Below are 57,671 nucleotides of genomic sequence, written 5' to 3' on the forward strand. Positions count from 1 at the left end.
GTCAAGGCCCGATACTGTCATTTTGCTCGAGCACAGCAGCGTATATACAGCGGGCAAAAGAACTGAAGACTCCGAACGACCAGATGATGGCACCGAGGTCATCGAGGTTGACCGTGGAGGAAAGCTCACCTGGCATGGCCCTGGTCAGTTGGTTGGCTACCCGATTATGAGACTCCCAGAGCCTTTTGATGTGGTGGGTTACGTGCGCTTTCTCGAGCAAGTGCTAATTGATGTCTGTAGCGATTTTGGATTAGCCACTGAGCGGGTGGCAGGCCGCTCGGGAGTTTGGGCTCCAACCGGTGACACCCATTTGAAAGTCGCTGCTATTGGCATCAGAGTCTCCGAGCGGGTAGCCATGCACGGCTTTGCCTTGAACTGCTCCAACTCAATGGAGGCCTACGATCACATCGTGGCCTGTGGAATTGATGACGCTGGGACCAGCTCGATTACCGAACTAACTGGCACTTTGGTCACCCCGGCTATGGCCGCTGAGCGAGTAAGAATCAGGCTTACCGACATTGCTAAAGTTGTCCTATGAGCCAGATAGAACAAGGCGAAAAGCCTGCCAAGAAGATGCTTCGCATCGAGGCTCGCAACTCGGCTATCCCGATCGAACGTAAGCCCGAATGGATTAGAACAGTTGCAAAAATGGGTCCTGAGTATCAGGCCATGCAAAAACTTGTCAAGTCCGAGAATCTAAACACCGTTTGCCAAGAAGCGGGCTGCCCAAACATCTACGAGTGCTGGGAAGATCGCGAAGCGACTTTCTTGATTGGTGGCTCGCAGTGCACCAGGCGTTGCGATTTTTGTCAGATCGACACTGGAAAGCCAGTGGCATTCGATCCTGATGAGCCACGACGTGTGGCAGTTTCGGTAAAGCAAATGCAGCTTCGCTATGCGACCGTTACCGGAGTTGCAAGAGATGATCTTCCAGATGAGGGTGCTTGGCTCTACGCCGAGACCATCAAGCAAATACACAAAAAATCTCCGGGCACCGGCGTTGAGATTTTGGTTCCTGACTTCTCAGGTAACCCGCTTTTACTAAAGAAAGTTTTTGACGCCAAGCCTGAGGTCTTCGCTCATAACGTAGAAACAGTTCCGCGCATTTTCAAAGAGATTCGCCCGGCTTTCAGCTACGAGAGGTCGCTAGATGTAATCACTCAGGCAAGAGAATATGGCCTCGTAACAAAGTCAAACTTGATCCTTGGAATGGGTGAAACCATTGAAGAGATCTCCCAAGCCATGAAAGATTTGCATGATGCAGGAACTGACATCTTGACTATTACCCAGTATTTGCGACCAACTCCAAAGCACCACCCAGTTTCGCGCTGGGTAAAGCCGCAGGAGTTTGTTGAGCTGAAAAATGAAGCGGAGAAGCTTGGTTACTTAGGTGTACTCAGCGGTCCACTAGTTAGATCTTCCTACCGTGCGGGCAGACTATGGGCTCAATCGATGAATAAAAAAGGTCTTCCAGTTCCAGAGAATCTCCAACACCTAGCAGAAGCTGCAGCAAGAGATGGCTTCTCGCAGGCTGTTGCATAACAAGAAGGAAATAATGGCAGAGAAAAAGCCGAAGGTTAAAAAAGAGCCAGGCAGAATCAGACAATTGTGGCAGGTCTATAAGTTAACTGCCAAGGCTGATAAGAACTTTGTTCCACTTGGAATTCTTTCCTTTGTTGGTCCCATGGCAGCTGGAATCGTAATTATCTTGCTGTTCTTTATGGACTCACCGCTGTCGATATTCCTCTGGTCGGTATCGACCGTGCTTTTCTCCATGCTTTTGGCGCTGGGTGTGCTCTCCAGAAGAGCAGAACGCGCTGCGTTCATGAGAATTTCTGGTCAGCCGGGGGCGGTGGCGGCAGTACTTAGTGCGACTCTAAAGCGCGGCTACTCGACAAGTGATATGCCAGTAGCGGTGGACCCTAAATCCCGAGACGCTGTCTATCGAGCTGTAGGACGAGCTGGAGTTGTTCTAATCGGCGAAGGAAGCTCAGCGCGCCTAAGGCAGATAGTCGAGGACGAGAAGCGCAAGGTCTCAAGGGCTATTCCTGGTGTAACCGTGTCCGTGCTTTCGGTAAATGACCAACCAGGTTCAGTGCCGCTGTATGCCTTGACCAAGGCCATTTACAAGCTCGAAAAGACCCTTAGCCGAGCAGAAATATCCGTGGTCAACAAGCGGCTTGCCGGCCTAGGCCTGAACATACCGATCCCGAAGGGCATAGACCCTAACCGGATGCGTGCCGGCCGGAGAATGTAGATTTTACATTCCCGAAACATTCCAAAAACTGCTTGAAACATCTAGCTAGCTAAGATTTGTCTATAACCAGTTGATTTGAAGGGATCTCTAATGTTCAAAACCGCAGCAGAAGTAGTCAAGTACATCAAAGACAACGACGTAAAGTTTCTAGACGTTCGATTTACAGATCTGCCTGGTGTGCAACAGCACTTCAACCTTCCAGCTGCCATGATCGACCAACAGTTCTTTGTTGACGGTCAACTCTTTGATGGCTCTTCAATTAGGGGCTTTGCTTCCATCCATGAATCAGACATGCAGCTAATACCTGATGTAACAACCGCCTATTTGGATGCCTTCCGAGTTGAGAAGACACTGAATATGATCTTTGATATTTACAACCCGAGAACTGGTGAGATCTACAGCCGTGATCCTCGTCAGGTTGCCAAGAAAGCGCAGGCTTACCTTTCTACTACCGGTATTGCAGACACTGCGTTCTTTGCTCCAGAAGCAGAATTTTTCATCTTCGACGATGTTCGTTACGAAGTTAAGGCGAACACCGCCTACCACTTCATCGATAGCTCCGAGGCTGCTTGGAACTCAGGCCGCGAAGAGTCCGGCGGAAACTTGGCTAACAAGACTCCTTACAAGGGCGGCTACTTCCCAGTTTCTCCAGTAGATCAGCACGCAGACATTCGTGACCAGATCGTGCTCGAACTAGAAGCTGCCGGATTGTCTGTTGAGCGAAGCCACCATGAAGTTGGCACCGCAGGTCAGGGTGAAATCAACTACCGCTTTGACACCCTTCTTCACGCAGGCGATGACATCTTGAAGTTCAAGTACATTGTGAAAAACGTTGCTCACTCATTTGGCAAGACCGCAACGTTTATGCCAAAGCCACTGTTTGGCGACAACGGTTCAGGTATGCACGTTCATCAGTCACTTTGGAAAGACGGCAAGCCATTGTTCTACGACGAGAGTGGCTACGGTGGACTAAGCGACATGGCTCGCTGGTACATCGGTGGAATCCTAAAGCACGCACCAAGCTTGCTTGCATTCACCAACCCGAGCGTTAACTCTTACCACCGCCTAGTGCCTGGTTTCGAAGCTCCGGTGAACCTTGTTTACTCCGCTGGAAACAGATCAGCTGCAATTCGTATTCCAATGACTGGAACCAACCCGAAAGCTAAGCGCATTGAGTTCCGCGCGCCAGACGCTTCCTCAAACCCGTACCTGGCCTTCGCAGCGATGCTAATGGCCGGCCTTGATGGCATCAAGAGCCGCATTGAGCCACACGAGCCAGTGGACAAGGACCTATACGAATTGCCGCCAGAGGAAGCAAAGCTGATCCCACAGGTTCCAGGAACCCTAGAAGAGGTTCTGCAGGCGCTAGAGGCAGATCATGACTACTTGCTTGCAGGTGATGTATTTACCAAGGATCTAATCGAAACTTGGATTTCTTACAAGAGAGAAAAAGAAATCGCGCCTTTGGCGCTTCGCCCGCACCCTTACGAGTTTGAGCTTTACTACGGCGTTTAGTCGTAGAACAGTTTCTCAAACACCGCTCTAGCTCGTCGAGTAGTGGCTAAGTAATTTTGCTCCAGTGCCGTCGCTCCGCCACGAGGATACTCAAGCAACCTGGCAATAGATTCCAATTGCTGACGGTCGGTTGGTAAAACATCTGTTCGCTTGTTCTGCGCCAGCATAACTGCAGAGCGAATGGCAGAAGATAGCTGCCAAGCCTGCTTGAGCACAATTGCATCCGATGCTTGAACGATTTCGGCTAGCTCTAGCTGATCAAGCGCTTGCAAAGTATGGGGTGTCTGCAGACTCGGATTAGCAAAGCCATTTTTTAGTTGAAGTAGCTGCACTAACCACTCAACATCGCTAATGGAACCTCTTCCAAGCTTTAGATGCCTCATTGGGTCAGCGCCTAGTGGAAGCCTTTCTACTTCGACTCTGGCCTTGATTCTTCTTATTTCAATAACCGCAGCTTCTTCCATTTGTTCTGGATAGCGATAGCGATCAATCAGCGAAACAAACTCCGCCTTTACTGATTCCTCTCCTGAAATTATTCGTGCTCGAAGAAGAGCCTGAGACTCCCAGGTACCCGCCCAACGCTGATAGTAACTGGCATAGGAATCAATCGATCTAACAATGGGTCCGTTTTTACCTTCTGGCCGAAGATCCAGATCAAGCTCAAACTCAAGAATCTGATCAGAGCAAAGTCTTCGAATCTCAGAAACTAGCTCTTGAGCCTCTGATTGGGCTAAGTTGACATCGGCGACTGTGGGTTTGTAGACGAACATCACATCGGCGTCGGAGCCAAACCCAAGCTCTGCTCCCCCAAATCGGCCCATGGCAACTATTGCAAGCTCCTGGCTAAGGTTCCCAAGTTTTGCACGCATCGAGCCGGCAGCAAGTTCTTGCATGCTCAATAGATACGCCTCAGTTATGTCAGATAGGCCCTTCGAAGACGCATCAAGATCGAGTGCACCGATAACGAATCCGATTGCGACCCGTAGGGTTTCTTTTCGACGAATAGCCTTGATGCTGGCTGCGGCCAAATCAGGGTCTTCATGACGGGATATGATTGCTTGGCATTGGCCGAGTAATTGATCCAACTTTTGAGGCAAAAGCTCTTCTTCGCGTTCAAACCAGGCTGCAGCTTCTGGCATTCGTTCAAACAAAGCTGTTGCCAACCTGCTTGTTGAAAACACTTGCGTCATTCGCTTAGCTGCCCCTGATGAGTCACGAAGCATCCGAAGGTACCAGTGAGAGTCCCCTAGGTCCTCACTCAATCTTCTAAAGGCCAAAAGTGCGGCATCTGGGTCAGTGCCGTCGGCAAACCACTGCAGCAACACTGGAAGAAGTTGTCTTTGAATCGCTGCTCGCCTAGACAAACCAGAAGTTAAAGCGGTGATGTGCGCTAGAGCATTGCGAGAATCTTGAAAACCAATTGCGCCAAGTCGATCTTGTGCCTGAGCGCTGGTTAGCTCAAGATCTTCTTGGCTCAGCCCTGAAACCGCGCTCAGCAGCGGTCTATAAAAAAGTTGCTGGTGCAAATCACGAACTTCGAGCTTTACCGCTTCCCACCTCTCGATTAGATTCTTGGCGCTTAGCTCCAACGACAGCGATCTGGCAATTGCTCTTCTGGCATGCTCATCAGCTGGCATCAGATGGGTGCGTCTTAGCTGACTTAGCTGGATCCGGTGCTCAAGGAGTCTAAGAAAGCGATAGTGATCACTAAAGCGCTTGCCGTCTTCTCTGGCGATGTAGCCGCCAGTTGCTAAGGCGTCTATCGCTCCAAGGGTGTCTCTTGCTCGAAGTGAGCTATCGGTTCTTCCATGAACTAACTGCAGCAGTTGAACCGTAAACTCAATATCCCTTAGGCCTCCGGGGCCGAGCTTGATCTGAGCATCCACTTCGCTGATTGGAATATTGTCAGTTACAAGCTGTCTCATACGCTGAACTGATTCAACAAAGTTATCGCGCGCGGTAGATTCCCAAACCATTGGCTGGGTCACCGCCAAGTATTCATCACCCAGCTCAGTATCACCAGCAATTGGCCTTGCCTTCAAGAGAGCTTGAAACTCCCAGCTCTCAGCCCATCTCTCGTAGTAGGTTTTGTGTGAATCAAGAGATCTAACTAAAGCGCCAGCTTTACCCTCAGGCCGCAAGTTGGCATCGACTTGCCAAAGCGCTGGTTCCGAGTCTGCCTCATCCATTATTCGCATCATCCGAGAGCAAACCTTGGTCGCAATCTCAAGCGCCCTATCAGTTTCGATAGCACTAGAGGCTGGCTCAGCCACGTAGATGACATCAACGTCCGATATGTAGTTCAATTCCCGCGCACCACATTTACCCATGCCAATAACCGCAATGCGGGTGTTGGCAATATCCTGCTTTGGAAAATGAACTTGGTTTAACTCATTTGAGAGTTCTGTCTTAGCAAGAATGAGTCCTGCTTCAATTGCTGCTGCTGCCAAATCCGCCAGTGCTTCGGAAACGGCGCCGATTTGGCCTGCTGGATCTTGCGAGCTGACGTCAAAGATTGCAATTTTTAGAAGCTGTTGCCGATAGGCAATCCTTATAGGTGAAACACCTATGGCAGCTTTGGTAAGTGCAACAAGAGATGAATGTGCGGTCGGTAATGCTGGCTCTTGCATAAACAAGTCAAGCGAGGCTGGCTCTCGAGCTAGGAATTCAAATAGCCCAACTGAAGCTCCAAGGACTTTGCATAGCCGCCCAAAAGCTGCCTGATTCGCTGAGATAGATTTTATTTTTGGGCTGTTGTCCCGGGTTAGACGAACAAGTAGCTCGAGGCACTGGTCGGGATCTTGGGTGCTACCGATTGGTTCAAGAAGCTTTGATTCGCTTAAACCTAGTTGCTCTGAAACCGAGGCAAGTTTCTGCTGAGCTTGGTCTAGTTCGATAAAGCCAGAGCCAGCAAGCTCAGATAATCCGGTGCTGCGCTCTCGGGCCATTAGCTACTAAAGAGTTTCTAGATTCCGCTTTAGTTCAAATGGGGTGACCTGAGTTCTATATGCAGCCCACTCCGCTCTCTTGTTGGCGAGCATGTGGCTAAATACTTGCTCGCCGAGAGTTTCTGCAGCTAGTTCCGACTCTTCAAACTTTCGAATTGCATGATCCAGAGACTGTGGCAGGGGTTCGATTCCCATAGCTCGACGCTCCGAGTCGGTTAGGTTCCAAACGTTGTCTTCGGTCTCCGCCGGTAATTCATACTCATTTTCGATGCCCTTGAGTCCTGCCGCAAGTAGAAGTGCGTAGGCAAGGTATGGGTTTGCTGCCGAGTCAATGGCTCGATACTCAATTCGAGAAGACTGGCCCTTGTCTGGCTTGTATAGCGGAACGCGAATCAAAGCTGATCTGTTGTTATGGCCCCAGCAAACAAAGCTAGGGGCTTCGCCTCCTCCCCAAAGGCGCTTATAGGAGTTCACATACTGGTTAGTAACCGCGGTGATCTCAGGAGCGTGGCGCAATAATCCAGCCATGAACTGACGACCGACTTTAGATAACCGATACTGCCCACTGGCGTCGAAGAATGCGTTGGTGTCACCTTCGAATAGGGACATGTGGGTGTGCATTCCAGATCCTGGATGCTCGGTGAAAGGCTTAGGCATGAAGGTGGCATAAACGCCCTGCTCGATGGCAACCTCTTTGATAACAGTTCTAAATGTCATGATGTTATCTGCCATGGTTAGCGCATCGGCGTAACGAAGATCGATTTCATTTTGACCAGGACCACCCTCGTGGTGGCTGAACTCAACGGAGATACCCAGCTGCTCGAGCATGGTTACAGCTCTTCTTCGGAAGTTATGCGCTGTGCCGCCTGGAACGTTGTCGAAGTAACCGGCGTTATCGACCGGAATTGGGCCTTCTGGACCAATCTGAGATGACTTCAGAAGATAGAACTCAATCTCAGGGTGAATGTAAAAAGAGAAGCCTAGGTCGCTGGCTTTAGCCAGTGCCCTGCGCAAAACGTTTCTTGGGTCGGCTGCGGCCGGTTGACCATCTGGAGTCATAATGTCGCAGAACATTCTTGCGGTCGGGTCTACGTCTCCTCGCCAAGGAAGAATCTGGAAAGTTGATGGATCTGGAGCCGCCAACATATCGGCTTCATATGCTCTTGAGAGTCCCTCGATTGCAGAGCCATCAAAACCCAAGCCTTCGGCGAACGCTCCTTCAACTTCGGCAGGAGCAACGGCGACCATTTTGAGAGTTCCAGCAACATCGGTGAACCAAAGGCGAACGAACTTAACGCCTCGCTCTTCGATTGTCCGGAGCACAAAATCGCGCTGCTTATCCATGAAAAACCTCTTCCTTGCCTGCTACTAGGCTAATACTTATGCCCGCTCTTCGCCTAGCTATGGCCCAGATAAACCCGACTGTGGGTGACCTTGCGGGAAATAGTGCGCAGATTCTAGAAAAAGTTCAGCAGGCCCAAGACTTAGGTGCGCACTTGGTGCTGTTTCCAGAGCTCGCGCTAACTGGCTACCCGATTGAGGATCTCGCCCTCAGCAAAGACTTCCTTAATGACTCCGGTAAGGCCCTGGAAAACCTCGCGAAGGAACTTGCCAAGCGCGGCCAAGGGCACATTCGCGTGGTCGTTGGCCATCCCGCGCTAGCCAAAAACCCTACCTCTTGGGCTATCGGACAAAACTGTGCAAGCTTGATTTTTGATGGCACTGTGCAAGCAAGCTACGCCAAGCATCACCTTCCGAACTACTCGGTATTTGACGAGTATCGAGTCTTTGTTCCAGGCGATCAACTACTCACCTTTGAAATTGATGGCCTTCGTTTTGCAACGGTGATATGCGAAGACATTTGGCAAACTGGCGGACCGGTTTCCCAAATAGCCGGCCACAATGTCGATCTAACTCTGGTGCTTAATGGCTCCCCTTTTGAACGCTCCAAGACAGATACCAGGTTTGAGTTGGTTTCGCAGCTAGCCTCCAAGCAATCCACTGCTGTTGCCTACGTGAACCTGGTTGGTGGTCAGGACGATCTGGTCTTTGATGGCAATAGCTTCCTAATTGATGCTGCCGGCAAAGAAATTACTCGTGCTAAGCAATTTGATACCGATCTATTGGTTGTCGAAATTGAAACCAAGAACTCAATCAAGCCAGTTACTGAATCCACCAAAGCCCAAACCGATTTGGCGCAGGTCTGGAATGCTTTGGTTCTAGGAGTGCGCGATTATGTTCAAAAGAACGGCTTCAAATCAGTTGTGCTGGGTCTTTCGGGTGGAATTGACTCAGCAGTTTGTGCAGCGATCGCAGTTGATGCGATTGGTTCCAAAAATGTATTAGGGGTATCGCTACCGAGCAAATACTCATCAGATCATTCGCTATCTGACGCGGCGTTGCTTGCAAAAAACACCGGCCTTGTTTATTCAACTGAGCCAATTGAGCCCTACGTTCAACAGTTTGTGGAGAAACTAAAGCTTCAAGGCCTTGCTGCTGAAAATCTGCAGGCAAGAATTCGAGCGGTAGTTCTCATGGCCAAATCAAATACCTATGGGCACTTGCTGCTCTCAACTGGCAACAAGACAGAACTCGCGGTTGGTTATTCCACTATCTATGGTGATGCCGCTGGTGGCTACGCGCCGATAAAGGACGTTGAAAAGACACTCGTTTGGGACCTTGCTAGATACCGCAACGAATTAGCAACCAAACAAGGCAATACTCCCCCGATCCCTGAAGCGTCAATTAGTAAGCCGCCATCGGCTGAACTTCGTCCAGATCAGCTAGATCAAGACTCGCTGCCTGATTATGCGGTGCTAGATCGAATCCTTGAACTACACATCGAACAGAGAATGTCTGAATCAGAGATTATTGCTCAAGGTTTAGATGCCACTACCGTTGAGTCGGTTATTCGTTTAGTCAGTGCCTCTGAATGGAAGAGAAGACAGAGTGCGATAGGTCCAAGAATTACTAAACTTGCCTTTGGGCGAGAACGAAGGCTTCCAATCACCCGTTGGTCTAAGTAGGAGTTGTCTTGGCAGGCGAAATCAAGAAAGTGCGAACTAGTTCGCTAGCCGAACTAAAGGCGTCCGGAACAAAGTTTTCTTGCCTAACCAGCTACGACGCCACCACTGCTGAAATCTTTGATCAAGCTGGAATTGAACTCATCCTGGTCGGTGACTCCGCCGGCAACACAGTTTTGGGTCACGACAGCACTCTCGAGGTAACTGTTGAAGAGATGATCAGCTTTGGAAAAGGCGTGAGTTCTGCGACTAAGCGAGCCCTTGTGGTAATCGACATGCCCTTTGGCTCTTACGAAGTATCTGCCTCTCAGGCGTTAGAAAACGCTATCTCAATGATGAAACGCTCTGGCGCGGAAGCAGTCAAGCTCGAGGGTGGATCTGACCGTGCCCCGCAGGTAAAAGCAATTGTTGCGGCAGGCATTCCAGTGATGGGACATCTTGGTTTCACACCGCAATCGGTTCACGCTCTTGGAGGTTTCAAAGTTCAAGGCAGAGGCGATGATGCAGCAAACCTAGAAAAAGATGCGCTGGCTTTACAGGAAGCTGGTGTATTCGCGATAGTTCTAGAAATGGTGCCAGCTGATTTGGCTAAAGAGCTAACACAGAAGTTATCAGTTCCAACCATTGGTATCGGAGCCGGTAACGGAACAGATGGCCAGATACTGGTGTGGCAGGATTTTGCTGGGCTTTCTAGCGGAACAAGAAAATTCGTAAAGCAGTACACAGACCTAAGAAGTGATCTTGCCAAAGCGGCAAGTAACTATCGGGCTGAGGTTATCTCTGGTGAGTTTCCTGGCAAGGAACACTCGTTCGATAACTAGTCGTCGAGCTTTTCTTCCTCGAGCCATTGCTTAGCCCGCGATCTCACAATCTCTTCGGCGTTTGCTGCTTCTTTCTCGGTCTCAAAAGGTCCGATTCGATCAAGAGAAGAGCTTTTGAGCCCGAACTCAACTTGTTTGGTTTTTGTGTTGAACCAATACTTCGCAGCCTCAGACATTCTGGCCTCCTACCAAGTGAGCCTAGCGGGGAGCGTTGAATAGACTGGATAAATGCCTCGCGATAACGTATCTGGTTCACTAACGCCTGGAGTGGTGTCAAGAGCCCTCTCGGTGCCAAATAACATTGTCAAACCAGAATATGTGGGCAAGAAAGCTCCCGCCGAATGGACCGGCGGTCATATTAAATCAGCAGACCAGATAGAAAAGATCCGAACTGCTGGAAAGCTCGCCTCGCAGGCGATTGAATTAGCTGGAAGCAGCATCAAAGTCGGTATGAGCACAAACGAGCTCGATGTTATCGTGCACGATTTTTTGATTTCAAATGGGGCCTACCCATCAACTTTGGGCTACCGCGGATTCCCTAAATCCTGCTGCACTTCAGTGAACGAAATAATTTGCCACGGAATTCCTGATGATCTGGAGATCCAAGATGGAGACATCGTCAACATTGACGTCACTGCCTATCTTGATGGTTTCCACGGTGACAGTAATCAAACTTTCAAAGTTGGCAAGGTTTCCGAAGAAGTGTCCTTGCTTGTTGACAGAACCAAAGAGTCACTCGACCGAGCAATCGCCTCTGTTATGCCCGGGCGCCCGATCAACGTAATTGGCAGAACAATCGAGTCCTACGCAAAGCGATTTGGCTACGGAGTTGTTCGAGACTTTACCGGTCACGGTATCGGTGAAGCGTTTCATTCCGGCCTCGTTATTCCTCACTACGACGCTGCGCCGCTATATTCGAACACCATGGAAGTTGGGATGGTATTCACCATTGAGCCAATGCTTACCCTCGGCACTCACGAGTGGGACATGTGGCCAGATGGCTGGACGGTTGCCACCAAGGACAAGTCCATCACCGCACAGTTTGAACACACATTGGTCGTGACCGAATCTGGAGCTCAGATTCTCACTCTGCCCTAAAATGAGAAAGTTATGAAAAACGCAATCGGCATAGATATCGGTGGAACCGGTATCAAAGGTGCGTTAGTAAATCTCAAAAAAGGTGAGTTAGTCACAGAGAGATTGCGCTTTGATACTCCTGATGGAGGAAATCCCGCAAGTGTTGTCGAGCTTGTTATCAAGCTAGTGAAGCAGATTAATGCCCCGAAAAATACTCCCATTGGAATATGTTTCCCTGCGCCTGTAAAAAACGGTGTAACTCTCTCTGCCGCTAACGTATCAAACGAGTGGATTGGGTTTCAGGCTGGCAAGCTTTTTTCAAAAGCTCTTGGCACCGAGGTTGTAATGCTAAACGATGCTGATGCCGCAGGAGTAGCCGAAATCAAATTCGGCGCAGGCCAAGACCGTAAGGGGCTTGTGCTGATGTGTACGTTAGGAACCGGCATCGGTACCGCACTTTTTATGAACGGTAAGTTGATCCCAAACACCGAGCTCGGTCACATCGAAATCGACGGAGTCGATTACGAGACCAAGGCTGCTTATTCGGCAAAAGCAAGGGATGATCTCAGCTTTGAGCAGTGGGCAAAGATCCTTTCAAAGTACTTTGACCGCCTTAACCGCTTGTTCTACCCTGACTTGATTATCATCGGCGGTGGAGTTTCTAAAGAACACGAGAGTTTTCTGCACTTGATAGAGTCTGACGTTGAGATTGTGGCTGCAAGATCCAAAAATAACGCTGGAATCATTGGCGCCGCTTACTTTGCGGCGAAGCGTCACAGCAAGGATTAAGTGGATGGGCCGGCTATTACGCCGGGTTTTGTCCTTTTTTCAAAGTGACGGTCATCTATCTAGGACGTTAGTTGCCCAACGTCTCAAGCGACCTACCCGTGAACTTGGGCGAGCAGCCCTCAAGCGTTCACTGTTTGGTCTTGCTCCAAATGAGGTTTACCTAGCCGACTCAATCACTTGAGTCGCTGGTGGTCTCTTACACCACCGTTTCACCCTTACCGATTACTCGGCGGTTTGCTTTCTGTTGCACTATCTCTCGGGTTACCCCGGGTGGGCGTTACCCACCATTTTGCTCTTTGGAGCCCGGACGTTCCTCGTCAGTAAACTGCCGCGACCGTCTTGCCGACCCATCCAGAAACAAGTCTAGCCAGCGTGGTCAAGAAGATAAATGCGAAGTTGAATTCACGCAGACTATCTCGGCGCCCTCTCGGCCCCAGAAACGTGCAATCGAAATCGATGCAGGGCCAAGATCTACCCGCCAATACCCAGCAACCGAGGCGTCGTTTGCGATGCGAAGTAGTCCCCTAATTGGCATCACGTGAGCCACCACAACCACGGTCTTACCGGCGAATTTATCAAGTATGAAATCTAGGCTTCGATTGACCCGAACATCAAAGTCTTTGAGTGATTCCCCCCTCGGCGGTGCAACATCGTAGGAACCTCGCCAAGCCTGATACTGCTTCTCGTGCCCCACGAATAACTCTTCGTTGGTTAGACCATCCCAGTCACCAAAGCCAATTTCTCTAAGATCAGCTAGCTCAACTTGCTCAGCGCCTAACTTCTGAGCAATCTTGGTAGCGGTCTGCGCTGCGCGCTTAATGGGCGAATGTATTACCGCAACTGGCTTGGCCAAAAAGCTAAACGCTCCTGAGCTTCCAACTCTCGCGAGCTCAATTGCAACCTCGATAGCGTCTTTGTTGCCAAGCTCGGAAAGATCTGGGTTCTCGCCGTCTCCCCCGGAGATTTTCCTTGATTCGGTGAGCGCAGTCCTACCGTGTCTGACCATGATCAAAGTGGTGGCTTCGACTACCGAAGTTTGTGGGGCACGAATCGATGAGGGGGCAACATGATTAAACTCCCCCGCGGCTGCAGTTGGGGCGGGTTCACCATCCATAGCCTTGTTGGCTAGTGCGTCGGCTAAAACATTCTGCTCTCTCGGAATCCACACAAACTCAACGTCTTTCCCCGCAATGAGCTGCTGGACTCTTGCACCTAAGGAAAGCATGTCGGGGTGTTTGATCTTCCAGCGACCACTCATCTGCTCGACAACAAGTTTGGAATCCATCCGAACCACAATCTCTGCAGCAGGGTCAATCTCAAACGCTGCCTCAAGGGCAAAGATCAAAGCCGAGTATTCAGCAACGTTGTTGGTTGCTATTCCTACGGCTTCGGATATCTCTCGAACAATGTTGCCGCTTGCCGCGTCGATAACGACCGCTCCGGCACCGCTCATTCCAGGATTTCCTCTTGAGCCACCGTCGGCTTCAATGATTAGTTTCATGAGCGCACCAGGAAGGCTTGGCAGTTTGGGCATTCGGCTAGTTCTTCGGCAGGCAGGGCCATGAGCTCCTCAAAGCTAGTTGCCGTAATGGAGAGCCTGCAAGCCCCACAATCTCTGCCCGTCAATCTTCCAACTGCAACCCCTCGACTGTATTTTCGCTCGTAAGTAGCCGCAAGCTCTTGATCAATTCCGGTCATAACGTTTCGACGCTCAGACTGAACTCTTTCTGCCTGAGCTCCAAGATCAGCCAGCTCTGAGGAAATTCTCTGCTGCAAAGCTGCCAAGGTGGCATCGGCCGCTTGCTTTTCTTGCTTTAGCTTTTCATGACCCTGCTGGGCCGCTTCCAAAAGCTCCATGATCTGTAGTTCCGCATCCTCGAGCTCAGTTTTTCTGGTGCCTAAAGTGACAAGTTCATGCTCTATTCCCTGAGCGTCTTTGGCCGAACTCGTTGAAGAAAGCTGCTTGTTATCTTTAGCAATTCGATTAGCTACTAGCTCAAGATCAGCCTCGGCTCTACTAAGTTCCATCTCAAGTTCACCGACTGCATTCCTGGCGTCAATCAGTAAATCTGATAACCGCAAGGTTTCGGAGGAAGCTGAATCAAGCTCAGCCTCGGCCTGGGCTTGCTTTCGCGAATTTGAAATTCTTGCCAGCTCGACATCGTGTGATGCGATAGCTAACAGCTGCTTTTGATCGGCCAAGCTCGCAATCATGCTAACTTTCCTGGGATCGTTAGCGACCATGGGTCGGTGTTTTCTTCACTAACCAAAAACTCGACACCCGGCACTTGTTGTGCAAGTTGCGCCGCAGCCGGCGCGAGCCAGAGGCTTTCCGCTGCGAAGTGAGAGATGTCGATAAGGCTAATGCTCTGAGCTTGGTCGGTAACAGCATCCAGGCTCACGTGATGCTTTAGATCGCTTGTTACAAAACACTCGGCTCCTGCACTGATTGCATCTGGAAGAAAACTTGCCCCAGAGCCGCCAACAACGGCAACCCTAGAAACTCTCGCTGTTGCATTTCCAGCCACTCGAATTGGGGCGTAGGTAGCGGGCAGTATCTCGTTGATTTTTTGAGCTAGTTCACGCACAGTTATCGCTTGATCTAGATTGCCGATTCTGCCGTGGCCAGAGTCAGCTGTAGTGGCAACTAGCGGGACGCTGTTTTTGATGCCGATCTTGCTGGCCAAGACATCGGATACTCCGCCGGGCACAATGTCTGCATTGGTGTGTGCGGAAAAAAGGGCAATTGAATTAGTAATTGCAAAAGAAAGAATGTCGCCTTTTAGTTCGCCTTCTGCAACGGTGTGGACACCCTCAAGAAGAAGTGGGTGGTGGGAAATTACCAATTGGCATTTTTTGGCTTTGGCCTCCTGCAAAACAGCAAGTGTTGGGTCGACGCACAAAAGGACGCTGTCCACTTCTTGATTCGCTGAGCCACAGGCAAGTCCGACTTGGTCCCACTCGTCAGCACCGGAGTGTGGCCAGAGAGTTTCGAATGCCGAAAGAAGTTTAGATAGCTTTACTGTCATTCGCCTAGTTAGCCGTGTCTAGGTATTCCTTGAGTTCCTCTCGGCGCTCATCCAACTCTACGACCTTAGTTTCTTGGTTTTTGATTCTTGGTATTCCAAACAAAACCGGAAACAAGATAGCAAGACCAAAGGCCATTGCAATGCCAATGTTGGAACCTGCTACATCAAAAATTGCTGGTGTGAAATCACCTAGGTAACCGGTCCAGGACGAGAGAAGTCCGGTTCCATTCAGGTATCCAAAACCAAGCGCTACAGCCAAGATAAATCCGATGAGGTTAGCGAAGTTGAATCGACCGTAGAAACCATAGTCTCGAGTGAGCGAAACCTCGTGGTAATCACGTGAGCGTATCAGGGCATCAGCCACCACAATTCCGCTGTATGAGGCCGCAACCACCGAAACTAAAAGCAGCAATTCAATTAGCAACGCAAGCACGGAAGATGTTGCTAGCAGCATGCTGGAAACCAATGTTCCGGCCAGCAAAACAATGGAAAGTAGCAATACAGAAACTGCTCCAGGAAGTTTTGCCCCGACTGACGCTAAGGCACCTGCCAGAGAATAGATCGAGTTTGCCAATAGCTGCAGCACCGACAGCCCTACCGCAACTACAAATCCAATAAAGACCCAAATAGGAGCCGCTGCAGCGATGGTTGGAATCAATTGATCGGTTAGTAACAGCCCAAAGCTTTCTTCGGCCATGAATATCCAAAGCACTCCCATTACTCCTACGGCAAGAGGAATAAACAGAGTTGACACAAAAGAAAGGAAGAAAATCTTTGCTCCAGGGGTTTCAACCGGAAGCTTCCTGGCGAAGTCACCGCTTTGCGAAAAGACAGTGAAGCCAAAAAGCATAAAGCTAAAGATCGATAGGTCTATAAGCGCCGGCGCTCCAAGCAACTCGCCTTGCTGTAGATCAAGAATTGAGTTGGTTGAAAAGACGTAGTAGCCAATGCCCAAAATTCCAATTAGCGAGAAGGCTCCTGCTATTTGCTGGGACCGAAGCATGGCTATGCCGCCAAATCCGGCAACCAAAGCTGAAATCATGACCATCGGAACTGTGGTTAGCATCAAGGCCGTAAATTCTGCCGGAAATACAAACTGCGAACTAATAGCTGCAAACCAAGGCTGACTGGCTAATAGCGGAGACAAAATTCTCACCGCAAAAATCAATAGTGCAATGGACCAAATGATCTTGACAAGAAGCATTGCAATTGCCGGCAACACGTTACCCCAAACCCCAAACGCGGCTCTGGCTACCACCCCTATTGGGTTTGAGCCACGCTTAGCGGCAACCGATCCAATGCCAGCTAAAACAGCTGTTGTAACAATGAGTCCAGACATCACAACAAGGGACTGCGACAAAGACGTGCCGGATTCTTTAAGGAACGCAGCTAGGACCAAAACCAAAGGTGAAGAAGCTATCGAGATCCACGACCAACTCAGTGCAGCGGATGTTTTAGTTCTAGTTACCCCAATAACCTGGGCTTCGTCTTCATCTTCAGCTAGCTCTGGTTGAACAGAAGTGTCTGCGGGGTTAGGCAACAAATCGGCAACCGATTCTTCTTCGCCAGAAATTAGCTGATCGAAACTGATTTTTTTGCTTGCAGGTGCTAAAGCTGGTACTGGCGGCAACAAGGGAGCGGGCCCCTCGTTGTCAGAATTGGCATAGTTACTGTTTAGAACCGCAACGATTTCATCAACGCTTGATTCTTCCGCTACTGAAGTTCCTGGGGAAACAGGTGGCGCGACTGCGGCAGGAGTAACGACGGGTTCTGCAGCTTTAGGCTCCGGCTCGCGAACTTCTACAGGCGCAGAGGCAGCTTTCATTTGCTCTTGAAGTTGCCACTGTGAATAAGCGAAGGAATCTTGCTGCCTCAATAGGTTTTGGGCTTCGATTAGAGCCATGGCAGCCATTAGGCCATCCGGTTGAGACTGCAACCTCATTACCTCGGCGTTTAGCGCGTCATCTGACATGGCACGAGGAGTTGGGGGTGTTGGAGATTCCATGACCAAATCCTAACGCCGGGGTATCCTGACTCGCTATCTGTGGGCCCTACCGGGCTCGAACCGATGACATCCACGGTGTAAACGTGGCGCTCTACCAACTGAGCTAAAGGCCCTCAAACATGCGCCGTAAGGCAACTACAAAACTCTACTACAAAGCCGCTAGAGCCTCTTTGTAGCTTCCTAGGTCCCTGGCTTCGCCAGGGCCGTTGACAAACTTGGCCTGAATTACGCCTTCTTTATCAATCAAGAAGGTGCCGCGCTTTGCAATGCCAGCTTCTTCCATGAAGACCCCGTATTGCTTTGCAACGCCGCCGTGTGGCCAAAAGTCGGCTAACACCTGAAACTTGTAGCCCTCCTGGTCAGCAAAGATCTTCTGGGTGTATTTCGAGTCCACAGAAATAGCCAAAAGCTCAGTGTCCGCTGACTCAAACATAGAAATGTTGTCCCTCAGCTCGCAAAGCTCTCCTGTGCAGGTGCCCGAGAACGATAGTGGGTAGAAAACCAGCACCACTGGCTTCTTGCCGATATAAGAGGAAAGCTTCACTGGCTCCCCGTGTTGGTTATTTAGCTCAAAATCTGGGGCCTTTTCGCCTACTTCTGCAGCCATTTCATCTCCTTGGTTTAAACACTTGGTTCAATAGTAGGCCCTGGTATTGGGTTCAAATAACCCCATCTTGAATAGGTAAACTTCATATTGGCCCTATCCAGAGCCCTAAATGGTTCGCTGTCAAAAAACATTAGCGAAGACTCTTTTTAGAAAGGATTTCATTGTCAATTAACAACAATGACGCCTACGCAGTTTCCAATCCAGACATGGATCCTCAGGAAACCTCCGAGTGGCTGGAATCTCTTTCTCAGGCGTCAGCAACCCGCGGTCGCGGTCGCGCCAGAGAGTTAATGCTCAATCTTCTTAGACGCTCTCACGAACTGCAGCTTAATGTTCCGCTAGTGCCAACTACCGATTACATAAACACGATTTCCCCAGAAGACGAACCAGCTTTTCCAGGTGATGAAAAAATCGAAAGAACATACCGTTCTTGGATGCGCTGGAACGCAGCGATGCTGGTGCACCGAGCTCAACGCCCAGGAATTGCGGTCGGTGGGCATATCTCAACTTTTGCTTCCTCTGCTTCTTTATATGAAGTTGGTTTCAATCACTTCTTTAAAGGTCAAGATCACCCGTCCGGCGGCGATCAAATATTTGTTCAAGGTCACGCCTCCCCCGGTCCTTATGCCAGAGCATTTTTGGAAGGCAGGCTTTCCGAAAACCAGCTAAATGGTTTCCGTCAGGAGAAATCTCACCCAGGCGGAGGACTCTCTTCTTACCCACACCCTAGGCTTATGCCAGAGTTTTGGCAGTTCCCAACAGTTTCGATGGGGCTTGGGCCGATAAATGCGATTTACCAAGCGCAGTTCAACCGCTACCTGCATAATCGCAACTTCCGTGACACTTCTGCCCAGCACGTTTGGGCCTTCCTTGGAGACGGCGAGCTTGACGAGGTTGAAAGCCGCGGTGCACTGCAACTTGCCGCCAACGACGGTCTAGACAACCTAACTTTCGTTGTTAACGCCAACCTGCAGCGCCTGGATGGCCCAGTTAGAGGTAACGGAAAGATTATTCAGGAGCTCGAGTCATTCTTTAGAGGTGCCGGCTGGAACGTCATCAAGGTCATCTGGGGTCGTGAGTGGGATCCACTGCTAAACGCAGACACTGAAGGTGCACTTGTAGATTTAATGAACAGAACCCCCGATGGTGACTACCAAACCTACAAAACCGAGTCTGGGGCTTTTGTAAGAGAAAACTTCTTTGGCCGCGACCCAAGAACCGCCAAGATGGTCGAGTCGATGACCGACGACCAGCTTTGGGGTCTAAGACGAGGTGGCCACGACTACAAGAAGATCTACGCTGCCTACAAGTCCGCAACCGAGCACAAGGGTCAACCGACGGTAATAATCGCCAAGACCATCAAGGGTTACACCCTTGGCAAGACCTTCGAGGGTCGAAACGCAACTCACCAGATGAAGAAGCTAACCCTGGCTGATCTAAAGCAGTTCCGCGATGAGACTCACATTCCAATCTCTGACGCCGAGCTAGAGCGCGATCCATACCAACCTCCGTATTACAAGCCGAGCGATTCAACTCCAGAGATCCAATACATGCATGAGCGTCGTCGCGAATTAGGTGGGTACCTTCCAGAAAGAAGAAGCAAGTATGTGAGCTTCGCTTTGCCAGAAAACAAAACTTATGACATCGCAAAGGCTGGCTCTGGAACTCAAGAGGTTGCCACAACCATGGCGTTCGTGAGATTGCTCAAAGATCTTCTGCGATCTTCAGAACTTGGTCCAAGAATTGTTCCAATCATTCCTGACGAGGCAAGAACATTTGGAATGGATGCATTCTTTCCAACCGCAAAGATTTATAACCCTGCTGGAATGCATTACTTATCAGTCGACCGCGATCTACTGCTGAACTACAAAGAGTCAGAGACTGGCCAGATACTGCACACCGGAATTAATGAAGCGGGATCGGTAGCTGCCTTCACAGCTGTTGGATCAAGCTACGCAACTCAGGGCCAGCCGATGATTCCCATTTACGTTTTCTATTCGATGTTTGGATTCCAGCGCACGGCCGATGCTATTTGGGCAGCGACTGATCAAATGACTAGGGGCTTTATGATTGGCGCGACCGCAGGTCGCACCACTCTAACTGGTGAGGGTTTGCAGCACGCCGATGGCCACTCGCCGCTACTGGCATCAACTAACACCGCGGTGATTAGCTACGACCCGGCCTACGGATATGAAATTGGTCACATCATGCAAGCAGGACTTGAGCGCATGTATGGCGAAAAACATAAAGATCCAAACGTTATTTACTACCTAACTGTTTATAACGAACCTTACGTTCAGCCAGCGGAGCCAGAAAACGCGGACGTCGATGGAATTCTGCGCGGAATTCACCGCGTAAGTGAAAACCAAGCTCCGGGTCGCAAAGTGCAGATTCTTGCTTCCGGGGTTGCCCTTCCTTGGGCCTACGAGGCTCAGGAGCTGCTAGCAAAGGACTGGGGAGTCTCTGCTGACATTTGGTCAGTAACGAGCTGGACCGAGCTTCGACGTGATGGCCTGGACAAGGACCGCGAGAGGTTCCTCTACCCAAACAATGAAATTGAGCCGGCGTACCTAACCAAGAAGCTGCAGAACGCTTCAGGGCCATTTATTGGAGTAAGCGATTACATGCACGCTGTTCCAGACCAGATTCGTGCTTGGGTTCCAGGTGACTATGCGACTTTGGGAGCTGATGGTTTCGGTTTCTCAGACACCAGGCCAGCTGCTAGACGTGAATTCAAGATCGATGGACCATCTATTGTGGTGCGATCATTGCAGCAACTTGTAGCTCGCGGCGAGCTAGACCATTCGGTGTTGCAACTAGCCATCGATCGATACCAATTGCACAACGTAAACGCAGGAACAAGCGGAACTGCCGGTGGCGAAGCCTAAGGACGAAACCCTTGAGTGGTTGCAATCCATCGCTGGAGAATTAGCAACCACCACATTAGCTCGTCTTGATAAGACTCTCCCGTGGTACTCCAAGATGCCAGCTGCCAGAAGATCTGCCGTTGGACTTGTAGCGCAAGCTGGCATCACCTCTTTTCTTGCCTGGTACGAAGATCCAACATCGCAGCCCTGGGTTGCGGCCGATGTTTTCTCAACTGCTCCAAGAGAACTACTTCGATCGATATCTTTGCAAGAAACATTGCAACTTATTCGCGTGGTAGTACAAGTTGTTGAAGATCGAGTGGTTCAAGAGCACAGCGAGCTTCGCGAAGCTGTTCTTCTCTATTCCAGGGAGATTGCTTTTAGTGCAGCCGATGTTTACGCCAAGGCTGCAGAAGCCCGAGGTCTTTGGGATGCCAGGCTAGAAGCTCTGGTAGTTGACAGTATTCTCAGTGGTGAAAATGAAGAAGAGCTTTCTTCCAGAGTTTCCGCTCTTGGGTGGAGAGCACGTGGCGCGGTTGCAGTAATGATCGGTGGCTCGGATCAGAATACCGATGTTGACAACTTACGAAGAGAAGCAAGAAGAAGTGGCGCGGACGTCCTGGTTGGCATCCACGGTGATCGACTGATTGTTGTGGTTGGTCAAGTACCAGAGGAGAATCTGGACCCTGCAAAAACTCCAACGCTTTTTGCGCTGTGTAGTGGATTAGCGAATAGCTTCACTGACGGGCCGATAGTGGTTGGTTCCGAGGTTCCTTCGATCACCGATGCGCACAAATCAGCTCGTTCGGCTCTTTCTGGCTTCTCTGTGGTTGGAGCTTGGAACAAAGCTCCGAGGCCTACCTCAGCCGATGATCTCCTGGCTGAGAGAGCACTCGCTGGCGACATGTTGGCAAAGACGACGCTGATAAACAAGATCTACCAGCCTCTTAGAAAAAACTCCCCCGACTTGCTCGATACCCTCGTGACTTACCTAGAAACTGGTCGCTCACTTGAGCTAACTGCCAGAGAGATGTTTGTTCACAGCAACACCGTCCGCTATCGCCTCAAGAAAATCTCTGAGCTAATCGGCTGGGATGCCACCGGTGCCAGAGAGTCCTTTGTTTTGCAGGTTGCAACCCTGCTGGGAAAAATGAATGAGCCTGAGCCAACCATGAAATCGAGAGAATCTTGATTGCTCTAACGTGCCCCGGTCAAGGGGCCCAAACGCCAGGCTTTCTGTCTCCGTGGTTAGAGCTTGAATCTTTCAAGCAAGAAATTGAAAAGTACTCCGCAATTCTTGAAATGGACCTGATTCACTTTGGAACCGAAGCTGACCCTGAGACAATCAAGGACACCAAAATTGCCCAGCCGCTTATTGTTGCTTCGTCAATTGCAAGTTACGCAGTGTTACTAGATGCTATTGGTAACAAGGCAGAATTTTCTGGTGTTGCAGGTCACTCGGTAGGTGAAATAGCGGCAGCAAACATTGCTGGAGTATTGGAGACAGAAGCTGCGCTCAAGTTCGTTAAAGCAAGAGGTGAGCAAATGGCTCAGGCAGCAACTCTCGAAGCAAGCTCAATGGCAGCGGTGGTTGGCGGCGAACAAGAAATAGTTCTTGATCATTTATCTAACTTGGGGCTCTTCGCAGCGAACTACAACGGCAAAGGTCAAATAGTCGCTGCGGGCTCTTCTGCGAAAATTCAAGAACTTCTTGCCTCTCCCCCGCCAGGAACCCGCGTAGTTGGCTTGGCGGTAGCAGGTGCTTTTCACACAGCGTTTATGGAAACTGCCAAAGTTGAGCTTGGTTCTTTGGCGAGTTCAATCAGAACTGAAAACCCCAAACTGCTACTTTGGTCCAATAGCGATGGAGCAAGAGTTGACAGCGGAGATAAGTTTTTGGAGCTACTGATAAATCAAGTTTCTAACCCAGTGAGATGGGATTTGACCATGGATTCGATGGTGTCCGATGGCGTCAGCGCTGTTATAGAGCTTTTGCCAGGCGGTACCCTGACTGGAATAGCGAAGCGAGCAATGCCGGGAGTTGCCACCTTGGCCCTGAAGTCTCCAGAAGATCTTGAAAAGGCCGTCGCATTTGTCAGAGAGCAGGTTTAGAAATGGCGAAGCTAAATCAGGCCGAAACAATTGCTTTCTCCAAGATTTACTCTCTCGGGGCATCTCGAGGGGACCTGACGGTCACCAACGATGACGTTGCCGGACCAATCAACTCATCCGATGAGTGGATTAGACAACGAACTGGCATCGTGACCAGAATGCGCGCTAGCAAGGATAGATCCTTGATGGACATGGCCGTTGAAGCAAGCAACGAGGCAATTAAAAAAGCAGGTATCAAGCCAGCCGAGATCGAAGCTGTGATTTTTTCCACCATCACTCACCCTTATCAAACTCCTTCAGCCGCATCGCTGCTGGCGGAGCTGGTTGGGGCTAATCCAGCGCCGGCCTTTGATATTTCAGCTGCTTGTGCCGGTTACTGCTACGGCATTGCTCAAGCAGATTCACTGGTTAGATCAGGAACTGCCAAATTTGTTCTGGTGGTTGGCGGCGAGAAGCTCAGCGATTTCGTCGACCCAACCGATAGATCAATCTCTTTTTTGCTAGGCGATGGAGCCGGAGCTGCAATTGTTGGGCCATCGGATTCACCAGGAATTTCAAAAAGCGTTTGGGGCTCCGATGGGTCCAAATGGGAAGCCGTCGGTATGACGGGGTCCCTGCTTGATTTCCGCGATGGCACCGGAAGCTGGCCTACCCTTGTTCAAGAAGGTCAAAGTGTTTTCCGCTGGGCTGTTTGGGAAATGGTAAAAGTAGCCAAACAAACTCTTGAGATTGCGGGAGTAAAACCAGAAGATCTAGCTGCTCTGGTTACCCACCAGGCCAACGAGCGCATCATTGACGAAATGGCTAAGCAGTTAGCCCTACCTGAATCAGTGGTTGTCGCAAAGGACATCATTACAACCGGTAACACCTCAGCTGCCAGCATCCCACTGGCCATGCACGCCCTTATGGCCGAAGGTCGCATTAAATCTGGTGATCTAGCGCTACAAATAGGCTTCGGGGCTGGTTTAGCCTACGGGGCTCAAGTAGTGGTTGTGCCCTAAACTTACAATCGGTCAATCAAACAACTAGGAGACAAAAAATGGCACTTTCTGCAGCAGAAGTACTTAGCGGACTAGCAGAGATCGTAAACGACGAAACCGGTATCGCTAACGATGCTGTACAGCTAGACAAGTCATTTACTGACGATCTAGACATTGACTCAATTTCAATGATGACAATTGTCGTCAACGCCGAAGACAAGTTTGATGTAAAGATTCCAGACGACGAGGTAAAGAACCTTCTTACCGTTGGTGACGCTGTGAACTACATCACAAAGGCGCAAGGCTAAAAACTTTGGTCCACAAAGTTGTTGTCACTGGTATTGGCGCAACTACGCCACTTGGTGGCGACAGCAAATCAACCTGGCAAGCGTTGCTTGCGGGCGAATCTGGCATAACAACCCTCTCTCAAGACTGGGTAGCTCAGTATGAGCTTCCGGTCACCTTCGCGGGGCAAGCCAAGGTTCCAGCCAAGGAAATGCTCACCCCGCAAGAAGCCAAAAGACTTGACCCATCGAGCCAGTTCGCTCTGGTCTCAGCTCGTGAGGCTTGGCTCGATGCCGGCTCCCCCGAAGTTGCTCCCGAACGCTTAGCCGTCGAATACGCAACGGGTATTGGTGGAATCTGGACCCTGCTTGATGCCTACGACACTCTGAAGGAGCGCGGTCCAAGGCGAGTGCTGCCAATGACCGTGCCGATGCTTATGGCCAACGGTCCAGCTGCTGCCATTGGAATGGAGCTTCACGCCAGGGCTGGAGTGAGAACAGCCGTATCGGCATGTGCATCTGGAACCGAGGCCATAGCTAACGCTTTCAACAGAATTAGAAACGGCGAAGCAGATATTGTTGTTGCGGGTGGCGCGGAAGCCGCGATTCACCCTCTTCCGATTGCTTCCTTCGCAGCCATGCACGCCCTATCAAAGCGCAACGATGATCCAGCTGGTGCCTCTAGGCCTTATGACACCGCTCGCGATGGTTTCGTGATGGGTGAAGGTGCCGGAACACTGATTCTGGAAAGCGAAGAACACGCCAAGGCTCGAGGGGCAAAGATTTATGCAGAAGTAGTGGGCGCAGCTGTGACTTCAGACGCTCATCACATCACTGCTCCAGATCCTGAAGGAACTGCAGCCGCTAGAGCAATGCTTGGCGCCCTCGAACAAGCTGGCAGCTCAATAGCTGATGTTTCGCACATCAACGCTCACGCCACCAGCACACCGGTAGGCGACATCGCAGAGTATCAAGCACTAAAGAGAGTCTTTGGCGAGAAGTTAGCTGGTATCCCGGTGTCGGCAACCAAGGCCTCCACCGGTCACCTTCTTGGGGGAGCTGGAGCGATTGAAGCGATTTTCACAGTTCTAGCGCTACATGAGAAAACTGCGCCACCAACAATCAATCTTGAGAATCAAGATCCAGAAATCAAACTGGATGTAGTTGTTTCGCCAAGAAAGCTAGAGGGGTCTCACATTCTGGCTATAAGTAACTCGTTCGGCTTCGGCGGTCACAACGCTGTTGTTGCTTTCCGATCCGTCGAATAATTCTCGGTAACTCTCAAGCTCGTCATCAAAAGCTTGGCCCAGGACTTTTCGAAGCTCTGCTTGGAGCTTGAGTCCGTTCGACCCACAGCTATCGACAATGTGTCGCAGCTGATTTTCGCTGACGAGGATATTTCCCACTTCATCCGTAGCCGATGAATACATCCCAAGGTTTGGTGTGTAGCTCCAACGGTATCCAGCAACATCCGGAGAGTCCTGGTGGATAACCTCAAAGGAAAGTTGCTTGAGGTTCATAAACGAAGTGGCAAGAACCGCTCCAGCACCTGCTGGGGCTTCCCAAAGCGCAAGAGCGCGATAGCCCGCGCCTGGGGCAGGCAGCGCATGCCAGCTAATGGTTATTGGGGCTAAGCAGACCCCCGAGATAGTCCACTCGATGTGAGTAAGCAAAGCCCTGGGCGCTTGGTGAATAAACACGAGCCCTTTAGACATACTTTCACCTCCAAACCTAGGTACGTCTTCCCCTACGACCTTTATTTGGTGGTTCTCCAAGGCTAGACCTAGCTGCGAAACAAGTCAAAACAAGCAGCTAAAATTGTAACAGTATGAGCAAGCTATATTTCCGCCACGGTGCGATGAACTCAGGTAAGTCAACTGCCCTATTACAGGCTGCCTATAACTACGAAGAACGCGGCCAAGCGGTATTGCTTGCTAAGCCAGCGGTAGACACCAAGGGAGATATGGCTATCTTGTCCAGGCTTGGAGTTGACCGAATGGTTGATTTCCTGGTTACACCCGATCTGAATCTTAGAAAAGAGTTTCAAAAGAGATCCTCTCTGCATCGAGAAAAGACCGGCAAAAGAGTTGCCTGCCTTCTGCTGGATGAATCCCAGTTTCTAACTCGTGAGCAAGTTGATCAGGCTCTAGAGATTGCAGTTCTGGATGATGTGCCGGTGCTGGCTTACGGCATTCGCACAGACTTTCTCACTAACGGCTTCCCCGGCTCGCTTCGCCTACTCGAGATAGCTCACAGCCTCGAAGAGCTCAAGACAATTTGCCGCTGCGGCAAGAAAGCGATGTTCAACGCCAGAAAGATAAATGACAGCTTCATCTTTGACGGGGACCAGGTTGCAATCGATGGCGAAGAAGTCACGTACGAGTCGCTATGCGCATCATGTTACTTTCGAGAAAAGGGCAACGCCGCTTCGGTGGTCTAGATAGAGTGCGAAACAAACAGGCACAAAAAGCAATATCAATTGCCCTGGTTCTAGGCGGATTAATTTCTGGCTGCACGTCCTCCGATCCACTATCAGAGCCAGAAGTTTCTAAGTCCCCCGAGGTCTTCTTTTACCCAACCGGATCCGCTGCGAGCAACTTGCCAGTATTTGAGAGTGTCATGAAAGAATCTGGTGCCGGAAAGCCAAATCATGACTTAACTGAAAGTATCAAGTTGCTTGGGGAAACCGGCTTTAGTATCGCAGCAATTACTCACACCCAGCTCGAAACAAAGACCCGCCAACCACCCGAGTCGGTTAGCTTGGCAGTAGCTTTCAAGGGAGAGTGCCTTATTGCCCAGTTCTCCGACATCTGGCTCACCACAACAGTCGCGGACGAACTAGCTTCTGGATGTTTGATAGGGGATGTTGTAAAGGCAAGCCTAGAAACCCAGCAATAGAACTAAGGTTTCAGCGTATTACTCAACCGTTGACTGCTCGGACAAGAAAGTCTGAGCTACCCACGGGAACACCCATTCAAAGAGCACAAAAACCACAATCACCAAGATGATTGTCAGTTGAATCAACTTCAGAAATACTCCTCCAGGTAGCAATCGCCATAACGCTGCATACATCAGGAATTTTCCTTCACTACATCGGCTATTTCGTTTGGAGGTCCGCCAGCTCTTGGATACCAACCGCTGTATAGACCGTAGGCAATGACGCGCTCCGAAACCGTGAACTTGGGGTGACAGCTAGTAAGGGTTATTACCCTGGCACCTGGCACCTCTTCCTGCAATTTTGGAAATGAATTCAAGACCTTGACGTCAGTTTCCCAGACATACTCAAGATTTCTAAACTCGTAAGCGTGCCAACCCTCCGGCACCTCAACATAGATGTGGTCGCCGATTCGAAGCTCTCCTATGTTCCCAAAAGGTGCCCCGAATGTGGTTCGGTGAGCCGCTAGGGCGAAGTTTCCATCGGCTCCCAGCTGTTCAGATTCAAGGTACCTTCCGACTCCTAGCCTCCGGCTATTGAGAACCGTTGCGACATCGACACCCTCAGCGATTGTTCGAACATACTCTGGCCCAAACCTTGGTACGTAAAGTAATGCAAAAGCCTCGCCTTCGGTAGGTGAGGCAGTAACCGGTGGTTTCTCATTACTTGGATTGACAATAGCCGTTGCTGGTTTTTGTTCTGCAGAGGAGGACTCTGGCTCCTGCCACTGCTGGGCAAGGGCGCTTGCAGATTGATTCTGGCGATCGCCCTGAATAGTGTCGTTCAGCATCAAGTGCCAAGCCAGAAATAGACCCATAAGGGCTCCGGCAGTTACGAGCACTTCTCCAGTTACACCAGTTACTCGCATTAGCTTTGATCGCTTGCGAATAAAACCTCTGGTTGGGTAGCTCATAGGAATCAACTCTACCCAAGGCAAAAATACCTAGCGGATTAACCGGTGGGGAGTACGGGACTTGAACCCGTGACCGACGGATTATGAGTCCGCTGCTCTAACCAGCTGAGCTAACTCCCCTCGCAATTACTAAGACTAGACGATAAAGACCGTTAGCTTCCTAAGGCCTTTGATCGAACACCCTGCAACACCGGAGCTAACCGTGACTGATGAACTGCCGGGAGCTCAGTAGTTACTCCCATTGATGAGAGAACAATGTTCAAAAGATTCTCGTTCTTGGCAAGGATTGGACCAAACAGAGAGGTCGAGATGAACGCTTGTTCTATAAAGAAATCAACATCGATCTCGTTGTTTTTGTATCCAAACACTCTCAGATCCCCAAAGCTTACTTCACGATGCTGGCTTACCCTTGGTGCGTTCTTTAGTTCTGGCAGCCCAGGCAATCTAGAGCAGAAGAACTCGTGGGCGGAACCAACAAGCAAGGTTGCCTTTCCGGTTCTTAGGCGCTCGGCTACCAAATCTGTAATTGCAACAAGTTCTGACTCGAACTCACGCATAACTGCTCTCGAGCCATCGCCAACAAGTAAAAAGTCCACGTCTTGGAGTTCAGTAGAAGTCACAGAGTATTGAGCACCGCGCCACTCAAGCTGCTTTGCAAGCACCTCAATGTTTCCCTGATCACCGTTGTTGTTGAAATAGGTTGGCTTGAAGGTCGCTAATTTGATCATTTCGCCAACCCCAAGTACCTTCTGGTGCGTCGCATCGCATCGGCTGTGAATAGCACCGTTGGGCTGGGTCCGGCAAGCTCCAGAAAAGCATCTGCTGCTTTATCGGCTTCGAGAATAATCTTGTCAACCTGAACGTCCTGATACATAAGCCTCAGTGCTAAGTCGTAAGCGTTTTTGCCACCAACTACGTCCACGTGCTTCAGCTTTGAAAAATCCACTGTCCACAGCCAGCTTGGATCGCTGATGTCTCCGCCAGCCATAATCATCAACGGGCTAGTCTGATCGGAAATCTCGCTAAGACTGTGAGTGAAACTTGTTGGATTAAGACACAGCAAAAACCTCACATCTTTGCCACGAACTGAAGCGATTTCATCTCTAGCAAATACAGGGGGCAAATTTGAAACTGTCTTTTCGACCAAAGCCCAATCTGGCTCAATCAATTTGGAAACAGCAGCGATGGAAGCAGCGAGGTTGAGAGCTTGGTGGGGAGCGTCAGCTTTTGTTTCGAAGCTAAGAAGACGCCCGTTGACTCTTACCTGAAGAAATCTATCACCGAGTTTCGAGACTTCAATCGAGGGCTCAAATTTAGGCTCTGGCCCAAAGTTTATTGCGTAGCTTGGGCGAGGTTGAATTGAAGTCGATAAACCAAAGCCGGTGATTTTCTCAGAATCTGTAAATTGGGTTAGGTTCTTGTCATCCACGTTTACAACGGCGTGATCTGAATGGTCGTAAATCTTTTTCAGCTTCTCAACTACGAGTTCCGGGTCAACGAAGCGGTCAAGCTGGTCTGAATAGACATTTGTAAGCACAGCAAGTCTTGGACGAAGCGACTCCACTAGGGCTGCACCGTGGCCCTCATCCCATTCCAGGACAACAAAATCCGCGTCAATGTGACCTCGGTAATCACCAAACTGAAGTATTGCAGCATAGAGGCCTTGCTTGATGTTTGCTGTCGAGGGGTTTGTGAAGATCTTGTAACCATGGGCTCTTAGAAGCGCTACAAGTACTTGAGTTGTTGAGCTCTTACCAGAGCTGCCTGACACTACAACCAAGCCCTTCCTTGCCGAACGAATTGCATCGCTTAGCAAGTTCGGAGCTATTGAGCTAGCAACTGTTCCAGGGAAGGCGGAGCCTCCCCCACGCCGAAAGATACGGATGATGAATCTAACGATTCTGCCAACTGCAACAGCCAGGATGCTAATCACTGAATTTCCGTGCCCTAAGCCGCGGCTTCTGAAATCGAATCACCCCACTACTTTACCGACGAACCCTGGAATTGACTGTGATGCTAGTGCTACAAGCAATAAAGTCTGAGGTGTAAGCCATGACAGCTGAATGCTTACGCTTAGAAAAGGCAGTCAAGAGGTAAATTCATGTGGCTAAAAGCTTTGGCTCTTTTCAGATCCACTCATCCACTTCCCTCGCTGTCTGTTGCGAGCTTCGCCGTCATGTTTGGAATTGGAGTGGGCTTACCACTAGAAAAACTTGGGCTAGTTGGTTTAGCAGTTCTGGCGCAGCAGTTCTCGGTTGGTCTTTCCAATGACTGGTTAGATGCTGGAAGAGATATAGCCGTAAAGAGATTCGACAAACCGGTGGTTCAGGGAATAGTTTCGGTAGCTCTGGTTAGAGCAGCTTCGCTGGTTTCAGCAGTTACTGCTCTAGTTCTCGCCTTTGCACTAGGCGCTGCAGCATTTTTATGGATGTTGCCTATGCTTGCAATCGGCTGGGCATACAACCTAGGGCTCAAGTCCAATGGCTTCTCGGTTGTTCCGTACATTCTTGGTTTTGGAATTCTTCCAGCCTTCGTCACGCTCTCGCGCCAAGAGCCATCACTGCCTCCAGTTTGGGTGATGATTGTTGCCGGACTCTTTGGTCTCGCTGCCCATTTTGCCAACACGCTGCCAGATCTTCTAGCTGACAAGCAGACAGGAGTTAGAGCCCTTCCGCACATTCTCGGTCAGAGAGCTTCTGCCCTGGTAATTGCCGTAACCGCTAGTTCCGCATCGCTAATTTTGGTGACCCAAAGCAGCAAGCTAGTTCCTTTGATTTCTATTGGCGGGTTGGGGCTAACAGTAGTTTTGTCTCTACTGGCTAGCGTTCTGGCTCTTAGCCCAAACCCTCCAAAGCTGGTTTTTCATCTTCTGCTTCTGGCTTCGCTGGTGAATGTTGTCATGTTGATGCTGGGTTCGTAGTTGGCAACAATTTGCCTAAGGAAGTTCTTCTCTTCTGAGTCTCTCCGCCGCTTTCTTGACACCCTTGCGCACTCGAATCTCTAGCTTCTTGGCAGCGAAGGCCACGTCGTCACGAACTTCTTCCAGACGCTCTATTACTTCATCCCTGGTGTCTTCAGCCCTGGCGATAATTTCCCTACGAGTGAGTTCCGCTTGTTCGCGCAGCTTCGCTGAACGCCTCCTGGCCAAAGCAATAGATCTACTGATGGTTTTACTCAGACTTCCGATAGGAAGCGAGTAAGTGTCGAGGTTGTCGGCGGTCTCGTTCTCTTCCTGTGTTTCACCGCTGTAAAGGCCCTCAAAGATTTTTATGGTGCGATCTATATCGTGTGACTGAATCAAGTGCAGTGAGTTTTCCGAGAGGCGATCCAGCTCTTTCTGATCAGCGGTAAGCACCTTTAGAAGTCGGTCTGCGAAAGCCTTGACGTCATCGGGTGGAAACAGATAACCGTTGTCACCATCGTGCACCAAATGGGGCAGCGCCATGGCGTCAGCTGCCACCACGGGACGACCCGAGGCCATGGCCTCCATGGTGGCAATTGATTGCAGCTCTGCAATCGAGGGCATGGCAAATACTGTTGCTCGTTCGTAAACCTTTGGCAACTCTTCGTCAGAGATATGACCGCGGAATTCGACGTTCTCTTCTAACCCCAAGTCCTTGGCAAGATTCTCTAGATACTCGCGCTCTCCTCCGTCGCCCACAATTTCAAGTTTTACCTTTAGCGATTTTGGCAGTAGCGCCACGGCCTGAATTAGGTTGTGGATGTGTTTCTCGTAATCGAGACGACCCAAAAAGAGAATTCTTGGCTCTGAGTTTGTTGTGGGGCTGTTGTTTGCAAAATTTGAAGCTTCGATGCCACAAGACACAGCCAGCACTCCGGTTAGACCCGCAGCATTTTCCAGAAGGGTGGCGGCTTTTCTTGTTGGGGTTGTCACCACGTCTGCTTTTTTCAGTATTCGACCAGTGTCCTTCCAAGCAAGGCTCATGGCGGTTTTCTCTGCCCAGCGCGGAATAACCAGCGAGTACTTGATTAGGTTCTCGGGCATGATGTGGTTGGTGGCAATAACGCGAATGCCCTGCTGCCTGGCAGATCTCATTAGGTACCGGCCAACAATCATATGAGAGTTGATGTGGACCGCATCTGGCTTTAGGTCTTTCAGAACTCGATCGGTCTTAGCCTTTAGAGTAAATGGCCAAACGTATCTCAAGGTCTTGTGTTGCACCACCCGGTAGCTTTTGAGACGGTGAACGGTCATTGAGCTGGAATCGTGAACTTCGGTGAAGGTCCCATATCTTTTGCTATAGGAAGGTGCAATGACGTGCACCTCGTGCCCCGCCCGAACTAAACCAGCAGCTAGCCGCTCAGCGAACCTGGATGCCCCATTTATGTCTGGCGGGAAGGTGTCGCAGCCAATGACCACGCGCATGCGTCTACTAGCTTTTACTGCTTCAGTCATTTCATCCCTGAGATTGAATGTTGGGGTGTGATTACAAGTTTACTTGACTGAAGCCTTGGCTCGATTTCTTAGTTCCGGGTGAACCTTGGACAGCAAATATACTCCGCAGATGGCTAGCAGCCCAAAGGCTGAGAAAAGAGAGCCTGAGCCCAGGGTGGCCTCCTGGGCCTCGCCCAGGATGCCAATTGCAATTGTAATTGCCACTATTGGATCAATAACAGTCAAACCTGCGATAACCAGATCGGGGGGACCGGAGGCATATGCATTCTGAACGAACCAGCCTCCTAGAAGCACGGCGCCTATCATGCTCACAACTGCAATCAAGGTCAAGATGTCGTAGTCCATCTGATACAGGCGCTGGATTGTTACCTTGGCAAGAGTTGCTACAAACCCATAGAGCACTCCGGCTCCGAGAATATAAGTGAGCGCTTGGGCTTTTTTGCCGAAGATGAAAAACAGCGCCGCAAAAGCAACCAAGATAACTACAAAAAGCAGCAGCACTCGAAGTAAGTTCTCATCGGTCAGCTCTACTTGAGCCGCCACCTGAGATGCGGTAACCACAAAGCCGCCAACCCCAAAGGTGCTTAGTCCGATTGCCAAAATGGTGGCTCGATTTAGTTTGGTCTTGGTATAGCGGGCATTAAGCACAGAGGTAATTACCAGAGCTATCGCGCCGATGGGCTGCACCACAATAAGTGGTGCTAGCGAAAGCGCCCCAAGCTGCAACAGCATCGCCAAAAACATCAAACCGGTTCCAGAAACCCAGCGGGGTTTTATCAGCAGATTGACTAGTTCTCTAATCGAGAGTGAAACTTTAGGTTGGACGTGTTTTTCTCTGCTAGTTGAAACCGCTTGATTTTGAAACTGCGCACCAAAAGCTAAAGCAACCGCTGCCAAGACGGCAAGAACAATTGCTAATAATCGAAGTTCTGGTCCCACAAGTATTCCTAAAATTTCCCAAATTCGAGCCTAGCCCTGAATTGAGCTGTTTAGCCAAAACTAACGGCTAGATTTGAGCCATGATCAGGCCAATACGCATCTACGGGGACGAGGTGCTGCACCAGCGGGCCCAGCAGGTCACTAAATTTGATCAGGAGCTGACCGATCTAGTTCACGACATGTTCGAAACCATGCAAAACGCTCCAGGAGTTGGTCTAGCGGCCCCTCAGGTGGGCGTGGCGCTTCGAATGTTTGTCTATGACTATCCCGATGATGATGACAACCGTCGAAGAGGGGTAGTGATAAATCCGACAATCACTATCGGGCCAATAGCAGAGGAAGAACCTGATGAAGAATTGCACAGCGAAGGCTGCCTTTCAGTGCCTGGTGAAAGATTCTTACTACAGCGAGCTGATTGGGCAATTATCGAAGGTGTGGATCTAGAGCAAAAGCCAGTAAAAATCGAAGCCGAAGGCTGGTTCGCAAGGATCTTCCAACATGAGTTTGATCACCTTGAAGGAATCATTTACGTCGACAAGCTGCCAGGGGATGCCAAAAAGGAAGCTTTCGAAACCATGGCCGAGCTTGGTTGGAATAGACCGGGGCAGTCCTGGCTACCAGGAACCGACCGCCTTGAGGACTAAAACCATATCCGTAGCAAGCTAGCAACTGCCGCCGCGGCAATCACCACAAATATAAATGGAACTCTCAAGTAGAAAAGAACGGCTGCAACAGCCAAGGCGGCTACCCTCGCGTCTAAGGTAATTCCTTCTGAAGAGACGAAAGTTTGAACTCCAACAAGACCCGCAAGCATTGCTACCGTAAGTAGCGCCGCCAGCGATCGAATGCTGGGATTCTTAACAAAGCGTTCAGGAACCAAATGGCCAAGTAACTTCCACGAATAAACTAGGGCGCTTGCTAACAGCACCCCTACCCAAAGCGTCATTTTCTTTTTCCTAAAAGCTCGATTATCCAGAAGGCAACGGCAACACCTGCGGTGAGAAGGACTGGAATACCGGCTGGCACAAATTTTGAAAGCAAGGTGGCCGTGAATGCTGAAACCACAGCTAGCAGCAATAGTTTGGATTCTTTGAGGCTTGGCCAAATCAATCCAAGAAAAGCTGCTCCAGCGGCTGCGTCTAAGCCCCAATCGGCTGGGTCACCAATTACCGAACCAAGTAACGCTCCAGCTGCCGTAAGCAAGTTCCAAAATACGAATACTGCAATCCCCGTAAGCCAGAAACCCTGGCGCTGTTTTGAGGGATCAGGCTCTTGGGAAAGCGATACCCCATTTGATTCATCAATTGTTAACTGAGCTCCAATTGGTTTCAAGATTCCAGACAGTGACAAGACTGGAGCCAATCTAATTGCATAGAAGCCGTTTCTTACACCAAGTAGCCAAGATGACAAAACTGCAGGAACCACTCCCGCACCGGTTGCAATTACACCAACAAATGCAAACTGACTACCACCGCTAAACATCAAAAGGCTTAGCGCCATGGTTTGCCAAAAATCTAAACCGGCAGCAACCGAGAGAGCTCCAAAAGAAATACCGTAGAGACCGGTTGCAAAACCCACCCCGAATGAGATCGCTTTGACGCTTTGTGCTTCACTTGGCATCTAACACCCCATTCTGCACGAGCTTGATAATAAGCTCACTTGCGCTAAGAAAGCCTAGCGAAAGAGCAAGCGCTTGGTATTTATCAAGACTTAGCTCCGGCTTGGAGCCGGCCATTATCTTTGGCCACTCCTCGGCGAGTTTTTCAATCAGGCCCCTTTTTCTTACCGGTAGCGCAATAACTGCTTGACTCAATACGAAATTGTTCTTGGATATAGGCGGGGTTTCGGTAAGTAACTTTGCAAGTTCTGCTAGGTCAATAACTGGCTCAGCTGAAGCTGCGGCCCTAATGATTTTTATGAGCCCCTCAGGTCCGCTATCGATACTCACCACATCGTGCATTCCAGCCCCGAGAGCTTGGACGCGGAGGGTTGCAATGTCATAGACCGTGGTGAGAACTGCATTGGGAACATCAGAGGATTTGGAATAGCTTTGCCTGAGCTCTAGGAATGAATCGACTCCAGTTTTGCTGTCTAGCTGTTGATCGATGACGATGACATCCACCAACAAATCAGGTAGCTGGTTTAGCTCACCTTTGCCGCCATCCGATTCGAAGACCACGGTGATATTTTCTGTGGCATCAAGAATTGCCCTACGGGCAGTTCGAACACTCGTGTTCCAATCAATCAGGGCAATTCGAAGTGAATGGCTCATTTAGGTTTTTATCAGTCTTGCATGGGGCGAAGAATCGGGAAAAGAGCTGACACGGTAAAACCAACCCCAACTACACGCTGAGCTTCTAAGGATCCACCGAAGCTCTCTACTCGCTCACGCATAGCTGTGATTCCGGGTCCGATGACTTTTTCTAGGAGGTTACCGATGTCATCGTTGGCGTCATAGGGAGCTGGTAGGCCATTCGGGCCAACATCACTTTTTCGAACCACCTCGACACCGTTGTCTCGAATGATTACCTGAAGGCTTGTTTCAAACCAGGTAATTTCAACGGTTACCATTGTGCCCTTGGGGTTATGTTGGCGAACATTCTTGATTGCCTCAAAAACTATCCGGTAAATTGCTAGCTCCATTGAGCTATCTAATGCAACCCGCGAACCCGAGTAGGTAACCGCCATGTTGTAACCAGCCTCGCGCATATTTAGCTCAAGAGCCGAAATGCTTTCTAGAGTGGGAGGCGCGGTGGAGATCATAGTTCCGCGATTAATGGTCTCGTAAAGCCTTCTAAGTTCGGCGTGAGCTGCCTTTGCGCTCAGCAGCACTTTGTCTAAGGCCCGCAAACCCGCAGCTGGATCTAACTTGGCCGTGTACAAGCCAGCTTCGGCATTAGTAATGACCGAAGAAATATGCTGCACAGCACTTTCGTTCATATCCCCCGCCATCTCGAAGCGCTTGGCTTGCTCCGCGAGCTCCAGCGAGATCTCATCTTGCTGGGAGTTTGAGTATTTGCGGTTGCCTTGAAATTGCCTCTGAAGATATTGCTCACGCACGAGTCGACCGCCCACTGCGGCAAGGCCAATTAGGCTCGCTGCCAAGATCGATCCAACAATGAAGAAAAGCAGTCTTCCAGTGTCAGTAAATTCAATTATCCCCAAGTTCGGCAGTGAAAGATTTGGGTTATTGGAAGCGCTTGCGACGATCAAAAATGAAGTAGCGCTGACGGCCAGAATGTTGATTACTCGCCAAGGATTAGCCGTGGATACGCCGGCAACAAAAGCAACGACTGCAAGAACTAGGTTCCCAAAAGATGGCACCGCCGAGAAGCCAATGTGTAGGGCGGCTCCGACAAAGAGCAGTGCGCCTGTGAGGTAGCTATATTGTCTGACGAACAGCGAAGCTAATGCGAATGGTACAGAAAGTAGAAAGTAACTAATTCCGCCAGTAACAGCATTGATTCCGCCAAAAACAGCCAAGAGGGTGAGAGAAAGAGCAATCTCTGGAACCCATTTGGTGTCTAGTATCCAGCGAATCACACATATCTCCTGAGGGTTGCCTTGATGTGGGTTGGATTCTCTGGCTCCCCGGCTTGGACTCGAACCAAGAACCTATCGGTTAACAGCCGATTGCTCTGCCAATTGAGCTACCGAGGAATGCTTGCGCAGCCTCCAACACTACCAAAAATGGGGCCTTGCTATATCAGTAGCCCAAGGATGCGCTAACCTCGCCCACCCAGGCACCGTTACCCAAAAAAGCCTTCACGTTCTGCTCAATTCGGGTTGCAAATAGCCTGGTGACTATTTCCTTGGTGTCAGCGGTATGAGGCGTCAGAATCAGGTCATCACGGCCAAAAAAGCCGTGCCCATCTGGAAGCGGTTCAGGGTCGGTTACATCTAACCCGGCCCCGGCTAGAAGACCGTCATCCAACGCTCGAACTAGATCATCGCTAACCACAATTGGTCCTCTGGCTACATTAACAAGATAGGCAGTCGGCTTGAAAAACGATAGCCGTTGGTAATTAATTAACCCGCGAGTTTTCTCTGTCAAAGCGCAGGTCACAATCACAAGATCAGCTTCTGGAATCAAGCTATCCAGTTTTTCCAGCCCCGCTACCTTTTTTGCACCAGAGAAGGGTAGCTCAGCGTTGTTTCTCACCACAGTTATCTCAGCCCTAAATGGCACAAGAAGCTTTGTGAGCTCATCTGATATTCCGCCAGCACCAATGAGCAAAACTTTTGAATCATAGAAACTAAAGGCTTCACGCTTACCCCAACTGGAAGCCTTGATGCGAATGGGAAGCTTTCGACCAAGAGCCAAAGCAAGCATTAGGGCATGCTCAGCTACCGGCTCCCTATAGGCTCCTTTAGCGCTAGTGAACAAAACGTTTTTGTCTAATTGCTCAGCGAATGCATCAACTCCAGCAAATGGTAACTGCACCCATTCCAACTGGGGGTTGCTACCAATCAATTCACCGAGTGCTGCGGGGGAAGAGTAATCCGTCCAGACCAGGCCACGAACTTCCGGCCCCATCGAAGAGAGCTTCGCACCGCCTAGTTCCAAAGCTTTTTCGTACTCCGGAAAGCTCTTTGGCTCGATTGCCACAAAATTGTTAGCCACCTTGAAGCGCCCGTCTCCGTTGTTCGATATCCATAAGCTCTTTTTGGATTTCAGAAATCTTGGCCGAATCCGATGGTTCGGTTTGACGAAGAACGGCTTGCAAGGAAAGCTTCTGCCTAGTGAGCAGGTTTATAAAACCACTAACCGCAACGCCATCGATATAGCGCTTGAGCTCTTCAGGGGTACTCGCCGGTAGAGATGTTGCGGCCATCGCCCGAAGGATCTGATGAAGCGCTGGGTCAAGCGACTCTGAGAGCTTTACCAACCAGGTTGAGTCTTTGCGGTGTGCGGTATTCGCCAAAAGAGCTGAGGCAAGCAATGCATGCACCTTTGCTAGAAAATCTCCTGAAACTAGTTCGAGGAATTTATCGTCTTCAATCTCTGATGGGTGCTGAATTAGGACCTCTAGTAACTGTCGCTCGAATCGAATAGTGGGGTCTCGAAGATCTGGTTCTTCGAATGCTTGCACAGCAGGCTCTGCGGCAATGTCTTGTCGCATTGGAGCTACAGCCGCTACAACCTTGTCCTTGATAGCTCGCTCTACCAATGCGCTGACTTCCGAAACATCAAGATTTACCCAGTTGGCCACTTCTCGAAGGTAAACAGAACGCATTGCAGAGTCCCGAATGGTTGCAATGACGCTAGCAGCTGCCCTGGCGGCACCAACTCGACCTTCCACGCTGGATAGGTCAAAGTTTTTTAGTTTCTGCTTGATAGCAAACTCATAGATGGGCTTTTTGCTTTCGATCATCAGCTGCACGGCTTCATCGCCTTTTTGCACCCGGAGATCAGAAGGGTCTAGGCCATCTGGTCCAACCGCTATGAAGCTGTTGGCGTGGAACTTTTCGGCGTCTGCGAAAGCGCGCATGGCTGCTTTTTGACCAGCTTCGTCTGGATCAAAAGTGAAAATCACTTCTGCAGGAATATCCACATTTGCCGAAAGCATGCGATTCAAGATCCTGATGTGCTCATCTCCAAAAGCAGTGCCACAGGTAGCAACCGCGTTGGTGACTCCAGCTAGGTGGCAAGCCATCACGTCGGTATATCCCTCAACTACAACTACCTTTTGTGACTTGGAGATTTCCTTTTTAGCTAGATCAATTCCATACAGCACCGCTGACTTGTGATACACCGGAGTTTCTGAAGTGTTTAGATACTTGGGCCCCTGGTCATCATCAAATAGTTTTCTAGCTCCAAAACCAATCACCTGGTTAGACGTGTCTCTAATTGGCCAAATTAGTCTTCCGCGGAACTTGTCGTAAAGACCGCGCTCTCCCCTGGAGGCCAGCGAGGCGAGCACTAACTCATCCTCGGTGAAACCCAACGTCTTGAGGTGATCAACCAGATTGTTCCAACCCTTTGGCGCAAAGCCCACCCCAAAAGTTTCGGCAGCTGATTTATCGAAACCACGCGATTTCAAGAAGTCTCGGCCGGTAGTTGCCGCATCGGCTCCTAGTTGCTCGACAAAGTATTTGGAAGCAGCAAGATTTGCTTCATAGATTCTTGCTTTTTGTCCCTGGTCTGGGGCGTTTGAGCCAGCTTCGTAGGTAAGGGTGTAGCTGGCTTTTTGTGCAAGATTCTCAACCGCTTCGTAAAAGCTAAGTGATTCCATCTCCTGCAAAAACTTGTACACATCGCCGCCGGCGCCGCAACCAAAGCAGTGATAGAAGCCCTGCAGGGGCCTGACATTAAATGACGGTGACTTCTCCTGATGAAACGGGCAGAGCCCCTTTAGGCTACCCGCGCTAGCTGGCTTTAGAGCAACGTATCCGCCAATTACATCGGCGATGTTTACTCGAGCTTTTACTTCCTCGATGTCTCTCGCGCTAATTTTTCCGGCCACTTGATAATCCTATTTAGTCACTAGTTCGTGGTGCATGCTAAGTGCAGATACGTCAGTAAGTGATGCCACTTGGTCAACAACCACACGGTGTTTTTGCTCCTGCGAGGTAGCATCCTGCCAAGCACTAGCGCAGTAAGTGTCTAGGTGCTTGCCATTGGCTGCTAGCAGCGCATCTGCTAGCTCTGAGAGAATTGCTCTTTGCCACTGGTAATAAGGCTGCCTTTTCTCATCCGACATCAAATAGGCAGAAACTATTCCTTTGAGAACTGCTATCTCAGCTCTAACTTCTGATGGAACCAACAGAGCTCCCTGGTATCTAACTAAATGCTCGGAAGCGTTTGCTAATTCTGTTTGGTCTGTGGTTCTTCTAACAAATGAGCCAATCAGAGCGCTCGTTAGGTTCTTGAGGGTTGCCTGATCTTTCATTTCACCACTGTGATTTGACAGCCAATAACTATTTGAGCGCAACCTAGCAAGAGCCGATTCAAAATCTGAACTAGCCAAATCAGACCCATCCCACTGAGCAATTTTTTGAATCAGTTCAGCATCAGAAGCTGTCGAATTGATCTCGGCTAGATTCACGTATCCCGAGACAATCGCATCCTCGAAGTCGTGAACAGAGTATGCGACGTCATCAGCAAAATCCATAACCTCGGCTTCAATGCACTTACGCATTGGTGTTGCACCGGCTCTTAAGAATTCAAAGACATCTTTGTCGTCCTGGTAGTAACCAAATTTCACCGAGAAATCTCCGCCGGTTTCTGCTTGCCCTGATTCTCTTGCCCACGGGTATTTACACGATGCATCCAACGCTGCGCGAGTGAGGTTGAGACCGCGGCTTTTTCCGTTGGCATCAAATACTTTTGGTTCGATTCGAGATAGCAGTCTTAGGGTTTGGGCGTTGCCTTCGAATCCCCCGAAGTCTTTAGACCATTCGTTTAGTGCTGCTTCGCCATTGTGTCCAAAGGGAGGGTGTCCCAAATCGTGAGCCAAGCAAGCCGTATCAACTACGTCTGGATCAATGCCTAGTTCTTGAGCCATCTCACGACCCACTTGAGCAACCTCAAGCGAGTGGGTAAGCCTGGTTCTGGCAAAATCACCATTCGAAGGCGAAAGTACCTGAGTTTTAGCGCCGAGTCTTCGAAGAGCAGAGGAGTGCAAAACTCTGGCTCGGTCCCTTGCGAATTCTCCTCGTTTGATTGAGCCCGAGCGATCTTCTGCAACAAATCGTTCTTGATCTGATTCTTGATAGCCTCGGCTAATCATTTAGCCACCCGAAACATTTAGTTCGGCCTCAAGTAGCGAAAGCCTCGCGGAGTCGCCAAGCTCTCTCGAATCCAACCAGTGCTCTGGCAAAGCGCAGCTCTTCATTCCCCCGGCTCTTCCTCTTGGACCCTCGGCCTCGTCTCCTGGGTATGGCATGCTGCGATCTAAAGTTCCAAGAAGTTCATCCATGTGGGTCAGGGTTTCAACGCTTGCAAGAGCCGCTCGTAAGGATCCTCCAACTGGGTAACCCTTGAAATACCAAGCAACGTGCTTTCTGATATCCCTGCAGGCACGTAGTTCATCACCGAAAAACTCAACAAGAAGTTCCGCATGCTTTTTGAAGGCGTCTGCCACCTCGCCCAAGTTTGGTTGAACCTGCGAGTAATTAACTTTGGCATTTGGGTTCTCAAGATAAGAGCGGAAGGCATTTTCCAAATCTGCAAAAAGCCAGGGCCTTCCAAGACATCCTCTACCAACAACCACCCCATCAACACCGGTTTGCTTCATCATGTTTACGGCGTCCTGCGCAGACCAGATGTCTCCATTTCCAAGAACTTGCACATCGGGTAAAGCTGCCCTGAGTTCCGCAATCGCATCCCAGTCAGCTTTGCCAGAGTAGTAGTCAGCAGCGGTTCGACCATGCAGGGCAACTGCCGCTACCCCGGCATCCCTTGCGGCTTTTCCGGATTCTAAGAAAGTCAGGTGATCGGCGTCGATACCCTTTCGCATCTTGACTGTCACTGGGATATTCCCAGCAGCCTTCACGGCACTCTGGACAATCGCTTGGAAAAGATCTTGCTTCCAAGGAAGGGCTGCCCCGCCACCTTTCCGGGTTACTTTTGGAACTGGGCAGCCAAAGTTTAGATCGATGTGGTCGGCGCGATCTTCAGAGACCAGCATGGTGACTGCATCTGCGATGGTTTTAGGATCAACCCCGTATAACTGCACGGAGCGAACCTTTTCACTCTCGTGGTGACCAATTAGTCTCATGGACTCTTCAGTTCGCTCCACAAGGGCCCTAGAAGTAACCATTTCCGAAACGTAGAGTCCTCCGCCAAATCCTTGGCAGAGTCTTCGGTAAGCGGTGTTTGTGATGCCAGCCATTGGAGCAAGTACTACCGGCACATCAATCGCTATGTTGCCATAGCTCAAAGCCGGTTTAGTTTGTGCCTGCATGAATGATTAGACCAACTTCTCAGCCAGGTAACCCTTTAGCTTGTCTAAGGAAACTCGCTGCTGTTCCATGCTGTCTCGCTCGCGCACAGTCACTGCCTGATCCTGCAAGGAGTCAAAATCAACAGTGATGCAAAAAGGAGTTCCAATTTCATCTTGCCTGCGATAGCGTCGCCCGATTGCCCCTGAATCGTCAAAGTCAATGTTCCAGCTCTCACGCAGATCGTTGGCTAGTTTTCTGGCAACTGGTGAAAGGTCTTCATTCCGAGAAAGTGGAAGCACGGCCGCCTTCACCGGTGCCAATCTGTAGTCCAAACGCAGCACGGTTCTTACATCCACACCACCTTTAGTATTTGGCGCTTCATCTTCGGCGTAGGCGTCGACTAAGAACGCCATAAGGGATCTAGTTAGACCGGCTGCTGGCTCGATAACATAAGGCGTCCAGCGCTCATTGATGCTCTGATCGAAGTAGCTAAGGTCAACACCCGATTCTCTTGCGTGAGTTGCTAGGTCAAAGTCAGTTCGGTTAGCGACTCCTTCAAGTTCACCAAATTCGCTTCCGGGGAAACCAAAGCGGTATTCGATGTCTACTGTGCGCTTGGAATAGTGCGAAAGCTTTTCCTTCGGGTGCTCGAACAACCTAAGGTTTTCAGGATTGATTCCAAGATTTACGTACCAGTTGAAGCGCTCTTGAATCCAGTACTCGTGCCAGGTTTCATCGGTTCCTGGTTGAACAAAGAATTCCATTTCCATTTGTTCAAATTCGCGAGTTCTAAAAATAAAGTTCCCAGGGGTGATCTCGTTACGGAAGCTCTTTCCGATTTGACCAATTCCAAATGGCGGCTTCATGCGAGCCGCTCCTAGGACGTTGGCAAAGTTCACGAAGATTCCCTGAGCGGTTTCTGGCCTGAGGTAGTGCATTCCAGATTCATCTTCCACTGGTCCCAGGTGGGTCTTTAGTAGGCCGTTGAATTGCTTGGGTTCAGTCCAGGCATCCCTCGTGCCACAGTTAGGGCAAGCGATGTCCTTCATGGACTCCGGAGCACGGCCCTTCTTCTCTTCAAAAGCTTCCTCAAGGTGATCCTGGCGGAATCTTTTGTTGCAACTGGTGCACTCAATTAGTGGATCAACAAACTCTTTTACGTGTCCCGATGCTTCCCAAACTTTTCTTGGCAAGATTACTGAGGAATCTAGTCCAACCACGTCCTCACGGCTGTTTACAACAGAGCGCCACCACTGACGCTTGATGTTTTCTTTGAGTTCAACTCCAAGTGGTCCATAATCCCAAGCTGAACGGGTACCACCATAGATTTCTCCGGCTGGGAAAACAAAGCCTCTGCGCTTAGCGAGGGCAATTGCCGAATCTAGACGATTTGTGGTGGCCAATTTGAACTCCAAATAAACAGTTAAAGCCTGAACTAAGGCTGAACCCCAGTTTAGTTGGCTAGTTAGCCCTTAGGGCTATCGATTGCAGCCCCGAAGCGGCGCGCTCTGGTCGAGTACTGCTCAATGGCCCGCCAGAGCTCTTGGCGGTCAAAATCTGGCCAGAGCACTTCACTAAATACGAGCTCAGCGTAGGCACTTTGCCAGAGCAAGAAGTTTGACATGCGCTTCTCGCCCGAGGATCTAACAAATAGGTCAACGTCTTTGAGTGGGTTAGTTGAGAGCAGTTTGCCAAAACTCTTCTCAGTGATAGATCCAGCTTTGAGTTTCTTTTTAGCAACCAGCTGCGTGATCTCGTTTACGGTGTCCACAATCTCAATGCGTGAACCGTAGTTCACGCACATCGTCAAAGTAAGCACCTTGTTCTTCTTAGTCATTCGCTGCGCTTCTTCTAGCTCGTCAATAACGCTGGCCCAAAGCTTTGGTCTTCTGCCAACCCAGCGAACTTTTACGCCCCAGTTATTTAGCTGGTCCCGACGATCTCTAAGTACCTCTTTGTTGAACCCCATTAGAAAGCGCACTTCTTCAGGGGATCGTTTCCAGTTCTCAGTAGAGAAAGCAAAAACAGATAGCTCCGAAACGCCAGCCTCGATGGCTCCAGCTACCACATCAAGAAGTGCTGCCTCACCGGCTTTGTGCCCTTCGACTCTTGGAAGTCCTCGCTTATTTGCCCAGCGACCATTTCCATCCATCACGATCGCGATGTGCTTGGGCACCTGAGAAAACTTAGGAACCTTGATGCCCTTTTTGGCTACTGGCTGAAACTCCATCATGCTCTTTCGACGTGCGGCATTGATTTAAGTCCGCGCTCTATATGCCACTGACTATACGCAGCTACGATACCCGATGCGTTTGCTCTGGCGCCCGGTGCGGAATCTTCTGCTAGTTCCCAATCGCCAGCTAGCAAAGCGCCAAGTAGCGCTGTTGTCTCAAGTGATAGTGAAATCGCACCGATTGGCTTGCATTCTGGACAAACCACAGAACCGACCTGCATCACAAAAGCTGTGTGTGGACCCTTGGCGTCACAGCGCGCGCAGTCATCAAAGCTTGGTGCCCAACCGGCAATAGCTAGTGCACGCAACAGGTAAGAATCAAGAATCAGCGATGAATCATGCTCTTTGGTTGCAAGCGAACGAAGTGCTCCGACCAACAAAAGATACTGCTGAGGTGAAGACTCCTCCATGGTGAGCCGCTCGGCTGCTTCAACCATTGCGTTGGCTGCAGTAAAGGCGCCGTAGTCGTCGATGATTGATCCGCCGTAGGAGCCGATTGTTTCAACCTGGTTCACGATGTCTAGATTCTTGCCTTCGTAAAACTGTGCATCGACAACCATAAAGGGTTCTAGTCTCGAGCCAAACTTGGAGGCGGTTCTGCGCACACCTTTTGCAACCGCTCTGATTTGGCCGCGGTAGCGCGATAGCAAAGTGACGATGCGGTCAGCTTCGCCTAGCTTGTGAGTTCGAAGCACAACGGCTTCATCGCGATAAACGGGCACTAGACCAGTATCTAACGAGCAAGCGACCTAGAGCTTCTCTCAAGCACGTATGGCGCGATTTACTCCCGAAATAACTGCCTTGAGCGAAGAAGTTGCGATGTCAGAATCGATTCCAACTCCCCAAAGGGTCTTGCCCGCCACCTCAAGCTCGATATATGAAGCGGCCTGGGCGTCTCCCCCGGCGCTCATGGTGTGCTCGATGTAGTCAAGCAATCTGGTCTCAACGCCCTGTGCACCAAGGATTGCCAAGAAAGCAGAGATTGGTCCGTTTCCGGTTCCGGAAGCCTTAACTTCTTTGTCGCCATCACGCAAAACAATCTGAAGTTTTAGCTCGCCATCCATTTCGCTTTCGGTTTTCATGCGCTTTAGTTCAAAGCGACCCCACTTTAGCTCGGACTTTTCCATAGGCGCCGGTAGATACTCGTCTTGGAAAATTTCCCAAAGCTTCTCTGAGCTAATTTCGCCACCTTCGCTGTCGGTAAGACCTTGCACCACTCTAGAGAACTCGATCTGGAGCTTTCTTGGAAGATCAAGTGAGTGGTCGGATTTCAATAGGTAGGCAACGCCGCCCTTACCCGACTGAGAGTTAACGCGAATAACCGCCTCGTAGCTTCTTCCAACATCCATCGGATCAATTGGAAGATACGGCACTGCCCACTCAAGCTCAGAGATATCTTTGCCTGCTTCGGTAGCGGTTTTCTGCATCGCCTCAAAGCCTTTTTTGATGGCGTCTTGGTGCGAACCAGAAAATGCGGTGTATACCAAGTCGCCACCGTAGGGTGAGCGTTCAGCAACCGGCAGCTGGTTACAGTACTCAACGGTGCGCTTGATCTCGTCGATGTCTCCAAAATCAATCTGTGGATCAATTCCCTGCGAAAACAGATTCAATCCAAGGGTTACAAGATCAACGTTTCCGGTTCTCTCCCCGTTTCCAAAGAGGCAGCCCTCGATACGGTCGGCACCAGCCATATATCCAAGTTCGGCGGCGGCAATAGCGGTTCCGCGGTCATTGTGTGGGTGCAGGGACAAGATAACGCTCTCGCGCTTAGCTAGTTTTCTGCTCATCCACTCAATTGAGTCCGCGTAAACATTTGGTGTGGTCATCTCCACGGTTGCAGGAAGATTAATAACCATCTGCCGTTCTGGAGTCGGTGCTATTTCCTCAATTACCGCGTTGCAAACCTCAAGTGCGTACTCCAATTCGGTTCCGGTGTAGCTTTCCGGGGAATACTCGTAATAGACATTGGTTCCTGGGAGCATGTGCTCTAGTGACTTGCATTTTTTGGCAGCGTCCAAGGCAATTTTCTTGATGCCGTCTTTGTCTTGGTTGAAAACCACTTTTCGCTGCAGGACAGAAGTCGAGTTATAGAAGTGCACGATTACGTTCTTGGCTCCAACAAGCGATTCGTAAGTTCGTTCAATTAGGTGATCCCTGGCTTGAGTCAAAACCTGAATCGTGACATCTTCTGGAATGTGACCATCGTTTACAAGCACCCGAACAAAGTCGAAATCGGTCTGGCTAGCCGAAGGGAAACCCACTTCGATTTCCTTGTAGCCCATGCGAACTAGCAGCTGGAACATCTTTAGTTTTCGCTCTGGGGACATTGGATCAATCAGAGCCTGGTTACCGTCTCTAAGATCTACCGCACACCAGCGTGGGGTTTTTTCTATGCGCTTGGTTGGCCAGGTGCGATCCGGGAGCTCAAACTTGATTTGCTCGTGAAAGGGTTTATACCGATGAACCGGCATCGAAGAAGGTTTTTGTTGGTTTTGCAATTGTGTTCTCCTAAAAATTGTCTGAGTCGGCTATAACAAAGCTCCGCGACGAGGAAGGCCGTTAGTTAGGCCTCGCCGCGGCCACTAAGTAGTAGCTCAGAGAACACCAAAAGAGGCTAACACTTAAAAGCCCAGTTTTCCTAGCTGCTTTGGATCCCGCTGCCATTCGTGAGCAATCTTCACTCTGAGGCTCAGAAACACGGGCCCTCCAATAAGAGCCTCGATCTCCTTGCGGGCTCTGGTGCCTACGTCTTTTAGACGGGAACCGCCCTTACCAAGAACAATACCTTTTTGACTGTCACGCTCAACAAATATATTGGCGTGAATGTCAGTTAGCTCAGAGTTCTCTCGTTTTTTCATCTCATCCATGGTTACCGCTAGTGAGTGCGGAAGCTCGTGACGAACACCTTCCAGGGATGCTTCCCGAATCAGCTCACAGATTCTCGACTCAATTGACTCGTCAGTGATTGTTTCCTTGGGGTAAAGCTCTTCAGAGATCGGCATCATGCCAACAAGTAATTGGGCTAATTCATCTAGCTGAGAACAGGCAACTGCAGATACTGGAATGATCTCGCTCCAGTCACGAAGTTTAGAAACCTCGAGCAGTTGATTCGCTAGTTCTTCTCTAGAAACTGTTTCGCTCTTAGTGACAATCGCGACGCACTTGGCTTTTGGAAAGCTACTTAGCTGCTCGTTTATGAACTTATCTCCTGGACCGATTTTGTCACCAGCTGGGAAACACATTCCTATTACGTCCACCTCGCCAAGAGTAGAAGCGACTAGGTCGTTCAGTCTTTCACCAAGCAGTGTCCTTGGGCGATGAAGGCCAGGGGTATCAACAATGATTAGTTGTCCCGATTCGAGATGAGCAATACCTCTAATGGCTTTTCTTGTGGTTTGCGGTTTATCACTCGTGATGGCAATCTTTTCGCCGACTAGGGCGTTTGTGAGAGTTGATTTCCCGACATTGGGTCGACCAACGAATGTCACAAACCCAGCGCGAAATTCATTACTCATCAGTTGACAGTTCCTCGGGATCTGGTTCAGCCAATACTCTCACTAATACAGTTACTAATCTCTTTGCTCGACCTTCAACGCGATCAGCGGTCAACTCAAGTCCGCTAATCACAATTTGATCACCAAGTTTTGGAAGAGCTCCTAGGCTCTTGGTGAGCCAACCCCCGACCGAATCCACGTCATCGTCTTCGAGTTCTAGCTCAAGTAGTTCACCGAGCTCAAAAAGCGAGAATCGAGCATTTACCCGATAAAGGTCCCCTGCGAGCTTTTCTACATCAGGAACCTCTTTGTCATACTCATCCGCGATGTCACCGACTAGCTCTTCAATAACGTCTTCCATGGTCACAAGTCCCGCTACCCCGCCGTACTCATCAATCACTATGGCTATGTGAGTGGAGCTTTTTTGCATGTCCTGCAAAAGGTCCTTAAGCGGCTTGGACTCCGGTATGAATATTGCCGACCTGGCAAGGTCCTCAGCGGATTTTTCAAACATGAGCTTTGGGGTTTCGTGAAGAATCTTCGCGACATCCTTTAGATACAAGATTCCCACGATGTCATCTGTGTTCTTACCAGTAACCGGGAGACGAGAGTAGCCGCTGTGTAAAAACATGGTCATTGCACTATCCAGATTGGATTCGGCGGTAATTGTTGCGATGTCAATTCTTGGAATCATTACCTCGCGGGTAATGGTTTCTGAGAAGTCCTCGACTGAATCAATTAGGTCTTGCTCATACTCCTCGGCCTCGGTGGCGTCCACCTGCTTTTTTGCAAACACTTTGCCGATAAAGGCGAACCTATTACTCTCCGACAAGTTGACTGCTCTCGCTTTCGTAGTAGGCCTTCAATATGGACTTCTGAATGCCAAACATCTCAAGTTCTTCTTCTGGTTCCGCATGATCGAAGCCCAATAGATGCAGCACTCCGTGGGTAGTCAAAAGAAGTACCTCGTTGATTGTTTCATGGCCAGCGGTTGCCGCTTGCTTTTGGGCGACAGTTGGGCAGATAACAATGTCACCTAGTAATCCAGGTGGTGTTGGCTCCGACTCTGTTCCTGGGCGAAGCTCATCCATCGGAAAGCTGAGCACATCAGTTGGCCCTGACTCATCCATCCACTGCAAATGCAGTTGCTCCATCGCGGGTTCGTCCACAAAAATTATTGCTAACTCAGCAGCTGGGTCTATTTTCATGCGGTCCAAGGCAAACTCGGCAAGTCTAAGTACCCGAACTTCATCAATCGCAAATTCGGTTTCGTTACTAATTTCAATACTCAACTAGTTGGCCTTTTTGGGGTTGGCGGCATCGGCTCGATCATAGGCATCTACGATCTTTCCAACTAGTGGGTGCCTAATGACATCTGAGGAGCTCATTTGAGAAAAATGAACGTCATCAACGTTGGCAAGAACTCTTGAGGCTACTCGTAAACCCGATACTCCCCCTTGCAGATCAACTTGAGTGATGTCTCCTGTGATAACCATCTTTGAATTGAAACCCAATCGAGTCAGGAACATCTTCATCTGCTCGGCTGTGGTGTTTTGAGCTTCATCCAAAATAATGAAGGAGTCATTCAGTGTTCGGCCTCGCATGTACGCAAGCGGCGCGACCTCAATGGTTCCGGTGGCAATCATCTTTGGCACTGCATCGGGGTCCAGCATCTCGTGAAGAGCATCAAATAAAGGTCTTAGGTAAGGGTCGATTTTCTCGCTCAATGTTCCGGGTAGGAAACCAAGGCGCTCTCCTGCTTCAACAGCGGGCCTGGTCAAGATGATTCTGGAAACTTCCTTGCGCTGCAGAGCCTGCACGGCCTTTGCCATGGCAAGGTAGGTCTTTCCGGTTCCAGCCGGACCAATTCCAAAAACAATGGTGTTTTTATCAATTGACTCGACGTACTCTTTTTGACCGGCGGTTTTTGGCCTGATTGACTTACCTCTTGAGCTAAGGATGCTTTGTGAGAGAAGATCGGGCTCGGTTCTTTTCAGATCAGCTGGGGTCACTTCTCTCCCTGAAGAAACAGCAGAAATAATCTGGCTCAAGCGCTGCTCGGCTAAAGCAACAGATGAACTAGGTCCAGAAATCTCAATCTCGTTGCCGCGAGCTGTGAAGCGAACATCGGGGAAGCTTTCCTCGATGGTTCTAAGCAGTTTGTCTTCAGGCCCAAACACAAATATGGGGTCAACACCGGAAATTTCTATTACGACAGTTTTTGAATCTTTAGATTCGGATGATGTCAAGAGCCGTCCTTTGATTTATCTGATAAAACGTGAGCGTGGGCATGAAAAATGGTCTGACCGGCTTCGCTGCCGGTATTGAACTGTAACTTGAAAGATCCATTGGTGTGTTCTTGAGCCAGTAACATTGCCTGTGACATTAGCTCACCCAATACCGCTGGTGACGCTTCCGAAAGCTCAACAACATTCTTGTAATGCTTTTTTGGAATCACCAACAGGTGCACCTTTGACAACGGGGCAATGTCTCGAAAGGCCAAGGTGTTGGTGGTTTCTGCAATTACGTCTGAGGCGATATCACCTGAGACAATTTTGCAAAAGATGCAGGAAGCTTCTGTCATGTATTTCAGTCTAGTTTTAGCTAGCCCTAGCTCCAATTTCCAAGAGTTGCTTGCAGGTAGGAAACTACCGCTACTCCAGCCGTTGAAGTTCTCAAAATGCCGCTTCCAAGACCAACCAGGTTCAATCCGGCGGAGCGAAACTGGTCAAGTTCTTGCGGGCTAATTCCGCCTTCTGGGCCGACAACGATAGCTATCGACTGGTGTCCCAAGATTGGCACACTCGTCAGTGAGGTGATGGATGTTGGGTCTAAAACAAGCGTCAGATCGAAATTCTTCAGGCGATCTACCAGTTCACTAGTGCCCAAAACCTTCTCAACCTCAGGGATAAAAGGTCTAAGCGATTGCTTGGCAGCCTCGGTTGCGATGGTTTGCCAGCGAAGGCGGTGCTTGTCTTGTTTTTCGGGTTTCCAGATTGAAACTGATCTTTCGCTCTGCCAAGGAATGACGGTTTGAATTCCAAGCTCGGTGCATGCCTGCACCGCCATTTCATCGCGATCTCCCTTGGCTAGAGCCTGCACTAAAACTAGTTGTGGCTTTGGCCTTTCAATGTTTTGAACCGATTCAACATCTAGCTCTAGAAATTCCTTTGAGAGTTGACTAACCTTGCCGCGAACCTTTTGGCCCTGTCCGTCCGAAACAGAAATGGCCTCTCCGACTTGCAGTCTGCGAACCGACATTGCGTGTTTTGCTTCGGCACCGGCAATCTTGATTTTGGAACCAGGTTTGGTGTCAGATGCAATGGGTGAAATAAAAAGTGGCTCAACCACGTCGTCTACCTTGGAAAGGGCCTGACTTTCTAGGAACAAGACCGGCAGTGTCAGCTTTTCGCAATCCTGCCAATGTTCTAAATAGTTCCTTTTGCTTTGAGTCCAACTTGGTTGGAATCTTTACCGAAAGGGTGACAACCAAATCGCCTCTGCCAGATTGGCGAAGCCTGCCAAATCCTTTCCCTTTGACACTGACCGTGTCACCAGTTTGCGAACCTGCTGGAATCTGCAATTCAAGTTCCCCGTCAAAAGTCTTAATCTTTACGAGAGTTCCAAGTGCTGCCTCATGAAGGGGCAGTTCTAGCTCGCAAGTTAACTCGTCGCCGGATCTTCCGAAAAGCTGATGCGGAGCAATAGAAACATCAACGTAGAGATCCCCGCTCGGTCCACCGCCAAATCCAACTTCACCGGAGCCAGAAAGTTGCAATCTGATTCCATCTTCAACACCAGCAGGAATTTTCAGTTCGATATCTCTTCTTGCCCGCACTCTTCCCTGGCCGCGGCAATCTAAACACGGTTCTGGGATGACGTGGCCATAGCCGCGACAAGAACCGCATGGGCTTGTGGTGACCATTGCACCAAGCAGTGAACGAACTTGAGTTTGCACCTGGCCACTACCGTGGCAGATGTCACAAACTCTTGGGCTGGTGCCAGGCTTGGCACAACTTCCATTACAGGTATCGCATAAAACAGCGGTGTCCACCGGAATTGACTTCTCAACTCCAAAGATTGCTTCTTCGAAACTTAGCTCAACTCGAAGCAGTGCATCCTGACCACGTTCGGCTCTAGAGCGGGGTCCACGCTGCCCACCACCGAAGAAAGTCTCAAAAATATCTCCAAAGCCAAAACTCTGAGAGTCACCACCGGAATCGTATCTGCGCCTTGCTTGATCATCCCCTAACACTTCGTAGGCGTGAGTTACCAACTTGAAGCGCTCTTGAGCATCGTCTGCGTTGTTAACATCTGGGTGTAGCTCACGAGCTAACTTTCGGTATGCCTTTTTTATCTCCTCTGAAGAAGCGCTCCTGGAAACGCCAAGAGTCTCGTAATGATCTGCCAAGAGTTAGAGTCCTCCAAGAGATTGCGTGAGATACCTGGCTACCGCTCGAACAGCACCGATGTTAGATGAGTAGTCCATTCTGGTTGGACCAATTACCCCGACCTTCGCTACTTCGCTACCCTGGTTTTCGTATCCAGAAACCAAAACTGAAGTATTTGACAGTGCATCAACAGTGTTCTCTCTACCGATTCTTAGTGAGACTCCGTGTTGATCGGCCTGCATCTCGGACATCAACTTGAGTAAAACAACCTGTTCTTCAATGGCTTCTAGCACCGGTGAGATGCTTCCTGGAAACTCCCCTTGGCGCTTTGCCAAGTTGGAAGTTCCGGCAAGCAAAATCTTTTCTTGGCTGTTGGCGTCAACCAGTAATGCAACTTCTGGAATCACAGTGCTAGCAAGTGCTTGCAGTGGTCCGCTGATCTCATCTTTAGATTCGCGAAGTGTCTTGTTCACTTGAGAAAGCGGCTTACCGGCAACCTTGTCATTCAGAAAGTTGCGAAGCTTTTCAACCGCTGATGCTTCGTAGCCTGAGGCTACTTCCATAACATGCTGCTGAATCCGACCAGAGTCAGTAATAAGCATCAATAGAAGTCGCTTTTCATCAATTGCGATGAGCTCAACGTGTCTAACGGATGCTTTGCCAAGGCTTGGATACTGGACCAGGGCAATTTCATTTGTTAGCTGGGAAAGTAAGCGTGCTGTTTGGCTAAGAGTTTCGTCAAGGTCTGAACTTTTTGACATGAAGCCTTCAATTGCGGCGCGCTCAGCATTGCTAATTGGCTTTACTTCGTTTAGACGATCAACAAATAAGCGATACCCCTTATCTGTTGGGACTCGACCGCTGGAAGTGTGAGGGGCGGCAATAAGCTCTTCTTCTTCTAGAATCGCCATGTCGTTTCGAATGGTGGCCGCGGAAACTCCGAAGGAGTGACGCTCAACTAAAGATTTGGAACCAACTGGCTCATTGCTCTGGATGTAATCTTGCACGATTGCTTTTAGGACCTCGAGGGGTCTTTCTGGAATCAAGCTCAATCACCTACCTTGTTAGCACTCAAACCTTCTGAGTGCCAATATTACCTGCTGAGGGTAACTAATTGTCAGCTAGATAGTGCCCGAACAACTGCGTCGGCAAGCAAGCGTCCCTTGAGGGTCAAAAGTAGCCTCCCCGCAATTGCTTGCGGCCCTTCAATTAAGCCATCGGCAATCAGTTGCGAGATTGCTAGTTCGCTACCTGGCTGAAGTTTCTTGATTTGCTCGATTGACATCCCAGCCGAAGTTCGAGACTCAAGCAAAATGCGCTCGAGGGCCGAAGTTTCACTATCGAGCTGCTCTCTGCCTGCAGCTGGAGAGATATCTTTCTCAAGGAGGTTCGCATAACTAAGCGGGTGCTTATGATTCCACCAGCGAACCGATCCCAGGTGAGAATGAGCACCTGGCCCATAACCCCACCAGTCTTGCCCGCTCCAGTAAGCCAGGTTGTGATTGGACTTTAGATCTTCAGATTTAGACCAGTTGCTTATCTCGTACCAGTTGTAACCGGCTTCAAAAAGTAGCTTGTCTGCAAGCTCGTACTTATCAGCCTGCAAGTCTTCATCCACTTGCGCTAGCTCCCCCGAATTAATCTGCCTAGCAAGCTTTGTTCCAGGTTCAACGATTAACGAATACGCCGATAAGTGTCCCGGGTCTAAATCAATAACTTGACGAATGGTTTGCTCCCACTGCGGCAATGTCTCACCTGGCGCTCCAAAGATTAGATCGAGAGATGTTCTAAACCCAAGGGACTTGGCTATATCTAGAGCGATAGCGACGTTTTCTGGATTATGGGTTCGCTCTAGGGTTTTCAATACCTCCGGAACTGCTGACTGCATGCCAATCGAAATTCTGTTGAACCCGGCGGCCCTCAAAGCGGAAAGGCTTTCTTTCGTTACCGAGTCAGGATTGGCCTCAAAGGTAATCTCTGCATCTTGCTGAAAATCAAACTCGGCTTCCAGCGAATCCAGAATGGCAATTAGGTCAGCTGCTGGAAGAAGCGATGGCGTTCCACCACCAAAAAAGACAGTCTTTAGTTTCCTTGGGGCAACATTTGATTGCTGCAAAATTTTCGCAGACAGGTTGACCTCTTCAATTAGTGTCGCCGCAAAATCACTCTGTTTTAAGGTCCCAAGTTCACTTGAGGTATAGGTATTGAAATCGCAGTAGCCACACTTAACGGTGCAAAAAGGTATGTGTACGTAGGCATGAAAAGATCTGGATACTGAACCAGAAACCTCGGACGCTGAAAACAATCCGTTTTCTGGAGGCTTATCACCGAGTGGAAGAGGGGCAGCCAATTACTTAGCCTTCTTTTCGCCCTTTTTTTCGCCATCTGAAGAAAGTGCGGCAATAAAGGCCTCCTGAGGCACTTCTACTCGCCCAACCATCTTCATGCGCTTCTTACCTTCTTTTTGCTTCTCCAGTAGCTTGCGTTTACGGGAAATGTCTCCTCCGTAGCATTTAGCAAGCACATCTTTTCGAACAGCTCGAATCGATTCACGGGCGATAATTCGCGCTCCGATTGCGGCTTGAATTGGAACCTCGAATTGCTGCCTAGGAATTAGTTCACGAAGCTTGCCGGTAATCATCACACCGTAGGCATAGGCCTTGTCTTTGTGAACAATGGCGCTAAACGCGTCAACCTGCTCTCCTTGTAACAGCAGGTCAACTTTTACCAGATCACCCTCAGCTAAACCGACTTCTTCGTAGTCCAAAGATCCGTAACCTTGCGTCTTGCTCTTTAGTTGATCAAAAAAGTCAAAAACAATCTCAGCTAGTGGAAGGGTGTATCGAAGCTGCACCCTATCCTCACCCAGATACTGCATGTCAATAATGACGCCTCGACGAGACTGACAAAGCTCCATGATTGTGCCAACGTAGTCCTTTGGCGCCAATACTGTGGCCTTAACCATCGGCTCCAAAACTTTCTTGATCTTGCCAGTTGGGAACTCGCTTGGGTTAGTGACTGTCACTTCTTTACCGTCTTCGAGTGTGACCTGATATACAACCGATGGCGCTGTGGCAATTAGCTGAAGACCAAATTCGCGTTCAAGTCTTTCGGTAACGATCTCTAAGTGCAAAAGCCCCAAAAAGCCACATCGGAAACCAAAGCCTAAAGCAACAGAAGTTTCGGGTTCATAAACCAAAGCTGCGTCGGAGAGTTTTAGCCGATCAAGGGCCTCTCGAAGATCTGGATAGTCCGAGCCATCAATTGGGTAGACACCGGAAAAGACCATTGGAAGTGGCTCCGAGTATCCGGTTAGCGCTTGGGTGGCTGGCTTTGAGACTGTTGTTACAGTGTCACCAACCTTGGATTGGCGAACATCTTTCACACCCGTAATCAAATAGCCAACTTCCCCCACACCCAAACCTTGAGTGGGTTCTGGCTCAGGTGAGCTCACTCCAATTTCTAGTAACTCGTGAACGGCACGAGTGGACATCATCTGAATCTTTTCCCTGGGTGATAAAGATCCATCAATCATGCGGATGTATGTCACAACACCGCGGTAGCTGTCATAAACCGAGTCAAAAATCATGGCTCTGGCAGGAGCATTTGCGTCGCCAACTGGAGCCGGAACAGTGGCAATGATCTTGTCCAAAAGCTCGGAAACTCCAACCCCTGTCTTACCCGATACCCGAAGGCAATCAGCTGGGTCTCCTCCAATGAGGCTCGCTAGCTCTTCGGCGTATTTGTCGGGCTGAGCTGCTGGAAGGTCAATCTTGTTTAGAACCGGAATAATCGTGAGCTCGTTTTCCATGGCGAGGTATAGGTTTGCAAGAGTCTGCGCTTCGATACCTTGAGCAGCATCCACTAGCAGCACAGCCCCTTCGCAAGCTGCCAGTGATCTTGAGACCTCATATGTAAAGTCCACGTGGCCAGGAGTGTCAATCATATTCAAAGCAAAAACTTCACCGTTGACTTCCCAAGGCATTCGAACCGCTTGAGACTTAATGGTGATGCCTCGTTCACGCTCAATGTCCATGCGGTCTAAGTACTGGGCCCGCATCGACCGATCATCCACGACCCCGGTTAGCTGAAGCATGCGGTCAGCCAAAGTTGACTTACCGTGGTCGATGTGGGCAATGATGCAGAAGTTTCGAATTTGCCCCGGAGGCGTCTTGGACGGCTGCAGCTGAGATTTGGCGCGTGGCGACAAGGCAATTTCCTAAAACTATGGGGGTCAAAGCTAGCCTCCATTGTCCCATAACGCTAGCTAACTAGCGCTCCATTACTGGTTGCCCTAGGCGGGGGCCAGCTAGTAAGCTTGAGAAAGTTGGGTTTCCCCAAAACGAAAGAAAAATAAATGGCAAATATCAAATCTCAGATCAAGCGTATTGGCACGAACATCAAGGCCACTGAGCGCAACCGCGCTGTAAAAAGTGAGCTAAAGACTGTTGTTCGCGCAGCCCGTGAAGCCACCGTTTCCGGTGACAAGGCAACTGCAGCAGCTGCCCTAAAGGTTGCAAGCCGCAAGCTTGATAAGGCAGTGTCCAAGGGTGTTATTCACAAGTCCCAGGCTGCCAACCGTAAGTCAGCTCTTGCCAAGAAGGTAGCTGGACTCAAGTAAAGAATTTTAGAAACTTACCGAGGTCATTAGACCTCGGTATTTTTTTGCCCTCTATTGGATAGCAGCAGCACAAGCTTTTCAAGCGCAAAAACACTATCGCGCTCCATTCCTTTGACCGCAGCATCAGCGGTGGCAACTGCCATAACTGCCTCTGCTAAACCCTCTTCACTCCAGCCCGCTAAATCCTTCTGAGCTCGCTGGATTTGCCAGGGTTGCGCTCCAACCGTTGAAGCACTCGCATACTTATTTCCATAAACCTTGGCCATCAGGCGAACCTTCATCGCAAATGCAGCCACCACTGGAACTGGGTCAGCACCGGTTGCAATCACGTGTCTTAGAAGTGCCAGCGCCTCGGCCGATTGTCCTGCTAGGGCAGCGTCTGCAACCTTGAAAGCGTTGGTTTCAACTCTTCCTCCGTAGTACTTATCGACCATCGCCTCATCGATGCTTTCACTTTGATCAGAAAGTAGCTGGGTGCAAGCTGCGGCAAGCTCTGCGAGGTCATCAGCAAACGCATCAGACAGG

57 protein-coding genes, 3 tRNA genes and 1 other RNA gene (1 of these 61 running past the window's edge) are annotated in these 57,671 nt (G+C 49.9%); 19 read left to right on the forward strand and 42 right to left on the reverse strand.

Going from position 1 to position 57,671, the window contains the following annotated elements:
* The 4 genes from lipB to glnA (AC9UES_RS00910) form a co-directional block, all read left to right on the forward strand.
* Positions 1-538, forward strand: a 538-nt coding sequence (gene lipB, locus AC9UES_RS00895) for a lipoyl(octanoyl) transferase LipB (protein ID WP_509525750.1), incomplete at its 5' end; no start/stop codon positions are given.
* Positions 535-1,542 (forward strand): lipoyl synthase, encoded by a 1,008-nt coding sequence (lipA, locus tag AC9UES_RS00900; RefSeq protein WP_509525752.1) that lies wholly within the window; start codon positions 535-537, stop codon positions 1,540-1,542. The genes lipB and lipA, both read left to right, overlap by 4 nt.
* Positions 1,543-1,555: 13 nt before the next feature.
* Entirely contained in the window at positions 1,556-2,257 is a 702-nt protein-coding gene (locus AC9UES_RS00905; protein WP_509525754.1) for a DUF4191 domain-containing protein, read from the forward strand.
* 90 nt (positions 2,258-2,347) lie between these two features.
* Positions 2,348-3,772, forward strand: a complete 1,425-nt coding sequence (gene glnA, locus AC9UES_RS00910) for a type I glutamate--ammonia ligase (protein WP_509525757.1) — start codon at positions 2,348-2,350, stop codon at positions 3,770-3,772.
* Here glnA (AC9UES_RS00910) and AC9UES_RS00915 read toward each other — a convergent pair.
* Together AC9UES_RS00915 and glnA (AC9UES_RS00920) are read right to left on the reverse strand one after the other, a co-directional pair.
* Positions 3,769-6,720 carry a bifunctional [glutamine synthetase] adenylyltransferase/[glutamine synthetase]-adenylyl-L-tyrosine phosphorylase gene (locus tag AC9UES_RS00915; protein WP_509525760.1) on the reverse strand — a complete coding sequence of 984 codons (2,952 nt, stop codon included), beginning with the start codon at positions 6,718-6,720 and terminating at the stop codon, positions 3,769-3,771. The genes glnA (AC9UES_RS00910) and AC9UES_RS00915 overlap by 4 nt on opposite strands.
* A 6-nt stretch (positions 6,721-6,726) precedes the next feature.
* Complete coding sequence (gene glnA, locus AC9UES_RS00920; protein WP_509524023.1) at positions 6,727-8,064, reverse strand: type I glutamate--ammonia ligase; 1,338 nt, start codon at positions 8,062-8,064, stop codon at positions 6,727-6,729.
* Between the two features lie 38 nt (positions 8,065-8,102).
* Between glnA (AC9UES_RS00920) and AC9UES_RS00925 the strand changes: the two genes are divergently transcribed.
* Both AC9UES_RS00925 and panB read left to right on the forward strand, forming a co-directional pair.
* Positions 8,103-9,746, forward strand: a complete 1,644-nt coding sequence (locus AC9UES_RS00925; RefSeq protein ID WP_509525763.1) for an NAD+ synthase — start codon at positions 8,103-8,105, stop codon at positions 9,744-9,746.
* 8 nt (positions 9,747-9,754) lie between these two features.
* Positions 9,755-10,564, forward strand: coding sequence for a 3-methyl-2-oxobutanoate hydroxymethyltransferase (gene panB, locus AC9UES_RS00930; RefSeq protein ID WP_509525766.1), 810 nt, complete (start codon positions 9,755-9,757; stop codon positions 10,562-10,564).
* Here the strand turns inward: panB and AC9UES_RS00935 are convergent.
* Complete coding sequence (locus tag AC9UES_RS00935) at positions 10,561-10,740, reverse strand: SPOR domain-containing protein (RefSeq protein WP_509525769.1); 180 nt, start codon at positions 10,738-10,740, stop codon at positions 10,561-10,563. The genes panB and AC9UES_RS00935 overlap by 4 nt on opposite strands.
* Positions 10,741-10,792: 52 nt before the next feature.
* Between AC9UES_RS00935 and map the strand changes: the two genes are divergently transcribed.
* Entirely contained in the window at positions 10,793-11,662 is an 870-nt protein-coding gene (gene map / locus AC9UES_RS00940) for a type I methionyl aminopeptidase (protein ID WP_509525772.1), read from the forward strand.
* Between the two features lie 12 nt (positions 11,663-11,674).
* Positions 11,675-12,430, forward strand: a complete 756-nt coding sequence (gene ppgK / locus AC9UES_RS00945; RefSeq protein WP_509525775.1) for a polyphosphate--glucose phosphotransferase — start codon at positions 11,675-11,677, stop codon at positions 12,428-12,430.
* Position 12,431: 1 nt separating this feature from the next.
* On the opposite strand, the gene rnpB is transcribed toward ppgK, so the two are convergent.
* The 7 genes from rnpB to AC9UES_RS00980 all read right to left on the reverse strand — a co-directional run bounded on the left by rnpB (position 12,432) and on the right by AC9UES_RS00980 (position 18,071).
* Positions 12,432-12,780: RNase P RNA component class A (rnpB, locus tag AC9UES_RS00950), an RNA gene on the reverse strand.
* A 26-nt stretch (positions 12,781-12,806) separates the two neighbouring features.
* A complete protein-coding gene (locus AC9UES_RS00955) occupies positions 12,807-13,964 on the reverse strand; it encodes a bifunctional RNase H/acid phosphatase (RefSeq protein WP_509525778.1) in 1,158 nt (385 codons plus the stop codon).
* Positions 13,928-14,644: a zinc ribbon domain-containing protein gene (locus AC9UES_RS00960; RefSeq protein WP_509525781.1), complete on the reverse strand. Its 717-nt coding sequence runs from the start codon at positions 14,642-14,644 to the stop codon at positions 13,928-13,930. Before AC9UES_RS00960 ends, AC9UES_RS00955 begins: the two co-directional genes overlap by 37 nt.
* A complete protein-coding gene (locus tag AC9UES_RS00965) occupies positions 14,641-15,459 on the reverse strand; it encodes a Nif3-like dinuclear metal center hexameric protein (RefSeq protein ID WP_509525784.1) in 819 nt (272 codons plus the stop codon). The genes AC9UES_RS00960 and AC9UES_RS00965 overlap by 4 nt, the downstream gene beginning before the upstream one ends.
* A gap of 4 nt (positions 15,460-15,463) precedes the next feature.
* Positions 15,464-17,464 (reverse strand): cytosine permease, encoded by a 2,001-nt coding sequence (locus AC9UES_RS00970; protein WP_509525787.1) that lies wholly within the window; start codon positions 17,462-17,464, stop codon positions 15,464-15,466.
* A gap of 40 nt (positions 17,465-17,504) precedes the next feature.
* Positions 17,505-17,577: transfer RNA gene (locus AC9UES_RS00975), tRNA-Val, on the reverse strand.
* A 35-nt stretch (positions 17,578-17,612) separates the two neighbouring features.
* Positions 17,613-18,071, reverse strand: a complete 459-nt coding sequence (locus AC9UES_RS00980) for a peroxiredoxin (protein WP_509525790.1) — start codon at positions 18,069-18,071, stop codon at positions 17,613-17,615.
* A gap of 206 nt (positions 18,072-18,277) precedes the next feature.
* On the opposite strand from AC9UES_RS00980, the gene aceE reads away from it, so the two are divergent.
* The 6 genes from aceE to fabF are packed head-to-tail and all read left to right on the forward strand — an operon-like array spanning position 18,278 to position 25,582.
* The gene (gene aceE / locus AC9UES_RS00985) at positions 18,278-20,959 is read left to right on the forward strand and encodes a pyruvate dehydrogenase (acetyl-transferring), homodimeric type (RefSeq protein WP_509525915.1); all 2,682 of its coding nucleotides are present in this window, start codon (positions 18,278-18,280) and stop codon (positions 20,957-20,959) included.
* Positions 20,946-22,130, forward strand: coding sequence for a PucR family transcriptional regulator (locus AC9UES_RS00990; protein ID WP_509525793.1), 1,185 nt, complete (start codon positions 20,946-20,948; stop codon positions 22,128-22,130). Before aceE ends, AC9UES_RS00990 begins: the two co-directional genes overlap by 14 nt.
* The gene (locus AC9UES_RS00995; RefSeq protein WP_509525796.1) at positions 22,127-23,050 is read left to right on the forward strand and encodes an ACP S-malonyltransferase; all 924 of its coding nucleotides are present in this window, start codon (positions 22,127-22,129) and stop codon (positions 23,048-23,050) included. Before AC9UES_RS00990 ends, AC9UES_RS00995 begins: the two co-directional genes overlap by 4 nt.
* Before the next feature lie 2 nt (positions 23,051-23,052).
* Positions 23,053-24,051 (forward strand): beta-ketoacyl-ACP synthase III, encoded by a 999-nt coding sequence (locus AC9UES_RS01000; protein WP_509525799.1) that lies wholly within the window; start codon positions 23,053-23,055, stop codon positions 24,049-24,051.
* Between the two features lie 38 nt (positions 24,052-24,089).
* Positions 24,090-24,338 (forward strand): acyl carrier protein, encoded by a 249-nt coding sequence (locus AC9UES_RS01005; RefSeq protein WP_509523987.1) that lies wholly within the window; start codon positions 24,090-24,092, stop codon positions 24,336-24,338.
* A gap of 5 nt (positions 24,339-24,343) precedes the next feature.
* Entirely contained in the window at positions 24,344-25,582 is a 1,239-nt protein-coding gene (gene fabF / locus AC9UES_RS01010) for a beta-ketoacyl-ACP synthase II (RefSeq protein ID WP_509525807.1), read from the forward strand.
* Here the strand turns inward: fabF and AC9UES_RS01015 are convergent.
* The gene (locus AC9UES_RS01015; protein ID WP_509525810.1) at positions 25,496-26,029 is read right to left on the reverse strand and encodes a DUF3145 family protein; all 534 of its coding nucleotides are present in this window, start codon (positions 26,027-26,029) and stop codon (positions 25,496-25,498) included. The genes fabF and AC9UES_RS01015 overlap by 87 nt on opposite strands.
* A gap of 113 nt (positions 26,030-26,142) precedes the next feature.
* On the opposite strand from AC9UES_RS01015, the gene AC9UES_RS01020 reads away from it, so the two are divergent.
* A complete protein-coding gene (locus AC9UES_RS01020; RefSeq protein WP_509525813.1) occupies positions 26,143-26,754 on the forward strand; it encodes a thymidine kinase in 612 nt (203 codons plus the stop codon).
* Positions 26,755-26,759: 5 nt separating this feature from the next.
* Positions 26,760-27,212, forward strand: coding sequence for a DUF6993 domain-containing protein (locus tag AC9UES_RS01025; RefSeq protein WP_509525815.1), 453 nt, complete (start codon positions 26,760-26,762; stop codon positions 27,210-27,212).
* An 18-nt stretch (positions 27,213-27,230) separates the two neighbouring features.
* Here AC9UES_RS01025 and AC9UES_RS01030 read toward each other — a convergent pair whose 3' ends face one another.
* The 5 genes from AC9UES_RS01030 to AC9UES_RS01050 form a co-directional block, all read right to left on the reverse strand.
* The gene (locus AC9UES_RS01030) at positions 27,231-27,386 is read right to left on the reverse strand and encodes a hypothetical protein (protein WP_509525817.1); all 156 of its coding nucleotides are present in this window, start codon (positions 27,384-27,386) and stop codon (positions 27,231-27,233) included.
* Entirely contained in the window at positions 27,386-28,162 is a 777-nt protein-coding gene (locus AC9UES_RS01035) for a class E sortase (RefSeq protein WP_509525819.1), read from the reverse strand. The genes AC9UES_RS01030 and AC9UES_RS01035 overlap by 1 nt, the downstream gene beginning before the upstream one ends.
* A 46-nt stretch (positions 28,163-28,208) precedes the next feature.
* Positions 28,209-28,282 (reverse strand) — tRNA-Ile (locus AC9UES_RS01040).
* Between the two features lie 32 nt (positions 28,283-28,314).
* Positions 28,315-28,890 (reverse strand): hypothetical protein, encoded by a 576-nt coding sequence (locus AC9UES_RS01045; protein ID WP_509525821.1) that lies wholly within the window; start codon positions 28,888-28,890, stop codon positions 28,315-28,317.
* Positions 28,887-30,095: a MurT ligase domain-containing protein gene (locus tag AC9UES_RS01050; RefSeq protein WP_509525823.1), complete on the reverse strand. Its 1,209-nt coding sequence runs from the start codon at positions 30,093-30,095 to the stop codon at positions 28,887-28,889. The genes AC9UES_RS01045 and AC9UES_RS01050 overlap by 4 nt, the downstream gene beginning before the upstream one ends.
* 168 nt (positions 30,096-30,263) lie before the next feature.
* On the opposite strand from AC9UES_RS01050, the gene AC9UES_RS01055 reads away from it, so the two are divergent.
* A complete protein-coding gene (locus AC9UES_RS01055; protein WP_509525826.1) occupies positions 30,264-31,082 on the forward strand; it encodes a UbiA family prenyltransferase in 819 nt (272 codons plus the stop codon).
* A gap of 15 nt (positions 31,083-31,097) precedes the next feature.
* On the opposite strand, the gene AC9UES_RS01060 is transcribed toward AC9UES_RS01055, so the two are convergent.
* Together AC9UES_RS01060 and AC9UES_RS01065 are read right to left on the reverse strand one after the other, a co-directional pair.
* Positions 31,098-32,579 (reverse strand): glycosyltransferase, encoded by a 1,482-nt coding sequence (locus AC9UES_RS01060; RefSeq protein WP_509525828.1) that lies wholly within the window; start codon positions 32,577-32,579, stop codon positions 31,098-31,100.
* A gap of 39 nt (positions 32,580-32,618) precedes the next feature.
* On the reverse strand, positions 32,619-33,518 hold the full coding sequence (locus AC9UES_RS01065) for a multidrug DMT transporter permease (protein WP_509525830.1): 900 nt from the start codon (positions 33,516-33,518) through the stop codon (positions 32,619-32,621).
* Between the two features lie 80 nt (positions 33,519-33,598).
* On the opposite strand from AC9UES_RS01065, the gene def reads away from it, so the two are divergent.
* Positions 33,599-34,162 (forward strand): peptide deformylase, encoded by a 564-nt coding sequence (gene def, locus AC9UES_RS01070; protein WP_509525832.1) that lies wholly within the window; start codon positions 33,599-33,601, stop codon positions 34,160-34,162.
* Here the strand turns inward: def and AC9UES_RS01075 are convergent.
* The 23 genes from AC9UES_RS01075 to lepA all read right to left on the reverse strand — a co-directional run bounded on the left by AC9UES_RS01075 (position 34,159) and on the right by lepA (position 56,735).
* The gene (locus tag AC9UES_RS01075; RefSeq protein ID WP_509525834.1) at positions 34,159-34,464 is read right to left on the reverse strand and encodes an AzlD domain-containing protein; all 306 of its coding nucleotides are present in this window, start codon (positions 34,462-34,464) and stop codon (positions 34,159-34,161) included. The two genes, def and AC9UES_RS01075, sit on opposite strands and share 4 nt — an antisense overlap.
* Complete coding sequence (locus AC9UES_RS01080) at positions 34,461-35,138, reverse strand: AzlC family ABC transporter permease (protein WP_509525836.1); 678 nt, start codon at positions 35,136-35,138, stop codon at positions 34,461-34,463. The genes AC9UES_RS01075 and AC9UES_RS01080 overlap by 4 nt, the downstream gene beginning before the upstream one ends.
* Positions 35,128-35,790 carry a response regulator gene (locus AC9UES_RS01085; protein ID WP_509525839.1) on the reverse strand — a complete coding sequence of 221 codons (663 nt, stop codon included), beginning with the start codon at positions 35,788-35,790 and terminating at the stop codon, positions 35,128-35,130. Before AC9UES_RS01085 ends, AC9UES_RS01080 begins: the two co-directional genes overlap by 11 nt.
* An 11-nt stretch (positions 35,791-35,801) precedes the next feature.
* Positions 35,802-37,061 carry a sensor histidine kinase gene (locus tag AC9UES_RS01090; RefSeq protein ID WP_509525841.1) on the reverse strand — a complete coding sequence of 420 codons (1,260 nt, stop codon included), beginning with the start codon at positions 37,059-37,061 and terminating at the stop codon, positions 35,802-35,804.
* A 41-nt stretch (positions 37,062-37,102) separates the two neighbouring features.
* Positions 37,103-37,178 (reverse strand) — tRNA-Asn (locus AC9UES_RS01095).
* 46 nt (positions 37,179-37,224) lie between these two features.
* The gene (locus tag AC9UES_RS01100; protein ID WP_509525844.1) at positions 37,225-38,142 is read right to left on the reverse strand and encodes an NAD(P)-dependent oxidoreductase; all 918 of its coding nucleotides are present in this window, start codon (positions 38,140-38,142) and stop codon (positions 37,225-37,227) included.
* The gene (gene dnaG, locus AC9UES_RS01105; protein WP_509525847.1) at positions 38,135-39,985 is read right to left on the reverse strand and encodes a DNA primase; all 1,851 of its coding nucleotides are present in this window, start codon (positions 39,983-39,985) and stop codon (positions 38,135-38,137) included. Before dnaG ends, AC9UES_RS01100 begins: the two co-directional genes overlap by 8 nt.
* Positions 39,986-39,994: 9 nt before the next feature.
* Complete coding sequence (locus tag AC9UES_RS01110; RefSeq protein WP_509525850.1) at positions 39,995-41,251, reverse strand: deoxyguanosinetriphosphate triphosphohydrolase; 1,257 nt, start codon at positions 41,249-41,251, stop codon at positions 39,995-39,997.
* Entirely contained in the window at positions 41,252-42,427 is a 1,176-nt protein-coding gene (gene dusB, locus AC9UES_RS01115) for a tRNA dihydrouridine synthase DusB (RefSeq protein WP_509525852.1), read from the reverse strand.
* A gap of 6 nt (positions 42,428-42,433) precedes the next feature.
* Positions 42,434-43,810 carry a glycine--tRNA ligase gene (locus AC9UES_RS01120; protein ID WP_509525854.1) on the reverse strand — a complete coding sequence of 459 codons (1,377 nt, stop codon included), beginning with the start codon at positions 43,808-43,810 and terminating at the stop codon, positions 42,434-42,436.
* A 62-nt stretch (positions 43,811-43,872) separates the two neighbouring features.
* Positions 43,873-44,640, reverse strand: coding sequence for an isoprenyl transferase (locus AC9UES_RS01125; protein ID WP_509525856.1), 768 nt, complete (start codon positions 44,638-44,640; stop codon positions 43,873-43,875).
* The gene (gene recO / locus AC9UES_RS01130) at positions 44,637-45,362 is read right to left on the reverse strand and encodes a DNA repair protein RecO (RefSeq protein ID WP_509525858.1); all 726 of its coding nucleotides are present in this window, start codon (positions 45,360-45,362) and stop codon (positions 44,637-44,639) included. Before recO ends, AC9UES_RS01125 begins: the two co-directional genes overlap by 4 nt.
* Positions 45,363-45,401: 39 nt before the next feature.
* Positions 45,402-47,138 (reverse strand): 2-isopropylmalate synthase, encoded by a 1,737-nt coding sequence (gene leuA, locus AC9UES_RS01135; RefSeq protein WP_509525860.1) that lies wholly within the window; start codon positions 47,136-47,138, stop codon positions 45,402-45,404.
* Between the two features lie 123 nt (positions 47,139-47,261).
* Complete coding sequence (era, locus tag AC9UES_RS01140) at positions 47,262-48,155, reverse strand: GTPase Era (protein ID WP_509525863.1); 894 nt, start codon at positions 48,153-48,155, stop codon at positions 47,262-47,264.
* The gene (locus tag AC9UES_RS01145; RefSeq protein WP_509525866.1) at positions 48,148-48,966 is read right to left on the reverse strand and encodes a hemolysin family protein; all 819 of its coding nucleotides are present in this window, start codon (positions 48,964-48,966) and stop codon (positions 48,148-48,150) included. Before AC9UES_RS01145 ends, era begins: the two co-directional genes overlap by 8 nt.
* Positions 48,953-49,426 carry an rRNA maturation RNase YbeY gene (gene ybeY / locus AC9UES_RS01150; protein WP_509525868.1) on the reverse strand — a complete coding sequence of 158 codons (474 nt, stop codon included), beginning with the start codon at positions 49,424-49,426 and terminating at the stop codon, positions 48,953-48,955. Before ybeY ends, AC9UES_RS01145 begins: the two co-directional genes overlap by 14 nt.
* Positions 49,427-50,383, reverse strand: coding sequence for a PhoH family protein (locus AC9UES_RS01155; RefSeq protein ID WP_509525871.1), 957 nt, complete (start codon positions 50,381-50,383; stop codon positions 49,427-49,429).
* Positions 50,380-50,718: an HIT domain-containing protein gene (locus AC9UES_RS01160; protein WP_509525873.1), complete on the reverse strand. Its 339-nt coding sequence runs from the start codon at positions 50,716-50,718 to the stop codon at positions 50,380-50,382. Before AC9UES_RS01160 ends, AC9UES_RS01155 begins: the two co-directional genes overlap by 4 nt.
* A gap of 26 nt (positions 50,719-50,744) precedes the next feature.
* Positions 50,745-51,485: a 16S rRNA (uracil(1498)-N(3))-methyltransferase gene (locus AC9UES_RS01165; protein ID WP_509525876.1), complete on the reverse strand. Its 741-nt coding sequence runs from the start codon at positions 51,483-51,485 to the stop codon at positions 50,745-50,747.
* Complete coding sequence (dnaJ, locus tag AC9UES_RS01170) at positions 51,478-52,545, reverse strand: molecular chaperone DnaJ (protein WP_509525878.1); 1,068 nt, start codon at positions 52,543-52,545, stop codon at positions 51,478-51,480. Before dnaJ ends, AC9UES_RS01165 begins: the two co-directional genes overlap by 8 nt.
* Positions 52,546-52,548: 3 nt before the next feature.
* Entirely contained in the window at positions 52,549-53,571 is a 1,023-nt protein-coding gene (gene hrcA / locus AC9UES_RS01175) for a heat-inducible transcriptional repressor HrcA (protein ID WP_509525881.1), read from the reverse strand.
* Positions 53,572-53,642: 71 nt separating this feature from the next.
* On the reverse strand, positions 53,643-54,875 hold the full coding sequence (gene hemW / locus AC9UES_RS01180; protein ID WP_509525883.1) for a radical SAM family heme chaperone HemW: 1,233 nt from the start codon (positions 54,873-54,875) through the stop codon (positions 53,643-53,645).
* Positions 54,876-56,735 (reverse strand): translation elongation factor 4, encoded by a 1,860-nt coding sequence (lepA, locus tag AC9UES_RS01185; protein ID WP_509525886.1) that lies wholly within the window; start codon positions 56,733-56,735, stop codon positions 54,876-54,878.
* Positions 56,736-56,882: 147 nt separating this feature from the next.
* Here lepA and rpsT point away from each other — a divergent pair, with 147 nt between their 5' ends.
* Positions 56,883-57,146, forward strand: a complete 264-nt coding sequence (rpsT, locus tag AC9UES_RS01190; protein ID WP_509525889.1) for a 30S ribosomal protein S20 — start codon at positions 56,883-56,885, stop codon at positions 57,144-57,146.
* A gap of 26 nt (positions 57,147-57,172) precedes the next feature.
* Here rpsT and holA read toward each other — a convergent pair whose 3' ends face one another.
* Positions 57,173-57,671, reverse strand: the 3' portion of a protein-coding gene (gene holA / locus AC9UES_RS01195) for a DNA polymerase III subunit delta (RefSeq protein WP_509525891.1). Its footprint extends 494 nt past the window's final position; only the last 499 of its 993 coding nucleotides appear in the window; its start codon lies beyond the right edge, outside the window; the stop codon is at positions 57,173-57,175.

The organism is Rhodoluna sp., from assembly GCF_044232805.1.
GTDB lineage: Bacteria > Actinomycetota > Actinomycetes > Actinomycetales > Microbacteriaceae > Rhodoluna.

Coding starts and splice junctions, on each gene's coding strand:
- lipA (WP_509525752.1), top strand. CDS start 535: ATGAGCCAGATAGAACAAGGCGAAAAGCCTGCCAAGAAGATGCTTCGC.
- AC9UES_RS00905 (WP_509525754.1), top strand. CDS start 1,556: ATGGCAGAGAAAAAGCCGAAGGTTAAAAAAGAGCCAGGCAGAATCAGA.
- glnA (WP_509525757.1), top strand. CDS start 2,348: ATGTTCAAAACCGCAGCAGAAGTAGTCAAGTACATCAAAGACAACGAC.
- AC9UES_RS00915 (WP_509525760.1), bottom strand. CDS start 6,720: ATGGCCCGAGAGCGCAGCACCGGATTATCTGAGCTTGCTGGCTCTGGC.
- glnA (WP_509524023.1), bottom strand. CDS start 8,064: ATGGATAAGCAGCGCGATTTTGTGCTCCGGACAATCGAAGAGCGAGGC.
- AC9UES_RS00925 (WP_509525763.1), top strand. CDS start 8,103: ATGCCCGCTCTTCGCCTAGCTATGGCCCAGATAAACCCGACTGTGGGT.
- AC9UES_RS00935 (WP_509525769.1), bottom strand. CDS start 10,740: ATGTCTGAGGCTGCGAAGTATTGGTTCAACACAAAAACCAAACAAGTT.
- map (WP_509525772.1), top strand. CDS start 10,793: ATGCCTCGCGATAACGTATCTGGTTCACTAACGCCTGGAGTGGTGTCA.
- ppgK (WP_509525775.1), top strand. CDS start 11,675: ATGAAAAACGCAATCGGCATAGATATCGGTGGAACCGGTATCAAAGGT.
- AC9UES_RS00955 (WP_509525778.1), bottom strand. CDS start 13,964: ATGCCCAAACTGCCAAGCCTTCCTGGTGCGCTCATGAAACTAATCATT.
- AC9UES_RS00960 (WP_509525781.1), bottom strand. CDS start 14,644: ATGATTGCGAGCTTGGCCGATCAAAAGCAGCTGTTAGCTATCGCATCA.
- AC9UES_RS00965 (WP_509525784.1), bottom strand. CDS start 15,459: ATGACAGTAAAGCTATCTAAACTTCTTTCGGCATTCGAAACTCTCTGG.
- AC9UES_RS00970 (WP_509525787.1), bottom strand. CDS start 17,464: ATGGAATCTCCAACACCCCCAACTCCTCGTGCCATGTCAGATGACGCG.
- AC9UES_RS00980 (WP_509525790.1), bottom strand. CDS start 18,071: ATGGCTGCAGAAGTAGGCGAAAAGGCCCCAGATTTTGAGCTAAATAAC.
- aceE (WP_509525915.1), top strand. CDS start 18,278: ATGGATCCTCAGGAAACCTCCGAGTGGCTGGAATCTCTTTCTCAGGCG.
- AC9UES_RS01000 (WP_509525799.1), top strand. CDS start 23,053: ATGGCGAAGCTAAATCAGGCCGAAACAATTGCTTTCTCCAAGATTTAC.
- AC9UES_RS01005 (WP_509523987.1), top strand. CDS start 24,090: ATGGCACTTTCTGCAGCAGAAGTACTTAGCGGACTAGCAGAGATCGTA.
- AC9UES_RS01015 (WP_509525810.1), bottom strand. CDS start 26,029: ATGTCTAAAGGGCTCGTGTTTATTCACCAAGCGCCCAGGGCTTTGCTT.
- AC9UES_RS01020 (WP_509525813.1), top strand. CDS start 26,143: ATGAGCAAGCTATATTTCCGCCACGGTGCGATGAACTCAGGTAAGTCA.
- AC9UES_RS01030 (WP_509525817.1), bottom strand. CDS start 27,386: ATGTATGCAGCGTTATGGCGATTGCTACCTGGAGGAGTATTTCTGAAG.
- AC9UES_RS01035 (WP_509525819.1), bottom strand. CDS start 28,162: ATGAGCTACCCAACCAGAGGTTTTATTCGCAAGCGATCAAAGCTAATG.
- AC9UES_RS01045 (WP_509525821.1), bottom strand. CDS start 28,890: ATGATCAAATTAGCGACCTTCAAGCCAACCTATTTCAACAACAACGGT.
- AC9UES_RS01055 (WP_509525826.1), top strand. CDS start 30,264: ATGTGGCTAAAAGCTTTGGCTCTTTTCAGATCCACTCATCCACTTCCC.
- AC9UES_RS01060 (WP_509525828.1), bottom strand. CDS start 32,579: ATGACTGAAGCAGTAAAAGCTAGTAGACGCATGCGCGTGGTCATTGGC.
- def (WP_509525832.1), top strand. CDS start 33,599: ATGATCAGGCCAATACGCATCTACGGGGACGAGGTGCTGCACCAGCGG.
- AC9UES_RS01075 (WP_509525834.1), bottom strand. CDS start 34,464: ATGACGCTTTGGGTAGGGGTGCTGTTAGCAAGCGCCCTAGTTTATTCG.
- AC9UES_RS01080 (WP_509525836.1), bottom strand. CDS start 35,138: ATGCCAAGTGAAGCACAAAGCGTCAAAGCGATCTCATTCGGGGTGGGT.
- AC9UES_RS01085 (WP_509525839.1), bottom strand. CDS start 35,790: ATGAGCCATTCACTTCGAATTGCCCTGATTGATTGGAACACGAGTGTT.
- AC9UES_RS01110 (WP_509525850.1), bottom strand. CDS start 41,251: ATGATTAGCCGAGGCTATCAAGAATCAGATCAAGAACGATTTGTTGCA.
- dusB (WP_509525852.1), bottom strand. CDS start 42,427: ATGCAGGCACAAACTAAACCGGCTTTGAGCTATGGCAACATAGCGATT.
- AC9UES_RS01125 (WP_509525856.1), bottom strand. CDS start 44,640: ATGATGGAGTTTCAGCCAGTAGCCAAAAAGGGCATCAAGGTTCCTAAG.
- era (WP_509525863.1), bottom strand. CDS start 48,155: ATGAGTAATGAATTTCGCGCTGGGTTTGTGACATTCGTTGGTCGACCC.
- AC9UES_RS01160 (WP_509525873.1), bottom strand. CDS start 50,718: ATGACAGAAGCTTCCTGCATCTTTTGCAAAATTGTCTCAGGTGATATC.
- rpsT (WP_509525889.1), top strand. CDS start 56,883: ATGGCAAATATCAAATCTCAGATCAAGCGTATTGGCACGAACATCAAG.